The 54698-nt window shown below is 66.9% G+C and carries 65 protein-coding genes and 1 pseudogene; 42 read left to right on the plus strand and 24 right to left on the minus strand.

Translation table 11 applies throughout. The annotated features are described in order from the left end of the window. Positions 1 to 155 precede the first annotated feature (155 nt). Genes ABC304_RS03750 through ABC304_RS03770 form a run of 5 tightly spaced genes read right to left on the minus strand, consistent with a single transcriptional unit; the run spans position 156 to position 4384 of the window. Positions 156 to 1517, minus strand: coding sequence for a sensor histidine kinase (locus ABC304_RS03750; protein WP_412923028.1), 1362 nt, complete (start codon positions 1515 to 1517; stop codon positions 156 to 158). Then, positions 1514 to 2191, minus strand: coding sequence for a response regulator transcription factor (locus tag ABC304_RS03755; RefSeq protein ID WP_412923027.1), 678 nt, complete (start codon positions 2189 to 2191; stop codon positions 1514 to 1516). The genes ABC304_RS03750 and ABC304_RS03755 overlap by 4 nt, the downstream gene beginning before the upstream one ends. Continuing rightward, positions 2191 to 2925, minus strand: a complete 735-nt coding sequence (locus ABC304_RS03760) for a VIT1/CCC1 transporter family protein (protein ID WP_412923026.1) — start codon at positions 2923 to 2925, stop codon at positions 2191 to 2193. Before ABC304_RS03760 ends, ABC304_RS03755 begins: the two co-directional genes overlap by 1 nt. A gap of 5 nt (positions 2926 to 2930) precedes the next feature. Then, complete coding sequence (locus tag ABC304_RS03765; RefSeq protein ID WP_412923025.1) at positions 2931 to 4025, minus strand: cation diffusion facilitator family transporter; 1095 nt, start codon at positions 4023 to 4025, stop codon at positions 2931 to 2933. Beyond that, positions 4022 to 4384 (minus strand): ArsR/SmtB family transcription factor, encoded by a 363-nt coding sequence (locus tag ABC304_RS03770; RefSeq protein ID WP_412923024.1) that lies wholly within the window; start codon positions 4382 to 4384, stop codon positions 4022 to 4024. The genes ABC304_RS03765 and ABC304_RS03770 overlap by 4 nt, the downstream gene beginning before the upstream one ends. 427 nt (positions 4385 to 4811) lie before the next feature. On the opposite strand from ABC304_RS03770, the gene ABC304_RS03775 reads away from it, so the two are divergent. The 4 genes from ABC304_RS03775 (at position 4812) to ABC304_RS03790 (ending at position 8007) form a co-directional block, all read left to right on the plus strand. Further along, a complete protein-coding gene (locus ABC304_RS03775) occupies positions 4812 to 5057 on the plus strand; it encodes a hypothetical protein (protein ID WP_160897556.1) in 246 nt (81 codons plus the stop codon). Between the two features lie 12 nt (positions 5058 to 5069). Then, positions 5070 to 5633, plus strand: coding sequence for a hypothetical protein (locus ABC304_RS03780; protein ID WP_160897557.1), 564 nt, complete (start codon positions 5070 to 5072; stop codon positions 5631 to 5633). A gap of 397 nt (positions 5634 to 6030) precedes the next feature. Further along, the gene (locus ABC304_RS03785) at positions 6031 to 7431 is read left to right on the plus strand and encodes a ParB/RepB/Spo0J family partition protein (protein ID WP_160897558.1); all 1401 of its coding nucleotides are present in this window, start codon (positions 6031 to 6033) and stop codon (positions 7429 to 7431) included. 153 nt (positions 7432 to 7584) lie between these two features. After that, positions 7585 to 8007: a hypothetical protein gene (locus ABC304_RS03790; RefSeq protein WP_160897559.1), complete on the plus strand. Its 423-nt coding sequence runs from the start codon at positions 7585 to 7587 to the stop codon at positions 8005 to 8007. 99 nt (positions 8008 to 8106) lie between these two features. Here ABC304_RS03790 and ABC304_RS03795 read toward each other — a convergent pair whose 3' ends face one another. Continuing rightward, complete coding sequence (locus ABC304_RS03795) at positions 8107 to 8355, minus strand: hypothetical protein (protein ID WP_160897560.1); 249 nt, start codon at positions 8353 to 8355, stop codon at positions 8107 to 8109. A 217-nt stretch (positions 8356 to 8572) separates the two neighbouring features. Between ABC304_RS03795 and ABC304_RS03800 the strand changes: the two genes are divergently transcribed. The 8 genes from ABC304_RS03800 to ABC304_RS03835 all read left to right on the plus strand — a co-directional run bounded on the left by ABC304_RS03800 (position 8573) and on the right by ABC304_RS03835 (position 16346). Then, on the plus strand, positions 8573 to 8854 hold the full coding sequence (locus ABC304_RS03800) for a metal-sensitive transcriptional regulator (RefSeq protein WP_058233655.1): 282 nt from the start codon (positions 8573 to 8575) through the stop codon (positions 8852 to 8854). A gap of 28 nt (positions 8855 to 8882) precedes the next feature. Further along, a complete protein-coding gene (locus ABC304_RS03805; RefSeq protein WP_412923023.1) occupies positions 8883 to 9206 on the plus strand; it encodes a cation transporter in 324 nt (107 codons plus the stop codon). Beyond that, the gene (locus ABC304_RS03810) at positions 9203 to 11464 is read left to right on the plus strand and encodes a heavy metal translocating P-type ATPase (protein ID WP_412923022.1); all 2262 of its coding nucleotides are present in this window, start codon (positions 9203 to 9205) and stop codon (positions 11462 to 11464) included. The genes ABC304_RS03805 and ABC304_RS03810 overlap by 4 nt, the downstream gene beginning before the upstream one ends. Before the next feature lie 40 nt (positions 11465 to 11504). Then, positions 11505 to 13655 (plus strand): heavy metal translocating P-type ATPase, encoded by a 2151-nt coding sequence (locus ABC304_RS03815; protein WP_412923021.1) that lies wholly within the window; start codon positions 11505 to 11507, stop codon positions 13653 to 13655. 93 nt (positions 13656 to 13748) lie between these two features. Next, a complete protein-coding gene (locus ABC304_RS03820) occupies positions 13749 to 14153 on the plus strand; it encodes a four-helix bundle copper-binding protein (RefSeq protein WP_108320501.1) in 405 nt (134 codons plus the stop codon). 108 nt (positions 14154 to 14261) lie between these two features. Beyond that, complete coding sequence (locus ABC304_RS03825) at positions 14262 to 14714, plus strand: DUF6153 family protein (RefSeq protein ID WP_108320502.1); 453 nt, start codon at positions 14262 to 14264, stop codon at positions 14712 to 14714. 89 nt (positions 14715 to 14803) lie between these two features. Then, complete coding sequence (locus ABC304_RS03830; RefSeq protein WP_108320503.1) at positions 14804 to 15409, plus strand: DUF305 domain-containing protein; 606 nt, start codon at positions 14804 to 14806, stop codon at positions 15407 to 15409. 64 nt (positions 15410 to 15473) lie between these two features. Next, a complete protein-coding gene (locus tag ABC304_RS03835; RefSeq protein WP_239277143.1) occupies positions 15474 to 16346 on the plus strand; it encodes a F510_1955 family glycosylhydrolase in 873 nt (290 codons plus the stop codon). Positions 16347 to 16427: 81 nt separating this feature from the next. Here ABC304_RS03835 and ABC304_RS03840 read toward each other — a convergent pair whose 3' ends face one another. The 4 genes from ABC304_RS03840 to ABC304_RS03855 all read right to left on the minus strand — a co-directional run bounded on the left by ABC304_RS03840 (position 16428) and on the right by ABC304_RS03855 (position 18525). Next, positions 16428 to 16955 (minus strand): signal peptidase II, encoded by a 528-nt coding sequence (locus ABC304_RS03840; RefSeq protein ID WP_164878281.1) that lies wholly within the window; start codon positions 16953 to 16955, stop codon positions 16428 to 16430. Further along, complete coding sequence (locus ABC304_RS03845; protein WP_108320784.1) at positions 16952 to 17563, minus strand: cadmium resistance transporter; 612 nt, start codon at positions 17561 to 17563, stop codon at positions 16952 to 16954. The genes ABC304_RS03840 and ABC304_RS03845 overlap by 4 nt, the downstream gene beginning before the upstream one ends. Next, positions 17560 to 18042: an ArsR/SmtB family transcription factor gene (locus ABC304_RS03850; protein ID WP_319801395.1), complete on the minus strand. Its 483-nt coding sequence runs from the start codon at positions 18040 to 18042 to the stop codon at positions 17560 to 17562. The genes ABC304_RS03845 and ABC304_RS03850 overlap by 4 nt, the downstream gene beginning before the upstream one ends. 93 nt (positions 18043 to 18135) lie before the next feature. Next, positions 18136 to 18525 (minus strand): heavy metal-responsive transcriptional regulator, encoded by a 390-nt coding sequence (locus tag ABC304_RS03855; RefSeq protein ID WP_108320786.1) that lies wholly within the window; start codon positions 18523 to 18525, stop codon positions 18136 to 18138. A gap of 101 nt (positions 18526 to 18626) precedes the next feature. Here ABC304_RS03855 and merA point away from each other — a divergent pair, with 101 nt between their 5' ends. Continuing rightward, positions 18627 to 20051 carry a mercury(II) reductase gene (merA, locus tag ABC304_RS03860; protein ID WP_128219030.1) on the plus strand — a complete coding sequence of 475 codons (1425 nt, stop codon included), beginning with the start codon at positions 18627 to 18629 and terminating at the stop codon, positions 20049 to 20051. 44 nt (positions 20052 to 20095) lie between these two features. Beyond that, complete coding sequence (merB, locus tag ABC304_RS03865) at positions 20096 to 20752, plus strand: organomercurial lyase MerB (RefSeq protein WP_128219031.1); 657 nt, start codon at positions 20096 to 20098, stop codon at positions 20750 to 20752. Between the two features lie 11 nt (positions 20753 to 20763). Here merB and ABC304_RS03870 read toward each other — a convergent pair whose 3' ends face one another. After that, complete coding sequence (locus tag ABC304_RS03870; protein ID WP_183420941.1) at positions 20764 to 21183, minus strand: hypothetical protein; 420 nt, start codon at positions 21181 to 21183, stop codon at positions 20764 to 20766. A gap of 147 nt (positions 21184 to 21330) precedes the next feature. Between ABC304_RS03870 and ABC304_RS03875 the strand changes: the two genes are divergently transcribed. From ABC304_RS03875 to ABC304_RS03885, 4 genes are read left to right on the plus strand one after another with little or no spacing between them, the layout of a single operon-like run. Beyond that, positions 21331 to 21927 (plus strand): recombinase family protein, encoded by a 597-nt coding sequence (locus ABC304_RS03875; RefSeq protein ID WP_070434801.1) that lies wholly within the window; start codon positions 21331 to 21333, stop codon positions 21925 to 21927. A gap of 7 nt (positions 21928 to 21934) precedes the next feature. Further along, positions 21935 to 22288, plus strand: a complete 354-nt coding sequence (locus ABC304_RS18250; protein ID WP_459564417.1) for a hypothetical protein — start codon at positions 21935 to 21937, stop codon at positions 22286 to 22288. Between the two features lie 47 nt (positions 22289 to 22335). Next, the gene (locus ABC304_RS03880; protein WP_459564418.1) at positions 22336 to 23322 is read left to right on the plus strand and encodes a Mu transposase C-terminal domain-containing protein; all 987 of its coding nucleotides are present in this window, start codon (positions 22336 to 22338) and stop codon (positions 23320 to 23322) included. Beyond that, entirely contained in the window at positions 23319 to 24128 is an 810-nt protein-coding gene (locus ABC304_RS03885; RefSeq protein ID WP_070434716.1) for an AAA family ATPase, read from the plus strand. The genes ABC304_RS03880 and ABC304_RS03885 overlap by 4 nt, the downstream gene beginning before the upstream one ends. Before the next feature lie 189 nt (positions 24129 to 24317). Here ABC304_RS03885 and ABC304_RS03890 read toward each other — a convergent pair whose 3' ends face one another. Next, positions 24318 to 24488, minus strand: a complete 171-nt coding sequence (locus tag ABC304_RS03890; RefSeq protein ID WP_160897575.1) for a hypothetical protein — start codon at positions 24486 to 24488, stop codon at positions 24318 to 24320. Between the two features lie 81 nt (positions 24489 to 24569). Beyond that, positions 24570 to 24854 carry a DUF7882 family protein gene (locus ABC304_RS03895; protein ID WP_237488856.1) on the minus strand — a complete coding sequence of 95 codons (285 nt, stop codon included), beginning with the start codon at positions 24852 to 24854 and terminating at the stop codon, positions 24570 to 24572. A 235-nt stretch (positions 24855 to 25089) separates the two neighbouring features. On the opposite strand from ABC304_RS03895, the gene ABC304_RS03900 reads away from it, so the two are divergent. The 4 genes from ABC304_RS03900 (at position 25090) to ABC304_RS03915 (ending at position 28154) form a co-directional block, all read left to right on the plus strand. Then, a complete protein-coding gene (locus ABC304_RS03900) occupies positions 25090 to 25446 on the plus strand; it encodes a DUF7882 family protein (RefSeq protein ID WP_108320225.1) in 357 nt (118 codons plus the stop codon). Between the two features lie 81 nt (positions 25447 to 25527). Then, positions 25528 to 25839: a hypothetical protein gene (locus ABC304_RS03905; RefSeq protein WP_412923019.1), complete on the plus strand. Its 312-nt coding sequence runs from the start codon at positions 25528 to 25530 to the stop codon at positions 25837 to 25839. A gap of 170 nt (positions 25840 to 26009) precedes the next feature. Continuing rightward, on the plus strand, positions 26010 to 26699 hold the full coding sequence (locus ABC304_RS03910) for a response regulator transcription factor (RefSeq protein ID WP_108320229.1): 690 nt from the start codon (positions 26010 to 26012) through the stop codon (positions 26697 to 26699). A 324-nt stretch (positions 26700 to 27023) separates the two neighbouring features. Then, positions 27024 to 28154, plus strand: a complete 1131-nt coding sequence (locus ABC304_RS03915; RefSeq protein ID WP_202401086.1) for a YihY/virulence factor BrkB family protein — start codon at positions 27024 to 27026, stop codon at positions 28152 to 28154. Between the two features lie 31 nt (positions 28155 to 28185). On the opposite strand, the gene ABC304_RS03920 is transcribed toward ABC304_RS03915, so the two are convergent. The 3 genes from ABC304_RS03920 to ABC304_RS03930 form a co-directional block, all read right to left on the minus strand. Then, on the minus strand, positions 28186 to 28335 hold the full coding sequence (locus ABC304_RS03920; protein WP_181373606.1) for a hypothetical protein: 150 nt from the start codon (positions 28333 to 28335) through the stop codon (positions 28186 to 28188). Between the two features lie 62 nt (positions 28336 to 28397). After that, entirely contained in the window at positions 28398 to 28613 is a 216-nt protein-coding gene (locus ABC304_RS03925; protein WP_237488855.1) for a hypothetical protein, read from the minus strand. Between the two features lie 53 nt (positions 28614 to 28666). After that, positions 28667 to 28987, minus strand: a complete 321-nt coding sequence (locus ABC304_RS03930; RefSeq protein ID WP_108320231.1) for a hypothetical protein — start codon at positions 28985 to 28987, stop codon at positions 28667 to 28669. Between the two features lie 203 nt (positions 28988 to 29190). Between ABC304_RS03930 and ABC304_RS03935 the strand changes: the two genes are divergently transcribed. From ABC304_RS03935 to ABC304_RS03945, 3 genes are all read left to right on the plus strand, one after another. After that, the gene (locus tag ABC304_RS03935) at positions 29191 to 29724 is read left to right on the plus strand and encodes an RNA polymerase sigma factor (RefSeq protein ID WP_237488854.1); all 534 of its coding nucleotides are present in this window, start codon (positions 29191 to 29193) and stop codon (positions 29722 to 29724) included. Next, positions 29721 to 30317, plus strand: a complete 597-nt coding sequence (locus tag ABC304_RS03940) for an Asp23/Gls24 family protein (RefSeq protein WP_108319513.1) — start codon at positions 29721 to 29723, stop codon at positions 30315 to 30317. Before ABC304_RS03935 ends, ABC304_RS03940 begins: the two co-directional genes overlap by 4 nt. Positions 30318 to 30783: 466 nt before the next feature. Beyond that, on the plus strand, positions 30784 to 31116 hold the full coding sequence (locus tag ABC304_RS03945; RefSeq protein WP_108319511.1) for a DUF7882 family protein: 333 nt from the start codon (positions 30784 to 30786) through the stop codon (positions 31114 to 31116). 314 nt (positions 31117 to 31430) lie between these two features. Here ABC304_RS03945 and ABC304_RS03950 read toward each other — a convergent pair. Continuing rightward, positions 31431 to 31565 (minus strand): annotated as a pseudogene (locus ABC304_RS03950) (ATP-binding protein); the annotation flags it as partial. Positions 31566 to 31572: 7 nt separating this feature from the next. Here ABC304_RS03950 and ABC304_RS03955 point away from each other — a divergent pair. The 5 genes from ABC304_RS03955 (at position 31573) to ABC304_RS03975 (ending at position 34961) form a co-directional block, all read left to right on the plus strand. Continuing rightward, a complete protein-coding gene (locus ABC304_RS03955; RefSeq protein WP_412929064.1) occupies positions 31573 to 31962 on the plus strand; it encodes a heavy metal-responsive transcriptional regulator in 390 nt (129 codons plus the stop codon). Between the two features lie 282 nt (positions 31963 to 32244). Next, positions 32245 to 32565: a hypothetical protein gene (locus ABC304_RS03960; protein ID WP_160897576.1), complete on the plus strand. Its 321-nt coding sequence runs from the start codon at positions 32245 to 32247 to the stop codon at positions 32563 to 32565. Beyond that, complete coding sequence (locus ABC304_RS03965) at positions 32562 to 33158, plus strand: recombinase family protein (RefSeq protein ID WP_160897577.1); 597 nt, start codon at positions 32562 to 32564, stop codon at positions 33156 to 33158. Before ABC304_RS03960 ends, ABC304_RS03965 begins: the two co-directional genes overlap by 4 nt. A gap of 82 nt (positions 33159 to 33240) precedes the next feature. Further along, complete coding sequence (locus ABC304_RS03970) at positions 33241 to 33498, plus strand: hypothetical protein (protein ID WP_160897597.1); 258 nt, start codon at positions 33241 to 33243, stop codon at positions 33496 to 33498. 248 nt (positions 33499 to 33746) lie between these two features. Further along, complete coding sequence (locus ABC304_RS03975; protein WP_160897578.1) at positions 33747 to 34961, plus strand: hypothetical protein; 1215 nt, start codon at positions 33747 to 33749, stop codon at positions 34959 to 34961. 257 nt (positions 34962 to 35218) lie between these two features. On the opposite strand, the gene ABC304_RS03980 is transcribed toward ABC304_RS03975, so the two are convergent. Both ABC304_RS03980 and ABC304_RS03985 read right to left on the minus strand, forming a co-directional pair. Next, complete coding sequence (locus tag ABC304_RS03980) at positions 35219 to 35644, minus strand: P-loop NTPase family protein (protein WP_160897579.1); 426 nt, start codon at positions 35642 to 35644, stop codon at positions 35219 to 35221. Next, positions 35641 to 35964: a hypothetical protein gene (locus tag ABC304_RS03985; RefSeq protein ID WP_160897580.1), complete on the minus strand. Its 324-nt coding sequence runs from the start codon at positions 35962 to 35964 to the stop codon at positions 35641 to 35643. The genes ABC304_RS03980 and ABC304_RS03985 overlap by 4 nt, the downstream gene beginning before the upstream one ends. 270 nt (positions 35965 to 36234) lie before the next feature. On the opposite strand from ABC304_RS03985, the gene ABC304_RS03990 reads away from it, so the two are divergent. The 5 genes from ABC304_RS03990 (at position 36235) to ABC304_RS04010 (ending at position 40955) form a co-directional block, all read left to right on the plus strand. After that, the gene (locus ABC304_RS03990; protein WP_160897581.1) at positions 36235 to 36645 is read left to right on the plus strand and encodes a plasmid mobilization protein; all 411 of its coding nucleotides are present in this window, start codon (positions 36235 to 36237) and stop codon (positions 36643 to 36645) included. Positions 36646 to 36683: 38 nt separating this feature from the next. Further along, on the plus strand, positions 36684 to 38288 hold the full coding sequence (locus ABC304_RS03995) for a relaxase/mobilization nuclease domain-containing protein (RefSeq protein ID WP_412923046.1): 1605 nt from the start codon (positions 36684 to 36686) through the stop codon (positions 38286 to 38288). 10 nt (positions 38289 to 38298) lie between these two features. Further along, positions 38299 to 39333, plus strand: coding sequence for a hypothetical protein (locus tag ABC304_RS04000; RefSeq protein WP_160897583.1), 1035 nt, complete (start codon positions 38299 to 38301; stop codon positions 39331 to 39333). Positions 39334 to 39413: 80 nt separating this feature from the next. After that, positions 39414 to 40651 (plus strand): IS3 family transposase gene (locus tag ABC304_RS04005; protein WP_412923045.1). Its coding sequence is split into 2 segments (ribosomal slippage): positions 39414 to 39693 and positions 39693 to 40651, totalling 1239 coding nucleotides; the frame shifts between segments, so codons are not numbered across the junction. 124 nt (positions 40652 to 40775) lie between these two features. Beyond that, entirely contained in the window at positions 40776 to 40955 is a 180-nt protein-coding gene (locus ABC304_RS04010; protein WP_160897584.1) for a glycerate kinase, read from the plus strand. 204 nt (positions 40956 to 41159) lie between these two features. Here ABC304_RS04010 and ABC304_RS04015 read toward each other — a convergent pair whose 3' ends face one another. Next, entirely contained in the window at positions 41160 to 41447 is a 288-nt protein-coding gene (locus ABC304_RS04015) for a hypothetical protein (RefSeq protein ID WP_160897585.1), read from the minus strand. A 152-nt stretch (positions 41448 to 41599) separates the two neighbouring features. Here ABC304_RS04015 and ABC304_RS04020 point away from each other — a divergent pair, with 152 nt between their 5' ends. The 3 genes from ABC304_RS04020 to ABC304_RS04030 all read left to right on the plus strand — a co-directional run bounded on the left by ABC304_RS04020 (position 41600) and on the right by ABC304_RS04030 (position 44005). Beyond that, positions 41600 to 42277, plus strand: a complete 678-nt coding sequence (locus ABC304_RS04020; protein ID WP_160897586.1) for a phosphatase PAP2 family protein — start codon at positions 41600 to 41602, stop codon at positions 42275 to 42277. 52 nt (positions 42278 to 42329) lie between these two features. Next, a complete protein-coding gene (locus ABC304_RS04025) occupies positions 42330 to 43004 on the plus strand; it encodes a response regulator transcription factor (RefSeq protein WP_160897587.1) in 675 nt (224 codons plus the stop codon). Between the two features lie 83 nt (positions 43005 to 43087). Beyond that, positions 43088 to 44005, plus strand: a complete 918-nt coding sequence (locus ABC304_RS04030; protein ID WP_412929066.1) for a sensor histidine kinase — start codon at positions 43088 to 43090, stop codon at positions 44003 to 44005. A gap of 12 nt (positions 44006 to 44017) precedes the next feature. Here ABC304_RS04030 and ABC304_RS04035 read toward each other — a convergent pair whose 3' ends face one another. Further along, positions 44018 to 44767 (minus strand): ABC transporter permease, encoded by a 750-nt coding sequence (locus ABC304_RS04035; protein ID WP_412923044.1) that lies wholly within the window; start codon positions 44765 to 44767, stop codon positions 44018 to 44020. 90 nt (positions 44768 to 44857) lie between these two features. Here ABC304_RS04035 and ABC304_RS04040 point away from each other — a divergent pair, with 90 nt between their 5' ends. The 3 genes from ABC304_RS04040 to ABC304_RS04050 all read left to right on the plus strand — a co-directional run bounded on the left by ABC304_RS04040 (position 44858) and on the right by ABC304_RS04050 (position 49603). Further along, a complete protein-coding gene (locus ABC304_RS04040) occupies positions 44858 to 46102 on the plus strand; it encodes a COG4705 family protein (RefSeq protein ID WP_237488857.1) in 1245 nt (414 codons plus the stop codon). Next, entirely contained in the window at positions 46099 to 46788 is a 690-nt protein-coding gene (locus ABC304_RS04045; protein WP_160897590.1) for a DedA family protein, read from the plus strand. The genes ABC304_RS04040 and ABC304_RS04045 overlap by 4 nt, the downstream gene beginning before the upstream one ends. Before the next feature lie 259 nt (positions 46789 to 47047). Next, on the plus strand, positions 47048 to 49603 hold the full coding sequence (locus ABC304_RS04050; RefSeq protein WP_412923043.1) for a bifunctional lysylphosphatidylglycerol flippase/synthetase MprF: 2556 nt from the start codon (positions 47048 to 47050) through the stop codon (positions 49601 to 49603). 13 nt (positions 49604 to 49616) lie between these two features. On the opposite strand, the gene ABC304_RS04055 is transcribed toward ABC304_RS04050, so the two are convergent. The 3 genes from ABC304_RS04055 to ABC304_RS04065 form a co-directional block, all read right to left on the minus strand. Further along, the gene (locus tag ABC304_RS04055) at positions 49617 to 50666 is read right to left on the minus strand and encodes an ABC transporter ATP-binding protein (RefSeq protein WP_160897529.1); all 1050 of its coding nucleotides are present in this window, start codon (positions 50664 to 50666) and stop codon (positions 49617 to 49619) included. Next, positions 50663 to 52087, minus strand: a complete 1425-nt coding sequence (locus tag ABC304_RS04060; protein WP_337192264.1) for an ABC transporter permease — start codon at positions 52085 to 52087, stop codon at positions 50663 to 50665. The genes ABC304_RS04055 and ABC304_RS04060 overlap by 4 nt, the downstream gene beginning before the upstream one ends. A 134-nt stretch (positions 52088 to 52221) precedes the next feature. Further along, on the minus strand, positions 52222 to 53268 hold the full coding sequence (locus ABC304_RS04065; RefSeq protein ID WP_412923042.1) for an iron ABC transporter substrate-binding protein: 1047 nt from the start codon (positions 53266 to 53268) through the stop codon (positions 52222 to 52224). 281 nt (positions 53269 to 53549) lie between these two features. Between ABC304_RS04065 and ABC304_RS04070 the strand changes: the two genes are divergently transcribed. Continuing rightward, positions 53550 to 54398, plus strand: coding sequence for an undecaprenyl-diphosphate phosphatase (locus ABC304_RS04070; protein ID WP_160897532.1), 849 nt, complete (start codon positions 53550 to 53552; stop codon positions 54396 to 54398). Positions 54399 to 54698 lie beyond the last annotated feature (300 nt).

The raw sequence follows: 54698 nt of genomic DNA on the forward strand, positions 1-54698 counted from the left end.
GTGCTCACGGCGGCGCCCTTCGGTTGGTGTCGAGTGCGCCGGCCCGGGGTTTCCGGGGGCGCGCTCTTACCGTCGCGGTGGAGTCTTGGTGTCGGCTATGAGGGATGCGTGCCGATTCCCCGCCGGGGTCCGATTCGTGTTCGAGGTCTCACATGTCACCGCTCGGGCAGCATGACCGTCACCGCCACTCCGTTCAAGCGGCGGTTCTCGATGGCGACCGATCCGTCGGCGGTGTCGACGAGCGCTGCGACGAGGGCGAGGCCGAGACCGCTGCCGCCCTCGCGGCTGGTGCGCGCCTCGTCGGGTCGGGAGAAGCGCTCGAACGCGTGCGGCACGAACTCCTCCGGCATGCCGTGTCCGGTGTCTTCCACGCGCAGCTCGAGGGCGGAGTCGTGCTGCTGGAGGAGGAGGGTGATGCGTCCTGCGGGGGGTGTTGCGGCGATCGCATTCGCGCCCAGATTGTCGAGGATCCGAGAGAACGCGCTCACCGAGAGCGGATAGGGCGAGTCGGCCCGCTCGATCGCGGTGTCGAGCTCGATGTCGGGGCCGGCTCCGCCCGTGATCGTCCTCAGCCGGTCCACGGAGTCCATCAGCTCGGTCTCCAGCTCGCTCGCAGTCGCGAGCGCAGTGACGGGCGGTGCGGCGTCCAGGCGGGAGAGCTCGAGGAGGTTCGTCGCCAGGCGGGACAGGCGGGCGAGGGACCCCTCGGCGGCGCGGATCTCTTTTTCGAGGGCGTCCGCGTCGCCGAAGTGCCGGTGCGCGAGTTCGAGCTGGGTGATGACGACGGCCAGCGGGGTGCGGATCTCGTGGCTGGCCGCGGACACCATCTGCCGCTCCCGTTCCGCGGTGTCCCGCGTCCGGGCGATGAAGGCGTTCAACGTCTCCGCCAGATCCGACAGTTCATCAGCCGCCGGGCCGACGGGGAGCTCGCCGCCGTCCCGGTCGCCGAGCGACGCGGCGGTGCGGCGCATCCGCTCGACCGGACGCAGAGCGGCGCCGGTGAGCAGCCACGCGGCGAGGGCGGACAGGATCACGAGGGCCGCTGCGCTGACGAGCAGCGTCCGGTCTAGGGCCGCGACGGTGAGGTCGCTGCCGGCGCCGCTGCGCGCCGCCCACAGCTCCCACGTGCCCGCGCTGGTGTCCAGGGTTCGGGAGACGACCGTGAACCGGACGTTCTCGTCGGTGATCACCGTCGAGGTGCCGTCGCTGCCGCTGCTGCGTTCGAGGACCTCGTGGACGTCGTGCGGCATCGTGTCGACGGGCACCGCCCCGCCGGGAGCGCGCGTGAAGATCAGGATCCCCTCGGCCGGCGGGTCGGGGGTCTCGGTCGGGTCCGATCCCAGATCGGCGAGATACGGGGCGAGGTCGCCCTCGGCGAGGGTCACCTCGGACGCGACGACGATGCTGCGGAACTGCCCGTGCAGCACGAGGGTGATCACGCCGACGCCGATCAGCGCGACGAGGAGGCTGCCGAGGGTGATCCGGGAGCGGATCGACAGGGAGCGCAGCAGCCTCACTCGGTGCGCTCCAGCCGGTACCCCGCGCCGCGGACGGTCGTGATCCGCAGGCCCGCGTCGGCCAGGGCGAGCTTCTTGCGGAGGTAGCTGACGTACTGGTCCACGAGGGTCGGCTCGAACGTCTCAGGTGATCCCCACACCTCGGTGAGGATCTCCGTCCGGGTCACTACCTCATCGAGATGCACGGCGAAGAAGCGCAGCAGGGTGAACTCCTTCACGCTCAACGCGAAGGGGCGATCGCGGACCGTCGCGCGCACGGACAGGGCGTCCAATCGCAGCGCTCCGATCTGCACCACCGGCTGCGGGCCGCTGGCCCGGCGACGGATCTGCGCGCGGATCCGGGCGCTCAGCTCGCCGAAGTGGAACGGCTTGGTGACGTAGTCGTCGGCGCCCGAGTCCAGTCCGAAGATGCGGTCCTCGACGGCGTCGCGTGCCGTGATCAGCACGACCGGGACGGTGCTGCCCGACTCCCGCATCCGACGGCAGACCTCGAACCCGGTCATCCCCGGCAGCATCACGTCGACGACGGCGACATCGACGTCCCCCGCCGTGAAGGCGATCAGCGCGTCGACGCCGTTGTCGACGAGCTGCACGTCGTAGCCGTCCTCGCGCAGTCCCCGGTCGACGAGGGCGCCCATCTGCGGGTCGTCCTCGACGACGAGGATCCGGGACATCAGACCGCGCCGGAAGTGCCGAGCAGCGACCCGATCAGGAAGGTCGCGGCGAGGGCGAGAGCGCCGCCGACGACGATGCGGATCATCGGGCGCAGAGCCGGGCTGCCGCCGACCCGTGCGCTGATGTATCCGGTCGCGGCGAGGGCGATCAGCACCACGACGAAGGTCACCGGAACCCTCAGCTCCGGCGGCGGGAGCAGGATCGCGAGCAGCGGCAGCACGGCTCCGAGGAAGAACGCCAGCGCCGAGGCGCCGGCGGCGGCGAGCGGACTGGCGACCGCTTCCTCGTTCAACCCGAGCTCCGCTTCCAGATGTGCGGTCAGAGCGTCGTTCTCGGTCAGCTCGCGGGCGACCTGATGCGCTGTCTCCGGGGTCAGGCCACGCGCCTGATACAGAAAAGCGAGCTCCTCGAGCTCCCCGGCGGGATCCTCCGCGAGCTCGACGCGCTCCTTCGCGATCAGCGCGCGCTGACTGTCGCTCTGACTGCTCACCGAGACGTACTCGCCCAGCGCCATCGATACCGCGCCACCGACCAGACCCGCGACACCGGCCGTCAGGATCGGAGCCGTCGCCGTCGTAGCGCCCGCGACACCCACGACCAGAGCGGCGACCGACACGATGCCGTCGTTCGCGCCCAGCACGCCCGCTCGCAACCAATTCAGGCGCCCCGAGATCGCGCCATCATGCGGCTCCGCGCGAGGAGTGGAGGGCGGAGGAGTGGGATCGGACGGCATGAGCCTCATGGAAGCACCGGAGTCTCCTCCGCGCCAGGCAGGACAGGCTTCCCTCTCCTCCCCGAAGAGGGAGTGAGCGTGAAGATGTCGAGGTTGCCGATTGCGGCGTGGAGGTGTTCACTCGCGTGTTGCGCGATCTGCGTCGCGTCGTCAAGCTGATCGGCTGCGACGCGGAGGGTGGCCGATCCGGTCAGTCGGTGGCCGATCCAGCGGAGGCGGAGATCCTCGACAGCGGTGACGCCCGGGGCGTGCTCGAGGACGTGCTCGGCGCGTTCGAGGAGGTCGGGCGCGATTGCGTCCATCAGGCGGGCGCCGACCGACTTCACGGTTCCCCAGAGCAGGACCAGGATCGAGACGGCGATGAGCAGGCCGATGATCGGGTCCGCGAGCGGGAATCCGAGCAGGACGCCGATCGCTCCCAGCACCACGGACAGAGACGTGAAGCCGTCGAGCCGCGCGTGCACCCCGTCGGCGACGAGGGCGGCGGAGCCGATGCGGCGGCCGATGCGGATGCGGTAGATCGCGACGATCTCATTGCCCGCGAAGCCGATGACGCCGGCGAGCACGAGCAGCCACGGGTTCTCGATCGGGCGGGGATCGAGAAGGCGGGCGATCGCCTCCCAGCCTGCAACGACGGCGGAGAGCGCGACGACGACGACGATGAACATCCCGGCGAGGTCCTCGGCGCGCCCGTAGCCGTAGGTGTAGCGGCGGGAGGCGACGCGGCGCCCGAGGACGAACGCGATCCAGAGCGGCACCGCGGTCAACGCGTCCGCGAAGTTGTGGATCGTGTCGGCGAGCAGTGCGACGGACCCGGTGAGCGCGACGAGCGCCGCCTGCAGCACGGTCGTCGCGAGCAGGATCACCAGGCTGATCTTCAGCGCGCGCACTCCCGCCGTCGACGCCTCCATCGCGTCGTCGATCGAGTCGGCGGAGTCGTGCGTGTGCGGGACGAACAGGTCGTGGAGGAACCCCCGGAGGCCGCCGTGCGGGTGACCGTGGGTATGGCCGTGCTCGTGGCCGCGCGGCTGCTCGTGGTCGTGCGGGTGCTCGTGCTCGTGGGGGTGGCCGTGCTCGTGGTGTTCGGTGCGCGTCGTCACGCGGTCGGCCCGCCCGTCTGGTGATGCGGTGCGTGCCCGACGACGTGCTCGGCCTGCTTGATCGCGTCCACGACCAGCTCCGAGGCGTGCTCGTCCGTCAGCCGGTAGAAGACGGTCGTGCCCTCGCGGCGGGTCTGCACCATGCGGCCCAGGCGCAGTTTCGCGAGATGCTGCGAGACCGCGGCCGGGCTCTTTCCCACGGTCTCGGCCAGGACGTTCACCGGCAGCTCGCCCGCCTTCCGCAGTGCCAGGACGATGCGCACCCGCGTCGCGTCCGCGAGCATCGCGAACACCTCGACGGCTAGCTCGACGTACTCCGAGTCGACATCCAACCCGCAAGATTTCTTATCTACGTGCATACGCAGATAATAGCTCACGCTCCACGTCGGAGCCCAACGACTCTTTACCGCTGCTAGGCGATGCTGCTCGACGCGCGGCGACAGAGCACCCGAACGACGCGAGGTAATGCAGCCTGCGGTCGGGTAGCGACGCACCCGAGTTGACTTGAACCCATAGAAGGGTCCCCGGCATCCCGTCCCGGGAGGCGAGCTGCGCTCGCCCGGCGGCGACGGAGCGCCGCCGGGCGGAGCCGCTGCGCGGCCTGTTCCCTGGGTTTTCTTCACCTCTCCGCGGTCTCAACCTATTTCGCTCCAACGGCTACGTGCCACCGATTCCGGACGCGCCCTACGGGCTTATTTCGCCCGGAATCGGCGTCACTTCGCCGCCTCCGCTCAAACGGTCATTCCCGCCGGAGAGGCAAAGAAAAACGATCAGTCAGGAGCAGTCATGTCCACCACCCTCGAAGCGATCCTCCGCGATCAGATGGTCACGTTTCTCGTCAGCAAGAACATCGTGTGCCCGCGCACCGGGGGCGCGCTCGACGCTCGGACGTGCGTCGTTCTCACCGACCGCGACGGTGATCCCGCGGCCGTCGTCTCGCCCGAGGGCTGGGAGCAGATCACCGGCGACCCCGACACCCTCGCCCGCCTTGCGAAGCACGGGCTGACCGTCGACCCGACCACCGTCCGCTGACAGGAGTGCGCCATGACCACCATCGACACCGGCCGCGCGACCGCGGCGCAGCTCGCGCTCATCCTCGACACCCGCCGTGCGGAGTCCGGCGATGACGCCGCGGCCACCGACGCCGAGATCCTTGCGCACGTGCGCAACACCCTCACCCTGCCGGGCGAGGGCGCGCCGGGCGGGCATCCCGTCACCGACAACGGCACCGAATACGCCGCGGCGCTTGTCGCGTTCCTGACCCCGACCCCGAGCGCTGACGCCCTGCTCGCCACGATCGAGCAGCTGCAACAACAGGTGTGGGCCGCGGCCCCGGTCCTCATGGTCGTCACCGTGACCGATGACGGGGAGACGTACCGCGCGCTGCGCTGCCCCGTCTGCGACCAGCTCGTCACCGACTCCTACGGCGACCTGTACGCCGTGGACGTCTCGACCAGGTGGAACATCGCGGAAACGGACGACGATCACCAGCAGATGAGCGTTAGCCGAGGGGACGACGATTACAGCAGCACCCTGTACTACCTGCACACGACAGGCCAGCCGCACGCCGTCGTCCCGCCCGAGGACTGGACCGAGAGCTGGAGCTGACCCAGCGGGGGAGGGGCCGGCCTACGGGCCGGCCACGAGGGGCGACCCCCTCGCGCTCCCCGGTGTTCCGCCTGCGGCGGGGCGCGAGCTCCGCCCGCGCAGCGGTGACGGAGCACCGCCGAAGCGAGCCGCTACGCGGCAGGATTCCCCGGTTTCTTCACCTCTCCGCGGTTTCAACCTACTTCGCTCCATCGGCTACGTGCCACCGATCCCGGACGCGCCCTGCGGGCTTATTTCGCCCGGGATCGGCGTCACTCCGCCGCCTCCACTCAGTTGGTTTTCACTCGCCGGAGAGGCAAAGAAGAACGATCTGGAAGACGACAAAAGCCCCGTAGTGGACCTAGCACCACGGGACCTGTCGCCTTCATGGTCGCACACCGATCAAGGAGAAACCATCGTGAGCATCACCACCGGAACCGGGACCATCGAGCACATCGACCCGACCACCCTCGTCATCGAGGCGAACGTGCGCACCAGCGCTCCCGTGACGAAGGATTTCGTCGCGTCGATCCGTGAGAACGGCGTCATCACCCCGATCCTTGCCCGCCGCGACGAGCGCGGAAACGTCATCGTCCGCGCCGGTCAGCGTCGCACCCTCGCCGCCCGCGAGGCCGAGGTGCCGACCGTCCCCGTCTACGTCGTGGAGGGCGACGACACCACCGCGGACCGGATCATTCAGCAGATCATCGAGAACGACCAGCGCGCCGACCTCAGCACCGCGGATCGCACCGCCGCCTGGGCGCAGCTGGCGTTCGAGGGCATCAGCGCCGCGCAGATCGCCAAGCGCACCGGCACCAAGACCGACGCGGTGAAAAAGGGCCTCGCCGTCGCCGAGTCCGCCACCGTCACCTCCGCTCTCAACGAGCACCCGCTGACCCTGGACCAGGCGGCGGTGCTGTTGGAGTTCGAGGACGACGCCGACGCCCGCGCGCACCTGATCGAGGTCGCCACCACCGACCCGACCCAGTTCGAGCACACCGCGCAGAGCCTCCGCGACGACGCCGCGGAAAAGGCCCGCCTCGCCGCCGTCGAGCAGGAGCTGATCGCGGGCGGTTTCCAGGTGCTCACTCGTGGCGGGGCGTACGGGCAGGAAAGCCCGTGGGTGATCCTCCGCAAGCTCCACACCGCGGACGGCGCACAGGTCACCGCCGAGCACATCGCCACCGTCCCGGTGCGCGGCGCGCTCATCGACACCAACTGGCGCGGCGACATCGACGTGACCTACTTCGTTCAGAACCCCACCGATGCGGGATTCACCTACGCCTGGGGCGCACCCGGCACCCCCGCCGAGCCGCTGACCGCGGAGCAGATCGAGGAAGAGCGCGTCGAGAAGTCCGCCGAGCGCAAGGCGCTCATCGCCAACAACAAGGCGTGGACCGCCGCTGAGACGGTGCGCCGCGAATGGATCGCGACGTTCCTGTCTCGCAAGACGCTGCCGAAGGACGCTGACCGGGTGATCGCGCTGGGCCTGACCGCTCACCGGTTCTCGGTGTCGTCCGCGATGTCGGGCGGCAACGACCTCGCGCACACGTTCCTCGGCGTCGAGCGGCCCTCCGGTTTCCGCACCGACGCCCTGGCCGCGCTGGTGGAGGCCAACCCCGGCAAGGCCCGCCTGGTGTCCCTGGCGGTCGTCCTCGCCGGTGCCGAGGCAGGCACCAGCAAGGAATCGTGGCGACGCGGCGACGAGCGCGCCGCCGCGTTCTTCCGCCAGCTCGCCGCGTGGGGATACGCCCTCTCCCCGGTCGAGCAGATCGTCACCGGCGACACCACCCCCGCCGAAGCCGCGGGCCTCGCCTGACCAACCGGACGGGGACCGGCATCCGTCACCCCCGGCGTCACCCCCGGCGTCACCCCCGGCGTCACCCCCGGCGTCACCCCCGGACGTCACCCTGTCGCATCACCCTTTTTTCACCCCCCGGGCGTCACCCTCAGCTGCCCAGAAAGGCGCACCATGACCACCACTACGACCCCCGCCGTCGATGTCGACGTGTGTGGACACACCGCGGCGCTGCGCGAGGCGGAAGCCGCCGTCAACACGGCCACGGCATCCGGCGACGTTGAGCAGATCGCCGCGGCCGCGCACGCGCTCATCGTCGCCGCGGCGGCGCATGGCTGGCCCACCGCTACGGCCCTGGTGTTCAAGTACGAAAGGACCGGTCCCGTCGCTCACGTGTGGGGGCTGTGGCGCGTGGTCGACGTCGACGGACGCGTGCTGCGCGAATGGGAGGACGAACCCGGCGACATGACCGACGAGTCCGAAGAAGAACTCGTCGCCCTCGACCTCATCACCAACCGCGCCGCGACGCTGCACGTCACGGACTACGGAACGCCCGCGGGCACCGCGGCGACGGTGCTGCACGCGCTCACGCTCTGAGCATGGCGGCGGGCCGACCCGAAAGGGCCGGCCCGCACGAGGGGGAGACCCCCTCGACCCCCCTCCAACGCGGGTCGCGGGTTCCCCGCTCGAGCGCGGTCAGCTGCGCGGCCGCGGCTTGTACTTCTTGCCCGCCCGGATGTTGACGTTCTCGATGACGCCGACGACGGCCAGGCCCGCGGCGACGAGAAGGATGATCGCCCACCCGAGGACGTTCAGCCACGTGCCGGCGAACACCGCCGCCGTCTGCTCCGCCGCGATCGCGAAGAGCATGAACGACGCACCAAACCACACCATGCCGTTAGACACCAACGCCGCTTGAGCGAGCTTCGACCGCTTCTCAGACATGCGCTCACCATCCCACCCGTCGCTGCGCGAATCTACGGCGTGACACCGCCGCCGCGGTGTGCTTCAAGGCGCTCCGATAAGGTCCCATGCCTGGTTCAGCGCCTCTCCCAGCAGATGCTAATAATCATCCCCGGTTGGGCGGACCACTCCGGTGGACGCGCGCAGGGGGATGAATAGGAGTGTTGCGCTACATACCCTAGGGGGGTATGGTATCTGGGTGAACGGATACGAGGGCAACAAAGACGACCTCCAGAAGCGGCTGCGTCGCGTCGAGGGTCAGGTACGAGGGATCGCCCGAATGGTCGATGAAGACAAGTACTGCATCGACATCCTTACGCAGGTCTCCGCCGCGACGAAGGCTTTGGAGACGGTTGCGCTATCCCTGCTCGGGGATCACCTCCGCCACTGCGTCGCGGAGGCGAGCGCAGAGGGCGGCCAGGTTGCCGCAGAGAAGATTCGTGAGGCCAACGACGCGATTGCACGGCTCGTCCGTTCCTGATCCCGCACCAACCCCAGAGGAGCAAATCATGACCGACCGCATCGACCTCGGCCTGAAAGACACCAACGCCGGCTGCGCTTGCTGCGCCACGTCCACAGCGACAGACGCACCCGCGTCCACCGCGGCGACGGTGACAGAAGACGTCCTGGTGACCGGAATGACATGCTCGCACTGCGTGTCGAGCGTCACGGAGGAGCTGACTGCGATCGACGGTGTCGAGAACGTCACGGTAGACCTCAACGCCGGCGGTACGTCGCGCGTCACCATCCACAGCTTGACCCCGATCGATGCTGCCGCAGTGCAGGCCGCGGTGGAGGAGGCCGGCTACACCCTGGCCGGCGCACCCGCATGAGCGCGGTCGACGTCGAACTCGATATTTCCGGGATGACATGCGCGTCGTGTGCGACCCGGATTGAACGCAAGCTGAACAAGCTTCCCGGTGTGGAAGCAACGGTGAACTACGCCACCGAGAAAGCACGTGTTCGCGGGAACGACGTCGACCCTGCCACCCTGATCGCCGCCGTCGAATCCGCGGGGTACCAGGCGGCTCTCCCCGCACCGCCACCGAGCGGTGACATCGATGAGAACACCCCAAACCGAGAGGACGGCGAGGTCGGGGCGCTACGGCGGCGTCTGCTGATTAGTGCCGCCCTGTCGCTGCCGGTGGCAGTGTTGTCGATGGTCCCGGCGTTGCAGTTCGAGTACTGGCAGTGGCTTGCCCTCACTCTCACCGCCCCGGTGGCGGTCTGGGGCGCGTGGCCGTTCCACCGGGCCGCGGCCGTCAACGCCCGACACGGCGCGGCGACCATGGACACCCTCATCAGCGTTGGCGTCATCGCCGCATTCGGGTGGTCCCTTTACGCGCTGTTCTTCGGTGGCGCAGGCATGCCCGGCATGACGATGACGTTCACCCTCGTCGGTACCCCGCAGGCCGGGGGCCACGAAATCTATCTGGAAGTGGCCGCGCTGGTCACCGTCTTCATCCTGGCCGGGCGGTATGCCGAAGCGCGCGCGAGGAAATCATCGTCGGAGGCGTTACGGGCGCTGCTGGAGATGGGCGCGAAGCACGCCACGCAGCTCGTCGACGGCGCCGAACGGATGGTGCCGGTCGCGCAGCTGTCGGTCGGAGACACTGTGCTCGTTCGACCGGGGGAGAAGATTCCCTCCGACGGGCTGGTGATCGATGGTGCCTCCGCCGTCGATGCCAGCATGCTCACCGGAGAATCAGTCCCCGTCGAGGTGACGACTGGGTCGCGTGTCATAGGAGCGACGGTGAATGTCGGCGGCCGCCTCACCGTAGAAATCACCCGGGTCGGCGCCGACACCGAGCTCGCGCGCATGCGCCGGCTGATGGAGGAAGCCCAAACCGGCAAGGCCAAGGTGCAACGCATCGCTGACCGGGTGTCGGCCGTGTTCGTCCCGATCGTCATCGGACTTGCCGCCGCCGCCTTCGTCGGCTGGATGATCGCTGGGACATCGCTGGAACAAGCGTTCACCGCCGCGGTCGCGACACTAATCATCGCGTGCCCGTGCGCGCTTGGCCTCGCCACCCCCACCGCCCTCTTGGTGGGCACCGGCCGGGGCTCGCAGCTGGGAATCTTGATCCGTGGACCGCAGGTGCTGGAGCAGACCCGCACCGTCGACACCATCGTGCTCGACAAGACCGGCACCGTGACCACCGGCAAGATGACCGTCACCACCGTTCACCCCGCCCCTGGTGTCACCCGGGACGAGCTGCTGCGGGTCGCCGCTGCGGTCGAGGCGGGCTCCGAGCATCCCGTCGCCCGCGCGATCACCGCCACCGCGCCTGGTGCATATGCGGACAGCTTCGCCTCGCACGCCGGGTTCGGTGTGCAGGGGATCGTGGACGGCGCCGCGGTGGTCGCGGGCCGCGCCTCCTGGCTGGCCGAGCAGTGGGGCATCCGCCCACCGTCGGAGGCCGCAGCGGAGCTGAACACGCTCGCTCGTACCAGTACCGCAATCGCGGTCGGCCGCGACGGGCAGTACCTGGGCGCGATCGGCGTGGCGGACACGGTGAAGCCGACCAGCTCGACCGCCATCGCACGGTTCCGCGCACTCGGGCTGCGCCCGGTGCTCCTCACCGGCGACAACGACACCACGGCCGCACGGATCGCCGCTGAGGTCGGCATCTCCGACGTGCACGCCGGCGTCACCCCCGCCGGGAAGCTCGAAGTGATCCGCCGGCTCCAAAACGATGGCCACGTGGTCGCAATGGTCGGTGACGGCGTCAACGACGCCGCGGCCCTCGCCGCAGCCGACCTCGGCCTTGCGATGGGGGGCGGCACGGACGCGGCGATCGCCGCCAGTGACATCACGATCGTCTCCGGCGACCTAACCGTCGTGGCCGACGCGATCCGACTCTCCCGCCGCACCCTCCGCACCATCAAGAGCAATTTGTTCTGGGCCTTCGCCTACAACGTCGCCGCCATCCCGATCGCGATGGCCGGGCTGCTGAACCCGCTCGTCGCCGCGGCGGCCATGGCGCTGTCGTCGGTGTTCGTCGTGACCAACAGCCTCCGGCTGCGCCGGTTCCGCCCCGAGCCGGCACCCGTGCACATCGCCCGCACTCCCATGCCCCAACCGGCCTGAATCGTGCGCCGTGGCGGCGCACCCAGCGAAGGAGGCTCCCATGAGCCAGCACGAACATCACAACCACTCGGCCCGCACGAACCACCAGGGCCACAACGCTCCGGCGGCAACGGCAGTACACGACCACGCAGCGATGGGCCACCCGCACGGCACGGATGATCGGGCACCTGCGGCGGGGCACTCCGGGCACGGTCACGCCGACCACGGCGGTCACGCCGGTCACGGTGATCACGTCGCCCGGTTCCGGCGGCTGTTCTGGATCATGCTGGTTCTCGCGGTGCCGGTCGTGGCTTTCTCCAGCATGTTCTCGATGCTGATCGGCTACCCGCTGCCGGACGCGGCGTGGGTGGGATGGGTGTCCCCGATTCTCGGGACCGTCATGTATGTCTGGGGTGGCGCCCCGTTCCTTACCGGCGCCGTCAGCGAGCTGCGCGCCCGCAAGCCCGGCATGATGCTTCTCATTGCCCTCGCGATCACCGTCGCGTTCCTCGCGTCCTGGGGGGCAAGCCTCGGGCTGTTGCACCACGAGTTGGACTTCTGGTGGGAGCTGGCGCTGTTGGTCGTCATCATGCTTCTCGGGCACTGGATCGAGATGCGATCCCTCGCCCAGACCACCTCCGCCCTCGACTCCCTCGCCGCGCTCCTGCCCGACGAGGCCGAGAAGGTGGACGGGGACACCACCGTCACCGTCGCCCCCGCTGAGCTGCAGGTCGGTGACGTGGTTGTGGTCCGCCCCGGTGGGCGGGTTCCCGCGGACGGGCGGATCGTGCAGGGCTCGGCCAGCATGGACGAGTCGATGATCACCGGAGAATCCCGCCCCGTTCGCCGCGGCGACGGCGATCAGGTCGTCGCCGGCACGGTCGCCACCGACTCCGGAGTTCGCGTAGAAATCACCGCGGTCGGGCAGGACACCGCCCTCGCGGGCATCCAAAAGCTCGTCTCTGAGGCTCAAAACTCCTCCTCTCGCGCGCAGCGGCTCGCGGACCGTGCTGCGGGGTGGCTGTTCTGGTTCGCGCTCGGCGCGGCCGCGGTCACCGCTGTGGTGTGGTCCCTGGTGGGATTCCCCGACGAAGCGGTCATCCGCACCATCACCGTTCTGGTCATCGCCTGCCCGCACGCCTTGGGACTGGCGATCCCGCTCGTCGTGTCGATCGCCACGGAGCGTGCCGCGCGCGGCGGTGTTCTGATCAAGGACCGTCTCGCGCTGGAAAGCATGCGCACCGTCGACACGGTGCTGTTCGACAAGACCGGCACCCTCACCAAGGGAACCCCGGCCGTCACCGCGATCGACCCTGCCGAAGGGGTCGATGCAGACGAACTGCTGGCTTTGGCCGCCGCCGCCGAGGCGGACTCTGAACACCCCCTTGCTCGGGCGATCGTGAACGCCGCGAAAGAGAAGCAGCTCACCGTGCCCTCCTCCAACGACTTTGAATCGTCACCGGCCGTCGGTGTCCGCGCGCAGGTCACCGGGCGCACCGTCCAGGTCGGCGGCCCCTACATGCTCGAGCAGGAGAAGGCCGCTGAGCGGTCGATCGCGAACGAGTGGCGCAAGGAGGGTGCGATCATCCTCCACGTTCTCATCGACGGGCAGATGGCAGGAGCGCTGCGCCTGGCGGATGAGATCCGCCCTGAATCGCGCGCTGCGGTCGACGCGCTGCACCAGCGGGGCGTGCAGGTGGTCATGATCACCGGAGACGCCGAAGCGGTTGCCGCATCCGTCGCCGCCGACCTCGGCATCGACCGCTTCTTCGCCGGGGTCCGCCCCGAAGACAAGGCATCCAAGGTCAAGCAGCTTCAGAACGAATCCCGCAAGGTCGCCATGGTTGGTGACGGGGTGAACGACGCACCCGCCCTCGCGCAAGCCGATGTCGGTATCGCCATCGGCGCGGGCACCGACGTCGCCATCGCGTCCGCCGGGGTCATCCTCGCCAGCGACGACCCCCGCTCCGTGCTGTCCGTGATCGACCTGTCGCGGGCCAGCTACCGGAAGATGAAGCAGAACCTGTGGTGGGCCGCCGGATACAACCTCATCTCCGTCCCCCTCGCCGCCGGAGTGCTCGCCCCTATCGGGTTCGTCCTCCCCATGTCCGTCGGAGCGATCCTGATGTCGCTGTCCACGATCGTCGTCGCGCTCAACGCGCAACTCCTGCGTCGGCTCGACCTCAGCCCGCAAGCCGTCGCCGCGAAGTAGTTTCCCCGCGCCCGCAACCCCCCGAATCGTCCCCGTCGCCCGCTCGTATCGTGGCAGGCGCCGGGGACGGTCCCCGGGAAAGGACCAGCGAACATGACTGCTATCGATCAGATGCTCACTACTCACCCCAAGGCCGCGTCCATTGAGGCCGCGGACGTACTCGCCCGCTGCATTGAGGCCTGCATCGAATGCGCGCAGACCTGCACCGCGTGTGCCGACGCGTGCCTGTCAGAAGACATGGTGGCCGAGCTGGTGACGTGCATCACCAAAAACGCCAACTGCGCCGACATCTGCACCGCGACCGGTGCGGTGCTTTCTCGACAGACGACGGTGGACGTCGAGGTGGTTCGCGCTGTTGTGGAGGCATGCCGCACCGCGTGCGCCGCGTGCGCGCAGGAATGCGAGCAGCACGCCGACATGCACGAGCACTGCCGGGTCTGCGCAGAGGCATGCCGCCGCTGCGAGCAGGCGTGCAACGACCTCCTCGCGGCGTTGTAACCCACCAGTTCCCGTCACCCACTCGCGGGCAAAGCGCGCGTTGGCCGTCAAGCGGCCCACCCGCCCTCGCCGGCGAAAGTTAGCCTAGAAACCGACCAGGAGGTGAAGATGTCGCTGATTACCCTCGCGCAGCATGTGCGTGGCCAGCGTGCATTCACCCGCACCCTGCTGATGGTGATCGCTGTAACCGGCGCCGTCATCGTGGGGCTCCTGGCAATGCACTCCCTCAACACCCACACCACCGCCTCCGGACATGGCGACACGGTGGCTGTCGCGGGAGAGGTATCGACCCATCACGATGCGTCGCCCCTCTCCGCCCAGCTGAACACGACCGCCGCCCACGACGACGGCTGCGGCGACTGTGGCGACGATCACGCCATGGCCTGGATGGCGTGCGTGTTGGCGCTGCTTGTCAGCGTGCTCGTGCTCGCACGTCACCGTATCGGGTGGCGCATTACCGTCCGAGACGACGTACTCCGCGCGGTACAGGCCCGGTGGCCCGCGCCCGCACAGATTGTCCCGCCACCTTCCCTCACGGTTCTCTGCATCAGTCGCACGTGATGACGCGTACGCCCGCCTTCCGCGCGGGCAACGCATCTTCCCGCACGACAACCGTCGTGCCTCATCACCGACCGATGGAGACAACCACCATGAAGACCCGCGCCGCGGCGACCGCCGCGTTCACTCTCGCCGCCCTGCTCACTCTCGCCGGATGCTCCGGCGGGACCACCTCGGGCGGCAGCATGCCCGGAATGGACCACGGCAGCAGCAGCAGTGCTAGCCCCGCGCAGTCCGCGGACGCCAACGAGGCGGACGTCATGTTCGCCAGCATGATGATCGAGCACCACACTCAAGCGATCGAGATGTCCGACACGCTCCTGTCGAAAGACGGCATCGACGAGCGCGTCACCGCCCTGGCGGAGCAGATCAAGGCCGCTCAAGAGCCTGAAATTGCGACCATGGAAGGGTGGCTCGAGGACTGGGGAGCCACCTCCTCCGACATGGGCGGCATGGACCACAGCGGCGGCGGCATGATGAGCGAGGACGACATGCAGGCCCTCGAGCAGGCCACCGGCACGGACGCCGCCCGACTGTTCCTTCAGCAGATGATCGAACACCACCGCGGCGCGATCGAGATGGCCCAGGAAGAGGCCAGCAACGGCCAGAACAGCGACGCCGTCGCCCTGGCCAACCAGATCGTCGAATCGCAGACGTCCGAAATCGCGACCATGGAGGAGCTTCTGGCAACTCTCTGATCACCCGGGTGGGGCGCGGAAAACCACCGCGCCCCACCACCCGATCAGACGAAACGCACCCCCAATGCAGCACCACCACACCAACCTCACCGCGCCGGGCTCCCGCACCCGCGCCTTGTCCTTGGTCACCCTCGTCCCCATGGTCGCGCTCGCTCTCGCAGGCTGCGCCGGTTCACCGTCCCTCACCGGTGACGACCACCCTGAGCAGCCGCTCACACACGTGCACGGCATCGTTGATGACCCCGCCACCGATGGGTTCCTTATCGGAACCCACGAGGGCATCTTCACCGTCACCCGTGACGGTGAGCTGGGCGCCCGCCTGGCGAAGACGGACTTCGACGCGATGGGCCTGACCGTCCTTGACGACACACTCGTGGCATCTGGCCACCCCGGTCGGACCACCCCGCCCGAGCTGGGAGCCCCCAACCTGGGCATCATCCGAAGCTCCGACAACGGGCAGAGCTGGCAACCCACCGCATTCACAGGCGAGAAAGACTTTCACGCCCTCGCCGCGGACCCCCGCGGAACGCTCTACGGCGTCGCCACCGACGCCAATGAAATGCTCACCAGCACAGACGGCGGTGTCTCCTGGCAGCCCACCGGGGCACCCGTCTACGCCATGTCGCTCGCCGTTGACGCAGCAGGGCGAGTGATGGCCTCCACCGCGGATGGTCTGCTGGTCAGCACCGACCGGGCTGCCACATTTCAGGCGTGGCCGGATGCTCCCCTTCTTGCCGGGCTCAGCGCCTCCCCGGACCACAACCGCGTGGTCGGTATCGGCACCCAGGGACGGATCTGGGCCACAACCGCGGGAGCGCAGAACTGGTTCGAAGTCGGAACGATCCACGGCACCGCCCAAGCCGTCACCATCACCAACAACGGCGACATCCTCGTCGTCGATGACAGCGGCCTGAGCCTCATCCCCTACCAGCAGTAACGCGCATCGCGGCGGGCACCGCCCTCCGCCACCCGCGAAGGGCCCGCACGAATACCCGTGCGGGCCCTCCTCGTTCCCAGATCAGCCGCGGTGCTGGGAACCGTCACCGGTGCTCCCGCTGATGGGAGCGTGGTCTCGACGGAGCAGATACAAGGCTGCCCACCCGAGCAGGCCGAGCGTTGTGAAGATGTCAGCCACGTTGAAGATGGCGAACCAGTCGACAGCGATGAAGTCGACCACCTCTCCGCTGAGCGGTCCGGTTTCAGCGCGTGTGGTGCGGTCCCACAGGTTGCCGATCGCGCCGCCGAGGGCGGCAGCCAGCAGCGCAGTAGCGCCCATGCTCTGCCTCCGCAGCACTCGGATGACGATCCACGTGAGCAGCGCGGCGACAAGGACCATAACGCCGACGACAAGCGGCGCTCCCACATCGCCGCCGAGACCGAATGCGACCCCAGGGTTGAACACGAGGCGCAGGGATACGCCCAGCCCAAGGTCGATATCACGGCCTCCGTCGAGGTAGGACAGGGCCCACGCTTTGGTGAGTTGGTCGACCGTGAAGGCGGCAACTACGGCAGCAGCGGCAGCGAGGAGGCGTGTGAACCTGCTCACGACAGGACTTCGATGAGACGAACGATCACGCCGGACTCGACCAGGATGTACAGACCCAACCCGATGAACACGGCCGGCACGAGCCAGTGCTCGATCTTCTCAAGAGCCTCTGTGACAGCCTTGCTGGTACCCACGAAGCGGGCGATAAGACACCACACGGCAACGAGTACCAAGAACACGATGATGGTAACGATGGTGTCCGGAACCGGGTTGGTGCGGAAGACAGGTGTGTACAGCGAGATGTTGTCGGCACCGTTCGCGATGGTAATGCCGGCAACTCCGAGCAGGCCCCCGGCGCTGATGGAGCTTTCGTCGTCGTCGTCATCGTCGCCGCGATGTCGGAGCGTACGAATCAGCCCGTACACACCGATCGCAAGTGGGACCAGGCCCAGCAGCCCGACCCATTCATCCGGAACGATGGTGAGGCCTGCGGCGGCGAGGCTGCTGATTGCGACCAGAGCGATGAAGCCGAGGTACTGTCCGGCCACGACCTTCCATCCCGGGAGGGCTCCGCGTGCGGACGCGAGAAACAGAACGGTGAGGACGACGATGTCGTCGATGTTCGTCGCCGCGAACAGGCCGATGGCGGCCACGATGGTTCCGATCATCGGGCGTCGCTCCCGTACGTCTTGCACAGATCGACCTTGAAACCCGTCGCGGCGAGGAGTCGCTCGGCCGCTTCGAGAACATCGATCACCTCGGGAGTGGAGACAGAGTAAAAGTTCTGTCGGCCCTCACTGCGGGCAACAACGAGTCCGCATTCGCGGAGGCATCCAACGTGCTCTGACACGGTTGACTGCGCCAAGCCGAGTTCGTCGGTGAGGTCCCTCACCCGCGCTTCACCAACGGACAGCCGACGCAGGATCGTCAGGCGACTGTGATCGGCAAGAGAGTGGAACAGAGATACAGCAGCTGCGAGCTCTTGTGTCATCGGCATGTGACGATCATATCGGTAACTGCCGATTAATAAGTGGTGCGAAACCGATCGGTTTCGCACCACCCACGGGGCAATCGACGAGGTGCCGGAATGTTGTGACTGATGACGCTCTTTGGCGGTGTTCTTGCAGTGCTGTTTGGCGGCGGTCATCCGATGTCGCGGTGATGGTCTCGAGTCCGTCCTCTCCGCCCGGGGATCACCGGAGACGACTCATAGTTCTCAGACCTCTCGATCGGGGCGCTGCTATAGGTAGCGGCAGACCTGGTCGGTGCTGCAGGTGTCGGGCTCGACGTGGTCTGCCTGGTCGCGTAGCGCGGCGAGGGTGTCGCGGAGGTCGTGGAGCTGTGCGAGTTGCTGGTCGATGTCAGCGAGGCGTGTGTCGAGCAGGTCGCGAACATGGTTGCAGGGGGCTTGGCCGTGGTCGCGGATGTCGAGGATCTGCCGGATTTGGGCCAGGGTGAGTCCGGCTGCTTGACCGCGGTGGATGAAGTTGATACGGGCAAGCGCCGCAGTCGTGTAGTCGCGGTAGCCGCTGGGTGTGCGCTCGGTCGCGGGTAGGAGTCCCTGGTCTTCGTAGAACCGCAGCGTCTTTGCGGTCGTCTCGGCCGCCTCAGCGAGTTCACCGATCCGCATTATAGACGCTCCTTCGTCAGAGGACTTGACCTTCCACCGCACAGGAAGGTTGATGATGACTGTAGCAGCGAATGTTCGCGATAGGTCCGGGAGGGATCGGAATGCAGTCGAGGTTTGATCTGGCCGTGATCGGATCGGGTGGTGCGGCGTTCGCCGCTGCGATCCGCGCCACCATGCTGGGCAAGTCGGTGGTGATGGTGGAGCGCGGCACGTTCGGTGGCACGTGCGTGAACACCGGGTGTGTGCCGTCCAAGGCGCTGATCGCTGCCGGTGAGGCCCGCCATGTGGCGGCGGACGCCGGCGCCCGATTCCCAGGGATTGCCGCTACCGCGGGCCCGGTGGACATGCCCGGTCTGGTGCGTGGCAAGCAGGAGCTGGCCGAGGCCATGCGGGGGGAGAAGTACTTCGACGTGGCCGAGGCGTACGGCTGGCCGGTCCGGCAGGGCGACGCAGCCTTCGCTGGCACTCCGGATGCGCCCGTGTTGGAGGTCACCGCTGCCGACGGCACCGTTGAGACCATCGAGACCGCGCATTACCTGATCGCCACGGGCTCCGCCCCCTGGGCCCCGCCCGTCGAGGGGCTCGACGACGTTGGCTACCTGACGTCGACGTCGGCGATGGAGCTGACCGAGGTGCCCGACTCGTTGGTGGTGCTGGGTGGTGGCTCCGTGGCGCTGGAGTTGGCTCAGCTGTTTGCCCGGCTGGGTTCGACGGTGACCATGCTGGTGCGTTCCCGGCTCGCGTCGAAGGAGGAGCCCGAGGTTTCCAAGGCTCTGCAGGAGGTCTTCGCCGACGAGTGCATCCGGGTGGTCCGCCGTGCTGTTCCGCCCCGGGTCGTCCGAGACACCGCCACCGGTCAGGTCGTTGTCACGGCGGAGGTCTCCGGCGGTGAGCAGGAGTTCCGTGCGGACGAGATCCTCGTCGCGCTCGGACGCCGCCCGGTCACGGCAGGACTCAACCTCGACGTCGTCGGGGTGAAGACCGGCGACGCCGGACAGGTCGTCGTCACCGACGAACTGCGAACCTCCAACCCTCGGGTCTGGGCAGCCGGGGATGTCACCGGGCACCCCGAGTTCGTCTACGTCGCGGCACGCCACGGCACGCTGGTCGCCGAGAACGCCTTCAACGGAGCGGACGCAGCGGTCGACTACACGCGGATGCCGCGGGTGACGTTCACCAGTCCCGCGATCGGCGCGGTCGGGATGACCGAGAAAGAGGTCATCGCGGCCGGGATCCGCTGCGACTGTCGGGTCCTGCCTCTGCACTATGTGCCTCGTGCGGTGGTGAACCGGGACACCCGCGGGTTCATCAAGATGGTTGCCAACGCCGACACTGGTGAAATCCTCGGCCTCACCGCGGTCGCTCAGGACGCGGGCGAGCTCGCCGCCGCCGGCGTCTACATCCTCGGCAAGACCATCACCGAGGTCGCCGACGCGTGGGCCCCGTATCTGACCATGGCCGAGGGCATCCGTATCGTCGCGAAAGCGTTCACCACCGACGTCTCGAAACTGTCCTGCTGCGCCTGACAGTGCACCGACGCACGCACCCCATCAGAACTGGATCAATTACGATGACGAACCTTGCTACCGACCTGATCGACCGTCTCGCCGGATCCGCCGAGACAACCCTGCTGGTCCCGTTGCTCCGGCTGCTTGCGGATGGTGACCCGGTTAGTATCGACGACCTCGCGGCCGCCGCCGCTCTCACTGCCGACGAGGTCCGCGCCCGCCTGGCCGCGATGCCGGACACCGAGTACGACGACCAGGGCCGGATCATCGGCCAAGGCCTCACCCTGCGCCCCACCCGGCACCGGTTCACCGTCGCCGGTGGGGAGCTCTACACCTGGTGCGCCCTTGACACTCTGATCTTCCCCACCCTTATCGGCCGTCCCGCGCGGATCGAGTCGGTCTCCCCGGCCAGCGGCGACACGATCCGGGTCACGGTCGATCCGACCGCCGGTGTCACCAGCGTGGAACCAATCACCGCAGTCGTCTCCCTGGTCGACCCCGGGAATCTGCCGTCGATCCGCTCCTCGTTCTGCAACCAGGTCCACTACTTCACCTCTCCGGAAGACGCAGGCGGCTGGCTTGCAGAGCACCCGGAAGGCCGGGTACTGTCCGTCGCCGAAGCCTTCGGGCTTGGCCGCAACCTCCTCCCCGAAACGCTTGCACGTCCAGTCAGCGGCACAGGAGACGGCAGCTACCGCGGGCCGGACGCGTGCTGCTGAACCAGCCCACCTCACGGACGAAGATGGCGATGTCGCCTCACGATGACAACCGAACCGGGGGTGGTCTGCTCATGGCGCTGGGCGCGGCCTTCCTCGTGGTCGCCTGCTGCGCCCTGGGCCCGCTGCTTGCCGCGGGCGGCGCGATCACAGGAATCGGTGCCCTCCTGCACAACCCGTGGGCGATAGCAGGCGGAGTCGGGCTCCTGATCCTCGCGGCCCTGGCGAGCACCATCGCTGTGATACGCAACCGGCGACGCCACCACACGAACGACCCCGACTGCTGCCCGCCCACCCAAAACACTGAGGGCAACGCCGACGCGCAGGATGATCGGAGCCCCAGAAGCTGACACCTTCTGCTGAACCTCAGCGTTCGCGCAGGTGCCGGATCCCGAAACGACGTGTTGGTTGCGCTCTCCGAACGCCTCGTTCATCTATAGCTAAATGAGACATGATGAGCGATGCGTCAAAGGGTGCCGTCGTCGCACAATTTCGGGCGTTGAGAACGTCTCGAAAAGTTGCCTCATCGCGGTCTGCCTCACGGGGTCGCGCGACAGGAGTTTGTGAGGCATGCTGATCGGGTGAGGCTTCTCGGGTACACGCGCGTGAGCACCGTCAGTCAGGACGCGCGCCTGCAACTCGACGCCCTGGGCGCGACGGGTGTTGAGGCGAGGGACGTCTTCTCAGACGTGACCTCGGGCAGCCGTGCCGCGGTGCAGCGGCCAGGGATGAAGAGACTTCTGGAGTACGCTGAGCCCGGCGACACGGTGGTCGTCTGGCGCATCGACCGACTCGGGCGCTCCCTCATCGACGTGCTGAACACGGTGAACCTGCTGCGCGAGAAGGACGTGAAGGTTCGATCGATTTCGGATGGCATCGACCCCGAGACCTCGTCCGGGCGGATGATGCTGGGCATGCTCGCGACGCTGGCGGAGTACGAGCGTGAACTGATCACCGAGCGAGTCAACGCCGGCATCGCCGCGGCGAAGCAGGCTGGCACGCGCTTCGGCCGGCCACCCGTGGATCCGGGCGTCGTGAAGGAGAAGCTTGCGATCGTGCGAGACGCGCGCGCGAAGGGACGCACCGCCGAAGACGCAGCCCGACTGGTCGGATGGTCCAGAGCGACGCTCTACCGTCATCAGCACGCCACCGGCACCCCGGCAGCGGTCGGCGACTAGATGTGCCATGGACGCGCTGGCCCGGTGGCGGATCCTGCGTCTCCATGTCGAGGATGACATTCCCCTGGCCACGCTGGTCAGGGAGACCGGAATCGGTCTGCGCACCCTTCAACGCTGGAACCATGACTACGCGGTGGCGGGGATCGACGGGCTGAAACCGAGCGCGCGAGCGGACGCGGGGACCCGGCGCACCGACCCAGACCTGGTCGCGTTCGTTGAGCAGCTCGGACTCACCAAACCGCGTCCCGGGATGGCGGCCTTGCACCGGCTCGCCATGGCCGAGGCCGACCGCATCGGGTGCGCCCGTCCAAGCTATTCGACGGTCCGGCCTTCCTGCACCGCCTTGACCCGGCACTCGTGACCCTCGCGCTGGACGGCCCAGCCGCGTACCGGGACCGACACGAGCTAGTGTTCCGCCGCCGAGCCGAGCGACCGAATGCGATCTGGCAGGCCGATCACACCGAACTCGACATCCTCATCGTCGGCGCCGATGGGAAGCCGGAACGCCCCTGGCTAACGGTCGTGATCGACGACTACTCGCGCGCGATCTGCGGGTACACCGTGTTCACAGGGGCGCCCTCGGCGATCAACACGGCGCTCGCATTGCGGCAGGCGATCTGGCGCAAGACCAACCCGGCTTGGGCGATGTGCGGTCTCCCCGACGTGCTCCACGTCGACCACGGCAGCGACTTCACCAGCAGGCATCTGGAGTACACGGCGGTGGCGTTGAAGATCCGGCTGATCTACTCGACAGTCGGCCGGCCGCAAGGTCGCGGGAAGATCGAGCGATTCTTCGGCACCGTGAACACCGAACTTCTCACGACCCTCCCCGGCCACCTCACCCCTCGGGCACGAGCCCCGAAGCCGCAGCTCAGCCTCGCGGACCTCGATCAGGCCATCGGCCGGTTCGTCACCGAGTACAACGAGCGCCCCCACAGCGAGATCGGCGCCAGCCCGAAGGAGGCCTGGATCGGTGACGGCTGGTTGCCGCGGATGCCCGACAGCCTCGACCAGCTCGACGGGCTGCTGCTGACCCTGCCGAAGAACCGCGTCGTCCAACGCGATGGCATCCACTTCCAAGGCCAGCGGTACCTCTCACCCACACTCGCGCCGTTCGTCGGACGCAGCGTGACAATCAGGTACGACCCGCGCGACGTGTCCGAGATCCGCGTCTACGACCACGACACGCACATCTGCATCGCGATCGACGAAGCACACCCCAACCAGCGACTCTCCCTGCGCGACATCGAGACCGCCCGACGCGCCCGCCGTCGGCGGCTGCGTCAACAGATCAACGAACGCATCCCCCAGACAGCCGTCCGTGACGAGCCGCGAACCGAGCCGCGGACACCACGCCAGGTGAGACTACGCACCTACGAAGAGGACGAGCCATGAGCCGCGACTTCATCGTCACGAAAGAACACCGCCGCTTCATCGAATTCGCCAACGCCGTCCGCAAGGAACGCACGATCGGCATCTGCCACGGCGATGCCGGCGTCGGCAAGACGCAATCCGGCCGCCGATACGCCCACTGGGACACCCTGGAACCCTTCATCACCGAGTGGGGACCGCGGAGCGAGACCGACACAGAGCATTACGCCACCGCGAACCGATCCCGGACCCTGTTCTACACGCCACCGGTCCTCCCCAAGCCGGCGCAGCTCGTCCATGAGATCGACCACCTGCAGACCAGGCTGGGCATCTGCATCGATGAGCACCTGCGCGCCACCGGCAAAGTTACGGGGACTCACGGCCGCTACAACATGGGCAAGCGGGTCGAGCTGCTCATCATCGACGAGGCCGAACGCCTCACGCCCACGGCCCTGGAAGTCCTCCGAGACCGGCACGACCGTGAGCACACCGCGATCATCCTGATCGGCATGCCCGGCATCGACCAACGATTCCGGCACTACCCCCAGCTCTACAGCCGCCTCGGGTTCTCCCACCGCTACCGCAACCTCGGCCGCGACGAACTCCTCTTCGTCCTCGAACGTCGCTGGAAGCGACTGGGCCGCACCCTCGACCCCGACGACTTCACCGACGCGCAAGCCATCGCCGCGATCGAACGCATCACTCGCGGCAACTTCCGCCTCCTCGAACGCCTCTTCCCCCAAATCGCACGAGTGCTCAAGATCAACGAACTCGAGACCATCACCGACGACGTCGTCGAAGCCGCCGCCAGCGTCCTCGTCATCGGATAGCCACCGCCAAACAACAACGCAAGAACACCGCCAAAGAGCGTCAACATTCACAGCCACCTGGTCGACAGGCCTTCCGAGCGTGCAAAACCGATCGGAATCGCACCAATGAGGAAACCTACAAGGCGCAACAGATCATCGAGAGGGTGCATTCGGACCCGTCTCCTATTTCGACGCGGGGATGGCGCCGGCTTAGCGCCCATCGATTGAGCGGACGGCCACGTGTATTTCGGTCCAGAGTTTGAACTCGGCGGTGTCGTAGCGTCCTTGCCGGTCGACGGCTGCCCATGCGTCGAGGCTTTCGAGGGGGACGCCGGCGAGGCGGGCTGCCGCAGGATGGCTGATGCGGTGGGGCTTCGTCACGGCGTCACGCTAACGCGGACGCCGGGGAGACAGAACGGATCGGTCCGAGATTCACCCGCCACATCACCTGTGGCGATGCCGTTACAGACGGTTCGAGAGGGTGAGCCCGTCGGCGCTACTCGCGTCGTGCATCATCTTGTCGATCAACTCACGGTCGAGCTGCGGTGCGCGGCCGCCGTAGAACTGCATGAGCAGGGCCCGTGTGGGGCTGATCCAGATGGAGGAGCGGCCGCCGCCGGTGGTGGGCATCTGGAGCATGAAGCCTTCACGGCGGCGGAGCTTGTTCATCATGACGACGCGGAGGTGCGCGAGGATACGGTCGTCGATGTCGTAGCTGGAGTCTTGCGTGTAGATCAGTCGTCCCACGGGGCGAGCGTGTCCTTCATCTCGTTCGAGGCTGGGCCATCGCGAAATCGCCCGGCCGCTCCGAATTATCGCACCCGCGATGTTGCTCACATTTGCACAACAGCCCGGGAAGGTTTTCGCAAGGGTCCAGGGGTGAACGTGTCGTCTGAGACGCTGACACGGACGTCGTTCCTCCGGCGTGTGGGACCTCTCGCCATGATGGTCGCGCCGGGGGTCCCGATGTTGGAGGTTTCCGATGGGGAGATTCACGTACGACTCGAGTGTCAGTGCCGACTTCGATGACCGGGAGCTCGCTCACCTGCAGGCGGTCATCGTGGCGAAGATCCGCCGCGGGGAGCGGTTCACCTTCACATGGAAGATCGACATCAGCCTCGGCGGTGGCCGGACAAGCGTCTACCTGTACCCCGGAGTCAAGCTGGCGTTTAGATACGAGGGTGGCCACACACCGCAGCTCAACCCGTCCTGGCTGCGGATGCTGACCGACGCCGCCAACTCGCCACAGGGACTTCACGTGCTTGATGAGCCGGCCGGGCGCACTCCGGACCAACTCGCGCGCGACGCCGACCGACGGAATCACCCGGTAGAGGCGTGACAACAGTCGCAGTGTGCAACGCGCTTTCCGATGGTGCAACCCCGATGCCGGTGAGACCTAGCGACATCTACGTTGTACCGCATGACTCAGAGCATCGAACGGGTTCAGCTGACCGTGAATGGTGCCACCCATGCTCTCGCGCCGTTGGAGAGCGTCGGGGATATCGAGGCTCAGGTTCTCGGCGCCACGCGCGCCGGCGGTGGCTTCATCACGGTCACGCTGGACGGGGGCGAACGTCTCAGCATCTTCGTGTCGGCGGCGGCAAGTTCGATCACCATCGATTCCTCCACAGTGCGCCTTGATAGCGGCCTCGCCGACGGCGGCGGCGACGGGTGGCGCAACCATTCTGGGCAGGTGTTCGACGATGAGGAGTCGCCTTACGACATCATCTGACCGTCACGACGGCACGTAACCGATCGGTTCCGCTTCGAATAATCCGGGGCGCAAAGCGGTAGCAGTGCAGACCTCGCGCCGCTTGAAGCCAGCATTACGACCGCCCGACACTCATATGCTTCGTCTGTGACGTATCTGGCAGAAAGCCCCGGCACCGTCGTGGTTGCGAAATGACGCGCGTGCTCGTCATCGACGACGAGCAGATGCTCACCGACCTGCTGTCGATGGCACTGCGCATGGAGGGCTGGGAAGTGCGCACCGCCGGCTCCGGCTTCAACGCCCTGCAGGCCGCCCGCGACTTCGAACCTGACGCCCTCGTGCTCGACGTCATGATGCCCGACCTCGACGGCATGGCGGTCCTGCAGCGACTGCGGCACTCGGGCAACGACGTCCCCGTGCTCTTCCTCACCGCGAAGGACTCCGTGGCCGACCGTGTCGCCGGCCTCACCGCCGGCGGCGACGACTACGTCACCAAGCCCTTCAGCCTCGAGGAGGTCGTCGCACGCCTCCGCGGGCTCATGCGACGCGCGGGCACCGCCCTCACCCGCGACTCCGAGCCCATCCTGCGCGTCGGCGACCTCTCGCTGAACGAGGACAGCCACGAAGTCGTGCGCGGCGACCGCGAGATCCAGCTGACGGCGACGGAGTTCGAGCTGCTGCGCTTCCTCATGCGCAACCAACGCCGCGTGGTGTCGAAGGCGCAGATCCTCGACCGCGTCTGGAACTACGAATTCGGCGGAAGCTCCAACGTCGTCGAGCTCTACATCCATCACCTGCGCAGGAAGACCAACGCCGGCCAGGAGCCGCTCATTCGCACCGTTCGCGGCGCCGGCTACGTGATGGAAGCGCCAAGGAAATAAGGGAGGCTAGGCCGATGCTCGGGCAAAGGGAGCCCGCCAAACTCGGGCCGCCCGCACGGCGGAACACCTCCCTATCGCTTATGGCCGACCCCTACACCCCGGCATCAACGGCGTCATTTCCGCCAGATTCTCCGTACTGGCTACTCGCGACGCGAGGCAAATCAGCTCGTAGACGCTGCGCGTTCGCGAACCGACCTCGAGGACTCTTGAGCCCACGGGACGCGGTGCCTGTGGGCAGGCAAGCCCCTGCAGTGGGGGCACCTGATGTCGGACACTGAAATGCGCCCGCACACGCGCGGTGTGCTCTGAACCCTCGGGACGGACATGCTGAAGCAAAAACCAGGCAATAAGACCAGCGCGGATGCGCCGCACCCGGACGCTGACGAGAAGCCAGACTCTCCCACCGAGCTGACGAAGCGGTCATGGAAGTACGTGCTGCGAAAGACAGTGCGGGAATTCTCCGCTGACCAGTGCACAGACGCCGCCGCGGGCCTGGTGTACTACGCCGTCCTCGCACTATTTCCGGCGCTGATTGCGATCTTCTCCGTACTGGGTGTCGTTGGCCAAGGCGACGCCGCCGCCAACGCCATCATCGGCATCATCCAAGACGTCGCCCCCAACGCCGCTGACACGCTCCGCGAACCGATCGAGCAGATCGCGTCATCTCGAGGCGCCGGTATCGCACTCGTCACCGGTATCGCCCTCGCCCTCTGGTCAGCATCCGGATACGTGGGCGCTTTCAGCCGTGCAATGAACCGCATCTACGAAATCGACGAAGGACGCCCCTTCTGGAAGCTGCGCCCGATGCAGCTGCTGGTCACCGTCATTGCCGTGGTAGCGCTTGTCCTCGTCGCGCTCGGTCTCGTCATCTCGGGTGATGTCACTACCGCTATCGGCAACGCCCTTGGCCTCGGTCAGGGCGTGCAAATCGCATGGGACATCGCGAAATGGCCGGTCATGCTCTTCGTCATCGTGTTCCTCGTCGCGGTGCTGTACTACGCCACCCCCAACGCCAAACAGCCGAAGTTCCGCTGGATCAGCCTCGGCGCCATCATCGCCATCGCTGCCCTCGCTATAGCGACCGCCGGCTTCGGGATCTACGTCGCCAACTTCTCCAACTACGACCGCACCTACGGCTCGCTCGCCGGGGTCATCATCTTCCTGCTCTGGCTGTGGATCGCGAACCTCGCCCTCCTGTTCGGCGCCGAGTTCGACGCCGAACTCGAACGCGGCCGCCAGTTGCAAGGCGGCATCGCCGCCGAAGAAGACATTCAGCTGCCCGCCCGCGACACCCGAAAGAGCAAAAAACAGGCCGAGAAAGAGCGCAGCGACGTCAAAGAAGGCCGCCAAATCCGGCTCGAAGAAGCAGCCGACGGTCCTGACGCGCCCTCCCCACCAAAGCCGTCAACGCCACGCCCACACCCCCGGCGAAAGTGGTGGCAGCTACGCCGATAACACACCCTCAGACGCTCCCGTTGGCGCAGCCTCAAATGACCCCCATGTCGTGCAGGTGTTGCGCGACACGTTCGTAGTCGACGACGTCGACGGCTCGGCCCGTGAGGCGGGTCACGGTGCCGAGCAGCATCATCCGTTCGTTCGTGAGGGTGAAGTGATGCGCGCACAGCTCGACGAGCACGGGCCCCACACCGGGGACATCGAACTTCTCCGTGCTCGTCGAGCTGTCAGCGCAGCGTACAGTCAGTGCGCGTCCTCATCCTCTTCCGGGTTGAAGTTGGAGGCGGTGCCGGTGTGCCCGGCGGCGACACCGTTAGGGTCGCTCGGAATGGTTCCGTCTTCACCGAGCCCGCCGGGCTTGGAGGTGGTGTCGGTCTCGGTTGAGACTTCGACGTCTGCGCCTTCGTAGGAGTCTTCGTCGGCGGACAGCTGCGCGTCGTCGTTGGTGGGAGTGGACATGGGTTGCTCCTTCGTTATGGGTGTGACTGAGGTCGATAGGTGGTCTGGAGTTGTTAGAGGCGGCGTAGCAGTGTGACGAGGGCCACGAGTCCGATCGCGACGGCGCCGGCCGTGATGAGTGCCTTCTTCGGGTCCCGCTGGTAGGTGGCGCGCGCTCCCTCCACGGCGTTCACTGCAGACTGCAGGGTCGTGTCGATGGCGGATTCGGCCTGCTGTTTCGCCTCGTCGATCTCGACGGAGACATGGTCAGCGACGTGACTGCCGGAACGAGCGGTGCCGTCGCTGCCGTTCGTGGAGGCGTGTTGCAGCGCGTCGGTGGCGTCTTCGAAGCGGTCTTTCGCCGCCGCAGCAGCGTCGTTGTCGGAGGTGGTCACAGCTGGTGGTCCTTCCACGAGTGGATCGAGGGCTTGGACGGGCAAGCAGCACTTAGCCGGTCGACTTACGGTATAAATTCACTCGCTGCATGTGCAGCGGCACCGTCACACACATGAGCGCGGACACGGTGCGATCGTCACAAAAAAGGTAAGCGGAGTCCATGCCCCCAACCACGACCAGCGGTTCTCCGTCCAATCAAGGATTGGCCGCCGCAGCCGACGACTTGCTTGTCCAGCGAGCAGTCGACGGGGACGTGGCCGCTTTTCGCACCCTCATCACCCGACACGCACCCATCATGCGCGCCTACATCGCTCGCATCGTCAGCAGCTACACCGACGCCGACGACATCCTCCAAGACACCTACGTCGTCGCCTGGAAGAAACTGCCCACCCTGCGTGACCCGAGCCAAGCCAAGCCATGGATGATGCGTATCGCCACGAGACGCGCATTCGCCCACCTCAAAAAACGCCCCCCGGAAACAGTCTTCCCGGCCGACCATGCAGCCACCGGACACGACCCGGAGGAGACGACAATACGCAACGCGCAACTGCGCGAACTCTCCAAAGCGTTGGACGCCTTGCCCGAGGATCAGCGGCAATGCTGGCTCCTTCGCGAAGTGGCGGGACTGAGCTACCAAGACATTGCCGATGCAATGGGGGTCACCACCGGCCAAGCACGCGGCAAACTCGCACGAGCACGAGTGAACATCACAGTCCGAATGGAGGGATGGCGATGACCGACACCAACTCCGACCGCACCGTCCTGGACTGCGGCAAAACCCTCGACGAGCTCAGCACCTACCTCGCCCACGACCGCACCCCCTACGACCCCGCCATCGAGGAGTGCCCGGAGTGCGTCAACGCGCTGCGCGCTCTCGAGCGTGTCTCCCACCTCTCCCGCGATCTGATCGCACACGACGCCGATACCGTGCCTGCTCCTCCCCCGTCCTGGCTGAACGACATCATCAACAACATCGGCGCCGAGCTTCGGGCCGGACGCGACCTCCCCCTGCACCACCCCGACCCCTTGGTGAGCCTCAGCATCACCGAAGGAGCCGTACGTGCCCTCATCCGTGACGTCAGCGACACCATCCCCGGCATCCTGGTCGGAGCATGTCGAATCACCGGTGAAGCCGACACACCACACGCCCCCGTACATGTCAACATCACCGTCAGCATCGCCACACACACGCCGATGCCACCACTGCTCACCCAGCTCCGCGAACAGGTAATGAAGGTCCTTCACGAACACACCGAGCTGCACATCGACGCCCTCAACATCACTGTCGAAAACATCCACGACGCGGCTGCAGGAGACGACGCCAGATGAGTAGCGAACAACCCACCCCCTCTCCGCAGCCGGAGGACCTGACCACCCTCGTCCTCAGCGTTCCGGGAGTTACCGCCGTGTACCCCTCAGCGCCCACACCAACACGAATCGCACGAGCGATCGCTGCCACCCTCGGCACCTCACCAGCCCCAGAGCCCATCGTGAATCTACGCACCACGAACGAGCGCACGACCATATCGGCCCGAGTCGCCACCCACAGCAGCCCCGCCCCCACTATTGCCCGCGACATCGCTGATCATCTGCGATCCGCACACCCCGACAAATCCGCACGCATCACGGTGCAAATCGCGAGCATCACCATCTGAGGAACACCCTCCGCCCGGGGTCCGAACATTTTTGTGACGGAGCAGGCCCTGTCGTGCTCTTCATATGTGAGCGGCACCGCCGTCTCGTGCGACAGGCCCGTCACTCCCTGCGCGCGCCCACCATCCGACTGATAGGGCCCATGGGAAACCTTTACTACAGCAACAGCGACGCCATCATCGACGATCGCCTCCTGCACTACATCCAAGTCATCGCCGCGACCAAGCTCCGCCGCGGCGAGAACTTCACCCTCACCCTGACCCAACGTGCCAACCCCGAACCTCGCATCACAATCTGGATGAACCCCAACATCCCCCTCCGCTTCACCTACACCACACCCGAAGCAACACCCCTCGTAGGCGCATACCTCCAGCAACTCGCCGCCCAAGCAAACAGCACCAGCGGCCTCATAATCGACCTCGACCACTGGACCGAACCCGCCCCCGCTCAGCAAGCACACGCCGCAGCTCGGTGAAGGCCAGCCCCGGCAGGCGCGACTACATGTCCTTCGACAACCGTATTGGAGCGAAACCGATCGGTTTTGCACTGCTGGCACGGTTAGCGTCCGCTGCGCTGGCGGCCTATGGGTAGCGTGCGCAGCCAGTACTCACCGAGCTGGACGGTCACGGCCTTCGTGATCTCGCTGAAGAGTTGTTGTTGGCGGCGCACCTCTGTGACTACCTGCAACAGCGCGCATGTCAGCTCGTGGAGGAATCTTCGAGCTAGTGACGGTGCTCAGCGAATCTCCCCAGAGTTGCTAATCGAGGTTCCCCAGGTCGCGGGGTAACGCTAGCGCAGGTTTGTGCCGGTCGTGACGCGACGGAGTTCGTCCGCTGCGGTGGTGTGGTGGCGGAGCCGGTAGGAGGCGCCGTCGAGGGTTACGACGACGGATCGGTGAAGGAGCCGGTCGAGCATTGCGGCGGCGTCTATAATGCGGATCGGTGAACTCGCTGAGGCGGCCGAGACGACCGCAAAGACGCTGCGGTTCTACGAAGACCAGGGACTCCTACCCGCGACCGAGCGCACACCCAGCGGCTACCGCGACTACACGACTGCGGCGCTTGCCCGTATCAACTCCATCCACCGCGGTCAAGCAGCCGGACTCACCCTGGCCCAAATCCGGCAGATCCTCGACATCCGCGACCACGGCCAAGCCCCCTGCAACCATGTTCGCGACCTGCTCGACACACGCCTCGCTGACATCGACCAGCAACTCGCACAGCTCCACGACCTCCGCGACACCCTCGCCGCGCTACGCGACCAGGCAGACCACGTCGAGCCCGACACCTGCAGCACCGACCAGGTCTGCCGCTACCTATAGCAGCGCCCCGATCGAGAGGTCTGAGAACTATGAGTCGTCTCCGGTGATCCCCGGGCGGAGAGGACGGACTCGAGACCATCACCGCGACATCGGATGACCGCCGCCAAACAGCACTGCAAGAACACCGCCAAAGAGCGTCATCAGTCACAGGTGGCGGAATTTGGCGGATCGGCGGCGTGCAAAACCCCCGTGCGAAACCCAAATCCGTGCGAAACTCAATCTGACCCTTATGCACGAGTCATTCGGGCGCTGGCGAACCATCGCCGCTCGAGGGGAGTTTGCATGAGCACCGATCAGTGGATCGGCGTCGCGACGGTGGCGGTCGGCGTCGTCTACCTCTGTGTTGGCGTCGCATTCGTCGTCCGGTGGTTGGCGCGCTCCGGCAGTGCACCATCGCCCGGGCGCGTTCCCTACGGCTTGCCTGTCGTGACGTTCTTCTCGGGCGCCGTGGCGTTGATCTTTTCGGGGCAGAGTGTGATCGCCGGCTCTCTGCCTGGATGGGGCGGAGTGCTCATCATCGTCCTCATGCTCTTCGTCGGGATCGCGCCTCTCGTCGTCGCGCTCCGAGCGCGCGGCCGCCGGCCTTCGCGGGACGCGCGGTGACGAACGTCGTCGGGTACGCCCGCGTCTCCCGCCGCGAGCAGAACCCCGCTGCGCAGGAGGCCGAGCTGCGCGCGGCCGGCGCCGCGCGAGTGTTCGTGGATCACGGCGAGTCCAGCCGGATCACTGCGCGCCCGCAGTGGGTCGCCTGCCTCGACTATCTACGCGAGGGGGACACGCTCTTGGTACGTCGCCTCGATCGTCTCGGCGGCAGCGAACGGATCATCCTCGACACCCTCAACGACCTCCGCGAACGCGGCATCGACATTCGCAGCCTCACCGAACCGCAGATCGACACCACCACGCCGATGGGTCGGGCCCTGTTCGGCATCGTGGCCGTGTTCGCAGAGCTGCGCGTAGACACCATCCGCGAGAACACCCAGCGCGGGATGGATCACGCTCGAGCACAGGGGAAGGCAATCGGTCGACCCTCGAAGTTGAACGCCGCGCAGCTGTCCGAGCTGCGCCGGATGCGCGACGAGGATCGCGCGAGTTTCGCCCACATCGCGACTGTGCTCCAAGTCGACAGGACGACCGTCTCACGCGCCTACGCCGACCTCCGTCGTCACGACGACGAGGCCGGCGCGAAGTCCTGACTCTAGCCATGCGTAGGTAAGTGCGCGCGACACGCCGCGAGGCGCACGCGTTAACGCCTAGGCCTAGGCCACTATGGGCAACATGACGGCACACCGACTCCCACGAGGTACACGGCACGATCCGGTCGCCCTCGGCTGGGAGGTCGAGCGAAACGTCCGCGACAGGCTCAAAGCGATCGCGAGCAACATGGGTGTCTCTGCCGCTGTGCTGGTTCAGCTCATGGACAAGCACCTGGAGCTCACAGATCAGGGCGTGCCCGTTTGGTGGGAGCCCCTGCCGCGCGACGACGAGCTTGCCATGCCCGCCGACGAGGAGGGGTTGCTCATCACCAGCACCTAACGCATTAGGCCCGCCGCTTTCGCGACGGGCCTAGAAGCATTGGCTTCCCATCTCCCTGAAGTTTGGCGACTCAGAGATGTGAAGCAGTCCCACCCAAGACCGGTTACCAGCCGGGCCTTCGGTGTACCCACCGGAACCTACCCGGAAGGAATGACCACATCGTAACAGCGGAGTTCGTCTCCGTGTACTCCCGACGCTCCCTTTTTTCGGGGGAGAAGTCTGTCGAGCTTGCACCCGAGACGCCAAAGGTGGCCGCGTCGCGGCCGAACAAATCCCGGTCGGGTTCTTGGAGCCCGGAGCCGGCACCCGGCGCCTACGCGCCGCTGCCGTGCTGGTCGTCGGCCGGCGCATGGTTCGACGCGGTGATGGATGCCCTGGCAACGCCCGAGGGGGAGCGCGTGCGCGCGGCCGTGAAGGTCGCGCCCCACACGCTGCTGCGCGTTGCACAGGAGGACATGCGCTCGGCCGACGTCGGCACCGGGCGCGGTGTCACGACGGCGCATCAGACCGTCGCTGACCGCCTCGGCATGTGCAAGAGGACCGTGCAGCGGGCGCGAGAGATCCTGCTGCTGCTGGGCCTCTCAGCGGTCGTCATCGAGGGACGATACTTGTACGGGAGCGAGCGCATCGCGGCGCAGCTCAAGCACGGTGGCCGTCAGCTGCGCATGGCTTCCACGAGGGCGCTCGTGATGCCTCGGAGCTCTGCTCAGCGGCCCCTCCGCGAGACGCCGGCGCCGGTGCCCCCGCGTATCTCAGGTGCCGGCGCAATCGAGCGATCTGTGGAGAATGTCCACCTACCCCGTAGGCGCTCGGCTCCACCTACAGCTCCCGTTCAAAAGAACTCATCAACGCGCGGTGAACCGCGCTCGAAAGCCGCTTCGCGGCAGCCAGGACGACGGAGTATCACGCGCAGCGACTCGATCGTTCGACTGACGTCCCCGAAACCCATCGAACTTCAACGCTTCGCCGCTGCACTGGCGCAGCGCATCCCGTGGCTCGCCCGCGGTAAGCACGTCGGGCACGTCATCGGGATGCTCGAGCGCAGCGGCATCGACGTGTCGGAATGGAGCGTCGAGGGACTGATGTTTGCCATGAACGCCTGGCTCACGCGGGACGGTCGTCGGGTGCCCGAGACATTCACCAGCCGGGGCGCTCTGGGCTTTTACGGCTGGGTGATCCGGCACGTCGTCACCGAGCACTCGCAGTTCGACCAGGCTCGCCGCGATGCGGCGGCGCAGCGCGCCGCCGACCAGGAGCGTCGCGCCGCGGAACGCGCCGCGGAAGCTGCTCGCTTGGCGAGCATCGACCACGACGAGGTGGATCGTGTCATCGCGCAGATGAAGGCCGATCAGCGCGAGTACGAACGGACGGCGCGGGAACGCGAGGCGGCACGCAAGCGCGCCGCCGCCGATGCCCGCCGGGAGCTTGCCGAGCGGACCGCGCAGTTGCGTTCTCGTGGCTGAGCATGCTCTGAGGCCATCCATCCGATAAGCGGCGCGACGCCGGAGGCGGGCACTCGTCAGGAGTGCCCCGGAGGGGCATCCCGAAGGGACGCGCAGCGCTCTTGACGGGTGTTCGACGGAGGCCAAAGTGAAGCGTCGGATGGACGGCCGGACCGCAGCCGGCGCACCCCGCCCGAGCACGAAAAAACCCCCGCGAGCACAGGTGCTCGAGCGGGGGCTTCCGGGGGCGACGAGGGGGGTCGTCGCTGACGATCAGGTTAGTCGCCCTCCCATGTCGCGAGGGCCGGATACGACACGAACGTCGGCATCCCGTCGACCTCTTCGATTGTCTTCCCCGGCTCCGTGAAGCCGGCGGCATGAGCGACCGCTGTCATAACCCATCGGGTATGCGCGAGGTCGAGTCCTGCGATGTCTTCGCGAAGGTCGACCGGGACTCCCTGGCCGAGCGATGACGCGATGCGTGCAAGGCGTTGTTCGCCTCCGCTGAGCGCGCCGAGTTCATAGCCGAGGCGGTCGAAGTCGACCGCGCTCGTGTCCCAACCGTGGTCAGTTCTCAGCCACGGCGCACCGGTGTACGCGAGGCCGCCGTGGATGAGAAGTTCGACAGCCGCAGCGAGAGGGTTGGAACCCTCCGCCCACGCCCGCAGTTGCGTGTGCAGCTGCGAGTCCGTGTCCGTCGTCACGCGTACACCTCTGCCGAGTCGGCCGGCGCGTCCGCGGTGGTCGAGGAGCGACGCCCGCGCGGCGGCTTCACGCGCGCCGCATCAGGACGCGGGGCGCCGGTGGCGCGCAGTTCCTTCTCCGACCACCCGGACGCGAGGGCATCGCCCCACGCCTTCGCGTGTCGGCTCTGCGCTTCGCTGAGGGCGGCGCGTGCGGCGTCGGTGTCGTTCGCTGCGCTCACGATCGAGCGCACGGCCTCCACACGCCGATCCACAGTCGATTCGAGGAGGCGCCGCGCGGCCGCGGCCGCGTCGTCAGGGTTTCGGTTCGCGTCAGTCATGACGCCAGATTAGCCGGGCGGTGACACCACCGCTAGTCATGCCTAGGCTAGTAGCAACGCGGCGGCTTCGCGCGTCAGCTGCGGGTCGCGGGCCGCGTCCAGTTCCGCACCCAGCCGGAGGCGGTGCTACACACCCCGGGAGGGGAGCAAGCAATAAACTTATGTGCTATAACTTGCTTTCGGCCCTTCCGCTGCGTGGCCGGCTCGGGCATACTTGGCCGTATGGTCCCCGCCTGTGGGGGCGGGTTCGCTGCGCTGGGCGGGAGAGGGGTGGTGGTTCTCGTGTCGGAGTCGAACGAGAAGCGTCAGCTGTTCGGTCGTAAGCGCCGCGCGAACGCCAGCGGTGGCCGCCGGGACAAGCGTTACGTCCTCTCTGTCAACGCCGAGGAAGATGCGCAGCTGCGTGCTCGAGCTGAGGTTCGCAGCGTGAGCGTGCCGCGGCTGCTGTTCGAGACGGCGATCGACGCGAACGTTGTGACGGCCGCGGATCGCAAGGCCGCCGTGGCGATGCTGTTCAAGTTGCAGCGGGAAATGTCGAGCGTGGCGAACAATGTCAATCAGATCGCCCGCTACGCGAACACCGAACGTCGGTTCGTCGCGGAAGCGGAGGGCGTGCTGGTGCAGTACCGCGCGCTTGCCCGCGAGATTGAGAAGGCGTTGGCCGCGGTGAACCGCGCATGATTGCCAAGGTGACTCGCGGTGCGCGGATGAGCGGCCTGATGACCTATCTCGTCGGCCCGGGCAAGTCGAACGAGCACACCGAGCAGCATCTTGTGGCCGGCGACTCTGCCGTCATGGCGATGTACGGCTATGACTCGCTCGACAAGGCCGCGGCGTTGGAGATTGCGGCGAGCCTGGATGCGCCGCGCCGGGAGTTCGGCGTCGACGTGACGCGCCAGGTGACGCGGGTCGACCCGGACACGGGCGAGACGTTGAAAGAGCGCGTCGACGCGAGCGTGTGGCACTGCTCCTTGTCGATCGCTGCCGACGAGGGTCAGCTGTCGGATGACAAGTGGGGCCAGATCGCTCAGGAGTTCATGGACCGCATGGGTTTCACGGAGGTCAGCGGCAAGGCCGCGTGCCGCTGGGTGGCCGTTCGTCACGGGCTCTCCGAGCACGGCAACGACCACGTGCACATCGCCGTCTCGCTCGTGCGCGAAGACGGCACCAAGGCTTCCACGCACAACGACTTCCACCGGGCCATGAAGATCGTCCGCGAGCTGGAGAACGAGTTCGAGCTGCGGCCTCTGCGCGCCGAGCGGGAACAGGACATGCCGCAGCGGCAGGAGAGCCGCGCCGCGCGCGAATCGGCGCAGCGCCGCGGCGCCGCCGAGGTCGACTCCACCCGGCTCGAGCGCACCGTGCGGGCCGCGGCGTCGGCGTCGATGGACGAGGGCGAATTCGTGCGTCGGATGCGCCGCGAAGGTGTGCTCATCCGCCCCCGTTTCGAGACGGGACGCAACGACGTCGTGACGGGTTACTCCGTCGCGCTGAGACCTGCGAAGGGCGCACAGCCGGTGTGGCACAGTGGCCTTCGTCTGGCGCGGGATCTCACTTTGCCGGAGCTTCGTAAGGGCTGGCCGGACACCCCCGAGAATGCTTCCGCGGCTGTCGAGGAATGGCGCGCGACGCGCAAGAATCCCGACCGGTATGTGCCCGCGCGTCCGGGTCGTGAAGAGTCCGAAATGAACCCCGAGTTTTTCACGATGTACGCCGAAGACATGACGCGGCTGCATGAATACATCGCCACGATCGACCCCGACGACCACGCCGCCTGGGCGCACGTCGCCCGGGAGACGTCGGGCGCGTACGCGGCATGGTCGCGCCGGTTGGAGCCGGTGCCCGGGCCGCTCGCGCGCACCTCCCGCACACTCGCGCGATCGGCGCAGTTGCGGCCCTCGCAGAGCCGGCGTCGACCGGTGGCGATGCCGTCGATGGTGAACACCACAGCGCTGATCCTGGCGCAGGCGAGCAAGGGCAAGAACGCCGCCGCCGAGGCGCTGTTGCTGCGCCAGTTGTCGCAGACCACCGTGTCGATCTTCCGCGCCGTGCAGGCATCCGGCGACGCCCGCCGAGCGAGCGAGCTCGCCGCCACCGTGAAGAACAACCTCCGCGCCGTGCGCGACGGATACGCGGCGCAGATCGCGGAGAACGGTCTCGCCTCGCTCACGCCGGAAGAGCGCGCGGTGAAGCAGCGCGCCGACCTCGCAGCGGGTCGCGGAGGCCCGTTGCCGACCAAGCTCACCCCGACCGCGCAGCCCGAGCTCGCTCAGCCGGCACCACGCACGACAGGCGCGGGCGACCGCGACGCAGCCGAGAGATAGAGGGGCCACTATGAGTGATGACGCCAGCGTCGAAGACGAAGTAGGTCAGGCTCTTCGTGTCGGCCTCGCCGTCGCTGCGCAGCTTGCCGACAAGATCGCCCGCGCCAGGGAGGAACTTGCCCGCAACGCGCAGCGTCAGAGTGAGCAGGAACAGCGTCAGCTGCAAGCCCGGTTCGCGGGTGAGCGGGACGTTGCCGGCGCCCGCCTGATGGTCGTGGAACGCCCCGAATGGTGGGACCGTGCAGACATTGCGCAGATCGCCGGCATGCACGAGACGGCGCAGCAGTGGAGGCAGTTCGACCCGCGCGCGCAGGCCGCGGCCGACACCATCGCCCGTGAGGTGAAGGACCGTTACGGCGTCGACGTCGACAACCTCGGCGCCGACCCGCAGGCCGTTCGCGCAGCGCTCGCCCAGGTTGAGCTTGACCGCGACCTCGCGGCCCGCGGTGAGCGCACCACCGCGGTCGGCGAGTTCACTCAAGCAACGTTGGCGGTGCAGGAGGCCGACCGCCTCGACGCACGCGCGGCGGCCGCGCAGCTCGGCTCAGACGCGGGCGCGGGTGCCGGCGAGAACGGCGAACGCTCGGCCGACTCATCCCGAGTCGATGAGGCCGCCCGCCTCGAGCTGCAAGCGCGTGAATACGAACTTCTCGCCACACAGGGCGGCACATCCGAGCAGAGCCCCGCGCAGCTGATGGAGTTGGCCTCCGACGCCCGCTCGCAAGCGCAGCTGCACCGCGACGTCGACCAGGGCCGGGAGAACGCCGCGGCCGCGACTGTGGGCGCGGACCAGGTCCGCGCCACCGCAGAACGCAGCGAGGGGCAGTTGCAGTACGACAGCGCCGCACGCCGCGAAGCAACGGCGAACGAGCTGGCATCGCACGGCATCCCGCAAGAAACCATCGACGTGCGCATGCGCGCAGACATCGCACAAGGGCGACCGGCGAGTGAAGCTGCCGCGCAGGTAGGACGTGTGAACGTGTCCAAGACAAACCGTGGCCGCGGGGCCGATCGTTCGGCTTGGCGCGGCGAGCGTAGCCGTTAGGGGCGAGCGAAAGAGCGAAAGTAGGAAGAGAATGAATCGGCCTGACTTTCGTTCCGTTCTTCAAGCAAGGATGGAACTCGATGAACAGGAAGTATTCGCCGGAGATGCGTGAGCGGGCGCTGCGGATGCTCGCGGAGACGCGGCCGTCGCACCCGACGATGATGAGTGCCGTGCGGCATGTGGCCGGGCTGCTGGGGATGAGCCCGGAAACTCTGCGGCTGTGGCAACGCCGGTACGAGGTGGACGCCGGCGTGAAGCCCGGGCTGACTACGGACGCGGCGGCGGAGATCAAGCGGCTGCAGAAGGAGAACGCCGAGTTGCGCAAGGCCAATGAGATCCTCAAGGCCGCGAGCGTGTTTTTCGCGAAGGAGCTCGACCGCCCTTGACCGAGATGATCCGGTTCATCAATGAACATCGTGATCGTTTCGGGGTCGAGCTCATCTGCCGGGTCCTCAGGCCCGCAGTTCAGGGGTTCCTCACCTCCCGCGGTTATCGCGCCGCAGTTGGTCGTGAGCCGTCGGCGCGGCAGCTGAAGGACGAGCTGATGGTGCCGGAGGTCGCGCGGCTGCACGCGGAGAATTACGGCGTCTACGGGCGCCGGAAGATGCACGCCCTGATGCGCCGGCAAGGCTGGGAGGTCGGTCGGGATCAGACCGAACGACTGATGCGCCTCGCCGGGGTGGAGGGCGTGAAGCGGTCGAAGCGGGTGTTCACGACGAAGTCCGACCCGACGGCGGAGAAGCCGAAGGACCTCGTGCAGCGGCGGTTCACCGCCCCCGGTCCGCGCCGCCTCTGGGTCGCCGACGTGACCTATGTCGCGACGTGGTCCGGGTTCGCTTACGTGGCGTTCGTCACCGATGTGTACTCGCGTCGCATCGTGGGCTGGAACGTCGCATCCACCCTCCGCTCCGACATTCTGCCGTTGCGCGCGCTGGACATGGCCGCGTGGAGCGCCGGTGGCCGGCTCGACGGGCTGGTCCATCACGCCGATCACGGGTCGAATTATCTCGCCGTGGTCTACACGGATCGCATCGAGGAACTCGGAGCGAAACCCTCGACCGGCACCGTCGGTGACTCGTTCGACAACGCCCTCGCCGAGGCCGTGAACGGTCTCTACAAGACCGAGCTGATCCGTCAGCGGGGCCCGTGGAGGACCGTCGAGCAGGTCGAGCTGGCAACCCTCGAATACGTGTGGTGGTGGAACAACCAGCGCCTCCACGGCGAGCTCGACATGCGCACCCCACTCGAGGTCGAGACCGCGTACTACGCTGACCTCGAATCAGCCCAGCCGGCACTTGCCGGACAAGGCTCCCGATAGGAACGAAAGTCAGGCCGATTCAATCCGCGTGCCCGGAACGGCAGTGCGGAAGTTCCAACGAGTTCCCCACGCCCCGACGCGCGTCACTCGCCTGGGGCGCTACATCGTGCCAGAAGCTACAGCAATGTTGACAGCAAACACCCCTCACGCCGACTTCGTGGTCACAGGCAAGGGGCCATTCAATAGGCGGACCGCCGCGGGGAAGGCACCGCTCGTTGTGGAGAATCTGGCACACGCCTTGCACGTTCGGACTGGACTCGTTGTCGGCCGCGTTCTAGCATCTTCCCTGCTAGACGACTGTTGAGCCGTGCTGGGCCTCGCCGACCTCGCCTGTTCAACAAAAACCGCCCCTGCATCACCCAGCGAAGAGTTGCAGGTCGCAGGTCAGCAACCCGCTTCACGCTACCCTTGACGGTACTGGTCTCGCCGTCGTCGATTTAGACAATAGGCAAATGACAGGCGTGGGTGACCGAGGGGGTCTCAGCCACCCACACGTGCGGGCTTGTGGTCACGGAGTGGGCGTGGCCGTTGCGTCGTCGGCGGTCTCGCCGTCGTTCGTTCCGTCCTCGACACCCTGGTCGTCGGCGGTCTCCTGACCGGGGATCTCCCCGACCTGATCGTCGGCGGTCTCGCCGTCGTTGGTGCCGTCCTCGACGCCCGGATCGGTGGCCGCGGGGGCCGGGGTTGACACCGAAACGACACTGGCGGACGCAGGCACCGCCATCGCGGCGACTCCTCCGACACTGAGCAGGACGAGCGTTCCGACACCCAACCACTTGCGTTTGAGCGTGTTCATGATGCGTTCCTTTCTGCGACCCCGACGGGGACGCAAGAACAGAGTCCCTACAGCGTTGTAAGAAACCGCGAAGAAAGTCTCGGCGGTACCCGACGAGCGGTTCTTCGCAGAGTCTGAGTGGTTTCTTAGAACGGCAGGGTGAGGGTACTCGGATGATGAAACCTTCCCGGCGACCACTTGTCTTGGCCCTGTGTTCTTTAGCCGGGATCTTCGCGCTCGTCGTTGGCGTGGGATTCCTTGCCCGCGGGTCGGCGAGATGGACTGCGACGGAGCTGACCGTTGTCGCCGGCGTCAATGGCGTCCACTCCGGGTTCTTCGACGTCGTCGCCCACGCTGTCAATGTGGGATTGGGGCCGACGGGGGCGGTCATCGTCCTCGCTGTGGCACTGGCGATTGTCGCAATCGCCACGCGGTCGTTCCCCGCGGTGGTCCGCGCCCTCGTTCAGATCAGCGTCCCGTGGGGGTTGGTGGATCTGGTGAAGATCATCGTTCAGCGGCCACGACCGAGCAGCACAGCGCTGCCGTTCCCGACGGGCGTGGATCCGGTGACATTCAGCTACCCGAGCGGGCACACCGCCTTCGCCGCGGCCCTTGCGACGTGGGTGGTGCTGAGCACGGCGGGCCGTACGCAGGTCACCTTGAGCATCCTCGGCGCCGTGTTCGTCGTGGTGACCGCGTGGTCGCGTATGTATCTGGGCGCGCACTACCCGTTTGATGTGACGGCGTCGATCATCCTCGTTTCCGCCGGATCCCTGGCAATCTACGAAGTGTGCCAACGCGTCCCATGGCTCTCGCAACGCTCGCGCACCCTTGAGGCGGTGCGGCAATGACCGCACAACCTGCCTGCGAAACCCGGACACCGCGGCCACGAGGAGGACGACGATGACTACCCCGACAACGGATCGCCCCCGGCTCCTCCTCGTTGAAGACGACGCGCAACTGGGGCCGCTGATGGCCAAGGTTCTCGACGAGGTCTACGACGTCACCCTCACCCCTGACGGGGGCGACGCGTTGGACATCGCGGGTGCGCACGCCTTCGACGTGATGATCGTCGACCGTCGACTTCCCACCGTGGACGGGCTCACCATCGTGGAGACGCTTCGTCGAGCGGGTGCGAGCGTTCCGATGCTCATCCTCACCGCGCTCGGCACCGTCCAGGACAAGGTCCGCGGGCTCGACGCCGGTGCGAACGACTACCTTGTGAAACCGTTCGAGTTCGACGAGCTGTTCGCTCGCCTCCGCGCCATCCGCCGCGTCGGCAACGGGGAGGGGCCGTTCGTGCGGATCGGTGAGTGGGAGTTTTATCCGGACTCGCGCGCGGTGTACTCGCCATACGATGGCCGCACCATTCTCACGGACCGGGAGAGCGCGTTGCTGAAGCTGTTCGCCGTCAACCCTCAGCGAACCTTCTCGCGCGACGACATCCTCCGCGCGGTGTTCTCGAAAGACGACACTCCCGGAACGGTGGACACCTACGTGCACTACCTCCGCAAGAAGACCGATCCCGGTATCGTGCAAACCGTCCGCGGGCGCGGCTATCGTCTGGGGCTGATGTGAGCAAGCGGCGACGTCCCTCCGACGCTGACGCTCAGCTCATCCGGGCGACAGCCCTGCGCGTTGCGCTCACCATCACCCTGGCCGTGTCCGTGCTCGTACTGGCGGTACTGATTGCGGCGTTCTCTGTCGTTTTCACCCAGATCCCCCTCGGGGATCTGCTCAGCCCTCAGCGCCACGAGACCGTCGTGGACATCGAGGGTTTGGACATCATCTTGGGCGGCGCGGTGATCGGCGTGTGCGCTATCGCATCAGCGGGGGTCCTTGGGTGGCTGGTCACCCGCCGAGCAGTCCGCCCTCTCGTCGACGCGCTGCGCCGTCAGCGCCAGTTTGTCGCCGACGCATCGCACGAGCTGCGCACCCCCTTGGCAATCCTTGACGCACGCATTCAGGTGCTGCAGCGGGGATTGGCGGACGCGGACCCCCACCGTCAGGTCGTCGCCGAGCTGCGAGACGACTCCCGCTCCGTCATCGGGGTTGTGTCTGATCTGCTGGACGCCGTCGAGGTGCCCACCGGGTCCGTGACAACGCCCGCCTCCCTCGCCGGGATTACCGACACTGCTGTCTCGTCGATGTCGATCCTGGCCCGCGAACGCGACGTGCACCTTGTCAGTCGTCCACCTGACGATGACCTCACGGTCGCCATGCCCGCGGCCAGCTTGCAGCGCAGTGTTGTCGCCTTGTTGGATAACGCCGTCAAGCATTCACCCGTCGGCGCGAAGGTCGTCGTGACCGCCCGCAGAGAGGGGGCTCATGCCGTCATCGACGTCGTCGATGAAGGCCCCGGCATTCAGGGGATCGCGCCCAGTCGCATCTTCGACCGGTTCGCTCGGTCCGCGGATGCGGTGGATGGCGGCGGCTCAAGCCGTACCGGGTTTGGTATCGGCCTCTCCCTTGTCCAGGACACTGTCGCCCGGTACGGCGGCACCGCTCAGGTGTCAGCCACCTCCTCCGCGGGGACCACGATGACTCTCCGGGTGCCGCTGTTCAGCGGCAGGCGATGACGGCACGCATCGTCAGCGCACCGCGCCCGGTCGCACTGCCACCCGCGAAGTGAGCCGAACCGTCAGCACCGCCGTGATCGTCCCCGACGCGAGGATCGCCGCCAGAACCACCAGCTGGAATCGTCCGGCCTCAATCGGCGACAGCCCTCCGAAGATCGCGCCCATGAACGCTCCCGGCAAAACGACGAGGCCGGTCGTTCGAGTCTGATCGACTGCGGGGATGAGCGCGTCATGCACCGCAATGCGCGCGACATCCCGGACGGCGCGTCGCGGCGTCGCACCGAGCGCGAGCCACGCCTCCACCTCCGACCACCGGTCCAGGCGAGCCTGGGCGAACTGCCGCCCCGCCAACGTCGCCACGGTCATGGCATTGCCCACCACCATCGCTCCGACCGCGAGGGCGTACCGCGGGGTGAGCTCCACCGCCCCGGAAGAGAACACCACCACCCCCGCCAGGCTTACTCCCGCCCCCATGGCGACAGCCGTTCGACAGGCGTCCACCAAGCGCACCCCGGCGCGACGGGCGGACACGGTCACCGCGGCGACGAACATCACCATCAGCGCCGCTGCAACCCACCACGGGTCGGTAATGACGCCCGCCAATACCAGGCTCAGGGCGGTCAGTTGCAGGCCGGCGCGTAGCAGCGCCGGGGCGGGACCCCACCACGGTCGAACGCCCGCGGCCCGCAGGACGACTACCGCCACACCGCCGAGCAACACCACGCTCACGGCGGTACGAACGAGCAACCCGAAGTCAGTCACCCCCGAAGGTTAGCGACCCCCTCATCTCGCTCCCGGTCCGCCCCCATTCTGAGCCGCATCTTAGAGCCACCTTCGTAGCGTGCTCGGGTGATGACATCGACTCAGCCGCTGGCCCTCGCTCGGCGCAACATGTTCAGTAAGGTGCCCGAAATCACCGTGTGGTTCTGGGTGATCAAGATCCTCTGTACGACGGTGGGGGAGAGCTTCGCCGACTGGATCAACCTGACGTTGGGTGTCGGGCTGGAGGTGACGGCGATCATCTTCACCGCGGTGCTGGTGGGTGTGCTCGCGTGGCAACTCATCCTTCGCCGCTACGTGCCCTTCGTGTACTGGTCCACCGTCGTTGTCGTCAGCGTCGCCGGCACCCTGTACACCGACATCCTCACCGACGACCTCGGCATCCCCCTCGCCGCCAGCACCACCGTGTTCACTGTCGTCCTCGCCGCGGTATTTGGAGTGTGGTGGCGCAGCCAGCGGACCCTGTCCATCCACAGCATCACCACCACCCGACGAGAGCTGTTCTACTGGCTGGCCATCCTGGTCACCTTCGCCCTGGGCACCGCCTCCGGGGACTGGATCCTTGAACTGACCGGGTGGAGCCCCGGGGTGTCGGTGCTCCTGCCCGCCGGGCTGATCCTCGCGGTCGTCCTCGGGTGGCGCCTGGGCGCTAACGCCGTCCTGTCGTTCTGGCTGGCGTACATCCTCACCCGTCCGCTCGGCGCCAACCTCGGCGACTGGATGGGATTCCCCACCACGGATGGGGGTCTCGGCCTCGGCGTCGGTCTGACGAGCATCATCTTCCTGACCGCCATTCTCGCCACCGTCATCTATCTGAGCGTCACGCGCGTGGACACCGTCGAGAAGGCACGGCCCACCACCAAGCGCCCCACCACCCCTACCCGCCAGCGCGCGATGCTCGGCTACTTCGCCGCTGTCGCTGTTGTCGCTGCGGGGGTTCTGGTCTGGGCGAACGCTCAGCCCCACGGCACCGCCGCCGCCAGCGAGGAGGCGCCCGCGGCGACCGTGACTCTGGCCCCCGGGGAATCGGCAACGACGAACTTCCCACCGGCAAACATCAGCTCATACCGCACCATCGTGCAGGACACTCTGACCCTCGTTCAGGCGGGTAACACCGCTGAGGCCGCCACTCGCATCACCGATCTCGAAACCGCGTGGGACCAAGACCAACCGACGCTGGAGCCGTTGAACGGCACCGGCTGGGCTGTCCTCGATGGCCAGATCGACAAGGCGCTGCGCGCCGTGCGCGCCTCATCTCCCGACCCGACCCTGCAGACCGACTCGCTCACCACCCTCCTGGAGACCCTGAAGTCATGAGTACCGCCACGGTTATGGCTGCCGCCGCTGCGGGCGCCGACCCGCACAACTTCACCGGCATCGTTGGGTTCGGAGTGAACCTGATGTACGGCATCGGGGAATGGGGGGTTGGAGTGTTCACTTTCCTCGAGACGGTGTTCCCGCCCATCCCGAGTGAACTCATACTCCCATTGGCGGGCTTCCTCACCCACGACAATGGCATGAACTTCGGGTTGCTGGTGCTCACCAGCACGCTGGGCGCGTACCTCGGCGCCGTTGTCCTTTATGCCCTCGGAGCCTGGGCTGGCCTCGAACGCTCCATTCGATGGCTGTCACGGCTCCCTTTGGTCGATCGTTCCGACTTCGAACGCGCCGCGTCGTGGTTCTCACGTCACAGCCGCAGCGCGGTGTTCTTCGGGCGCCTCATCCCCGGAGTGCGCAGTCTGATCTCCCTCCCTGCTGGCGCTGAGCGGATGAACTTCTGGCGGTTCTCGCTACTCACAGTCGCCGGGAGCGCCATCTGGAATGCGCTTCTCATTGGCGGTGGAGTGCTGCTCGGGACCCAATACGACCTCGTCGAGCGATACTCCAACCTGCTCAGCTACCTCGTTTACGCCGCGATCGGGGGCGTGGTGGTCTACCTCGTCATCCGACAGCTCCGCCGTTCCGCAGCTCGACGGCGTGTGGCCGGCGACGACGCCGGGTAAGCCCCTGACACGCGGAATGGATGGCCGTTATGAAACCCACACGACCGGCTTGTGCTCGAGGTGGTGGTGCCTGTGTTCGACGAGCAGGACACGTTGACACAGGTGCACTGGTTCTTCGGGAGCCGGGGCGGGGAGATCTCCGCGTAGGTGAAGGCACACTTTCCCTCCCAATGGGTCGGTAGCGACATCCTTTACGACCTGACTGTGCCGCCGACGGATGTCACAGCTCGCAGCACCCGACCTCGGAGCAGGTACAGACATGAGCGTGAACCTCAAGACGCCCGCGTCCGCACAATCGGACACGCAGCCCGGGTACAAGCCCTGGCCAGTACGCCTTCGAACGTGGGTGCGGCGCCACCCCGCAACTATCGCGCTGACCGCGGTCATCGCGGTACTCACTGCTGCGAGCAGCGTCATTCCGCAGCTCGGGATCACGCCGCACATCCTGGGCGAGTCTGTCGCGACGGAGGGTGACCAGTGGCTCAGCACCCTGCTGTCCCTGTTCGCGGTTGCAGACCCCTTGCTTCTCTTCGCGGTGATCCCGCTCGCCGTCGTGGTGTTGGGGTTCGCTGAGCACACCATGGGCAGCTTTCGCACGTTGCTCAGCTACTCCGGTGGCGGGGTGCTCTCCACCGCAGCAGGCCTGGGTATCGGATACCTCGAGGAGCAGTTTCTCGACTTCCTTCCCTTGAATGCCCCGACGGTGAGCACCGTGACACCGGTCGTCGCGCTTATCTGCACGGCAATGGCTGCCAGCTCCTTCGCGAGCGCACTCTGGCGTCGTCGTGTTCGGCTGTTCGTTGCCACGGGCGCCATCACAGCCTTCCTCTATTCCGGAAGCTCGAACGATCTCTTCTCCCTCACGGCGGTGCCGGTGGGGATGGTCGTTGGCCTTCTTCTCGGCGGGCGTCGTCGAGCGTTCCGCCTGGTCCGCAGCACGCACCATGAGAAGCGTGTTCTCCTGGCCGCGGTGACTCTCGTGACAGCTATCGGGCCCGTACTGGCCACCATGATCGGCTCCGGTGCCGGGCTGCTCTCCGTCTACGGTTTCCTCTCCCATGATCCAGTCGTCATGGCCGACGGGCGCGTCTGCGCCTTCGGGTCCTTGGGCGCCGCGTGCCCTAGGGCGTTCCGTGTCATTGAGCAGCTTCATCCCGCGGCGGGCGTCGTCGCTGTCTTGCCCGCGCTTATGGGCGCGCTGGCCGCGTGGGGGATCTTCCGAGGGCGTCGAGCGGCGCTGTGGATGGCCGTCGCGTTGAACGGCGTGTTCTCCGTCGGTATGGCGTTCCTCTTCATCGTCGTGCAGCCGGAGACGGTCGCAGCCGTCGCCCTCATCCAGGACGTGGAAGCTCAGGAGTATGTCTGGCAGACCCTCGTCGGCAGTGTCGTCGCCGCTGTGGTTCCGTTGGTGACCGCCGTCATCCTGGTGGTGTTCTGTCGGGAGGCCCCGGCCCGCTCGACGAAAGCCGCTCGCCGCCGGTTCACCCTCACCCTTGGGGTGGGCGTCGGCGGGGCGTTGCTGATCGGCGGGGCCGGGGCTTTGGTGGATCCATACGGGTTCATGCCGTCGACCTCGGTGGGGGAGATCCTCGGTAACCTCCCTTTGCGCCTGCTACCTCCCACCCTTCTCCCCTCCGACGGTTTGAACTTCGTGCCGGTGTCAGGATGGGCGCAGGCCAGCTGGTATCTGCCGTCGCTGTGGTTGTGGGTGTGCGCATCGGTGGGGACAGCCTTGTTCGTCCTCGCCCCCGGCGCGGTGGACGGCGCCGTCGACCGGGGACGCGCTCGCTCGCTCCTCCAGCGTGGTGGAGGTGACAGTTTGTCGTTCATGGCGACCTGGCCCGGGAACACCTACTGGTTTGCCCCCGACCGGGACGCGGGTTTCGCGTTCCGTGTCCGAGGTTCCATTGCTGTGACCTTGGGTGGAGCGTTCGGCCCCGATGCTTCGGAGCCAGCGGTGGTGACAGAGTTCGTGGAGTTTTGTGGTGCCCACGGGTGGACCCCTGTCTTTTACAGCGTGACGGACCCTGAGGCGCCGGCGTTTGCGCAACTGGGGTGGCAGCGTCTCCCCGTCGCGGAAGAAGCAACGCTCGTTCCCGCCGAGTGGAGCCTGTCCGGCAAACGTCGCCAAGACATCCGCACCGCAACGAACCGCGCGGCGCGGGAGAACCTCACGGCCAGGTGGACGAGCTGGCCGGAACTGGCGTTCGCTGAGCACGCGCAGATCCGCGACATCTCGGAAGCATGGGTGGCTGAGAAGAGCCTGCCGGAGATGGAGTTCACTCTCGGTGGTGCGGACGAGCTCACGGATCCCGACGTCCGCATCATGCTCGCCATCGACGTTCAGGGACGCATTCAGGCCGTCACCAGCTGGCTCCCGCTCTACGGGCAGGACGGGGTAGTGGACGGGTACACCCTCGATTTCATGCGTCGACGCTCGGATGCCATGAACGGGGTGATGGAGTTCGTCATCGGCTCTGTCGCAACCCGGATGAAGGAGCAGGGTTTGAAGCGTATGAGCTTGTCCGGGTCACCTCTTGCTTCCGTTCCCCACGACCACGGGGACAGTGCTGTGCTTGAACGCCTGCTCGCTCGGTTGGGTGAGCTCATTGAGCCCGGCTATGGCTTCCGGTCGCTGCTGAGCTTCAAACGCAAGTTCCAGCCCCGGTTCGATCCCCTCTGGCTCCTTTACCCGGACGCGGCCATCCTTCCCGCCGCCGCCGTCGCTATCGCGCGCAGCTACCTTCCGAACCTGACGCTCACGGCAGCCGTACGCATGGTGGGGACGCTGCGAAAGCCGCCCACATCAACCTGACCGGTGCTGAGGATCACAACGCGTCCTGGTCGGCGGGCTGGATGTAGCCCGTACCGTCGATGCCGATGCACACCTCGCTACCGGCAACCAGAACGCTGCCAGGGCGCCGCAACAGGCGCGCTGTCACAGCGGCATCGTCCCCACGGTCGGGCAGGAGCGTGACCCGGTCCCACTGCCCTTCACCCTCGACGTGAGTGACGAGAGCATTTGGGGTGCCGCGGCCGAGGACCAATTGCCCTTCGCGGAGGAGGAGGGACACCTGCCCGGGCGCGGACGCGGGGGTTCCGGGCGCGTGCCGGAGTGACACGGAGCCGAAGGCGGTCATGGCGGTTGAACCGTCCGTGGTAGCGGGAAGGCGCACCATCGCCCCCAGCATCGCAGCGACGCGTGCGGTTCGGGGGTAGTCGAAGAGCTCAAGCGGCGGGCCGAACTGCGTCAACGAGCCCTTCTCCAGCACGCCGAGCCGGTCGCCGAAGCTTAGCGCTTCCTCCTGGTCGTGGGTGACGAGAATGGCGGTCGCCCCCACCCGGTCAAGTGCCTCCACCACGTTGCGACGTGCTTCCGCCCGCAGGCCCGTATCGAGCGCGCTGAAAGGTTCGTCGAGAACGATGGCACGCGCTTTCACCGCCAGTGCGCGGGCGAGAGCGACGCGCTGCTGCTGGCCCCCCGACAGTTCGTGTGGGTAACGCGTGAGAAGCAGCGGGTCCAGCGACACGATCTCCGCCCACTCCTGTGCGGTGTGGCGCCGCGCGCGCGGCAGCCCGAAGGTGATGTTGGCCGCTGCATTCAGGTGCGGGAAAAGCGCGCCGTCTTGCGGCACGTACGCCACCCCTCGGCGGTGTGCCGGAACGCTCTGTGCCCCGGACACAATGCGCCCGCCCAGCGACACGGTGCCGCCGGACGGGGATGCGAGGCCCGCGATGACACGGATCAGGCTGCTCTTGCCGCTCCCGGAGGGACCCACGATGGCCGCTCGAGAGCCGTCGTCGATGCTCAGAGTGACGCCGTCGAGTATCGTCTGCGCTCCGATGGTGTACGAGAGGTTCGTGACGTCGATTCTCATGCGGTGCGCTTTCGGGCTTGGTGATACATCAGGGCGACGGCGGGGATGCTGATGACGCTGAGCACCACCGCGTACGGGGCCGCGTCGACATACTGCACGGAACTGCTGGCGGACCAGAACTCGGTCGCCAGGGTCCGCGTTCCGTTCGGCGCGAGTAGCAGGGTGGCGGTCAGTTCGCTCGCTATTCCGATACCGGCGAGGGCAGCGCCAGCCAGCACAGAGGGCAGGATGGTCGGCCCCGTCACCCTCAGCAGGGTTCGCAGGGGACTCTGCCCCAAGGTCCGCGAGGCCTCCTCGCGGATGAGTGGGGCTTGAGCCAGACCGCTTCGGATGCTCACCACCGCCCGCGGGAGAAACAGGATGAGGTACGCCGCCAGTACGGTGAACACCGTCTGGTACGCCACGGGGAGAACACGCAGGGTGACCGTCACCAGTGCCAGAGCCACGATGATCGACGGGAAGCTGGACGCGACGAAGTTCGCGCCTTCAATCACCCGAGTCGCCCGCCCGGGGTAGCGCACACTTACCCAGGCCAGAGCCAATCCCACCATCGAGGTGACCGCCGCGCCGGACGCGGCCAGGAGCACGGTGGTGATGAGGGCGTCGCCGAGCCAGCGTTGCTCCCACCACGGCCCCCCGAGCAGCCATCGACCGGTCGTCGCTGTCGGAACGGCCGTGGACAAGGCCGCGTACAGCACCAGCGCCACAGTGGACAGCCCACGGGCCAGTGGCGTGAGGACGATGCGTTGCGCGGGGAGGGGGGCCCCGGATCCGGTTCGCGCGAACTCCGCTCGGCCACGGGCGAGGGAATCGGTGGTCAGCATGAGCAGAGCGAAGATCGCCACGACCACGCCCATGGCGTTGGCGACAGGGCCGGCGAAAGCGGAGCTGTACTGCACGACGATGGCGGTAGTAAACGTTTCGAAGCGGATTTGCGCGAATGCTCCGTACTCGGCGAGCAGATGCAGCCCGACCAGCAGAGCTCCTCCGCTGATGGCGTACCGCAGTTGCGGGATCACCACCGTCCAGAACACGCGAGCGTTCGAGTGTCCGAGGGAGCGCGCCACATCCTCCAGGGCGGGGTCGAGCCGACGCAACGTCGCCAGAGCGGGGAGGTACACCAGGCCGCTGTATGCGAGGACCGAGATGAGAATTCCGCCGGCTAGGCCCCCGAAGGCGGGCACGGTGCTCGCCCACGCGTAGCTGACGACGAACGCGGGGATGGCCAGCGGAACAACCTGCAGGACCGACCACGCGCCACGCAACGGGAGGGTCGTTCGCTCCACGAGCCAGGCGCCGCCTACTCCGACACTCACGCACAGCGGTACGGCAAGGAGGATGAGGAGGATGGTGTTGGTGAGGAGCTCGCCGATGCGTGGGCGTATGAGGATCTGTCCGAGCGCGTCAGGCCCCGTGGACACCACAAACCAGCCGACGAACGCGACTGGGATGAGCGTGAAGGCGGTGATGACCGCGACGGCGACACACAGTAGCAATGGCGCACGCCGCCCAGACCTTCTCAGGGGTGTGGGCGGCGTGCGCTGGATCGGCGTTGTCAGAGCAGACCCGCCGACGTCATCAGATCCACGACCTCAGGACCGTTCAAGGTCGACGGGTCGATGGTCGGGGCGCCGAGCCCCGCCAGCGGCGGGAGGGCGGCGTTAGCGGCCACGTCGCTGGCAACGGTGTACTCGAAGCTCGAGCCGGTGCGCAGCACGTCCTGACCGGCCTTGGACACCACGTACGCGAGGAAGGCTTGGGCTGCGGGAGCGTTCCTGCTGGATTTCAGCACGCCGCCCCCGGAGATGCTCACGAAAGCGCCCGGGTCTTCGTTGCCGAAGTAGTGCAGCTTCGTATTGCCGCTGTTCTCCGTGGTCCCCGCCTGGTCGATGTACCAGTAGTAGTGGTAGATCACACCCATCGGGATCTGACCGGCATTGACAGCCTTCATCACGTTGCTGTTGCCCTGGATCGCGGTTGCATTCGACTTCATCCCGGCGAGCCACGTCGCGGCGGCATCGGCGCCTTCGGTCGCCACCACCGCGGACACAATGGCCTGGAAGTCAGCTCCACCGGGTGAGGCAGCCCACTTGCCCTGCCACTTCGGGTCCTGCAGATCCATCAAGGAAGCAGGGAGATCCGCTTCGCTGATCAGGGAGGGGTTGTATACCAGCACGGTCGAGCGCGCCGCGATGCCCGTCCAGTTCCCCGACCCTGCACGGTACTGCGCGGGGACGACATCGAGGGTCGACTGCTTCACGGGGGCGAGCAGGTTGTTCTGGTCGACAAGGGCGATACCCGGTGAGTTCTCGGTAAGGAACACGTCAGCCGGGGACGCTGGCCCTTCCTGGACGATCTGGTTCGCCAGTTCCGAATCGCTGCCGTTTCGGAGGACAACCTCCACGCCCGTGTCCGCGGTGAACGCGTCCGCCCACGCTTGCGTGAGCTCTTCGTGCTGGGCGTTGTACACCGTGATGGAACCGGTCACCTGGCCACCCTCGTCAGGGGAAGCGGATGAGGAAATCGTGGGGCTGGCGGAGCAGCCCGCCAGAACGGTCGCGGAGGCCGCGGCGACGATCAACGCACGGGAAAAGCGCTTCATAAAAGTCCAATCAGGGACGCCGCCTGTTGCGGCTTAAGCAAGGTTTGCCTAACCAAAGTAGTGGGGTCACGGCGCCAATCTCCAAATCGGTGCGCCGCCCCCGGCGCGTCGTTTGTTTCTTAGAGACGTCTTAGCGATCTCTGCGTTAAATGCGAGGTCAGAAGTGAAAGCCGGGCCCCTTGGCACGTCTCGCGCCGCCGTATCTAGCAGCGGCAATCGGAGATTGTCAGCGTTCTCACCGCCCGGTCGCGTCCACCGCACCTCTCCCACTGAAGGACCGCATGCATATCTTCGAGGTCATCATCCTCGGGCTCGTTCAGGGCCTCACCGAGTTCCTCCCCATCTCCTCCAGCGCGCACCTGCGCATCGTGGGCGAGTTCCTCCCGTCGCAGACCGACCCCGGCGCGACCTTCACCGCCATCACCCAGATCGGCACCGAGCTCGCCGTCCTGATCTACTTCCGCAAGAAGATCGGCCGCGTCATCTCGCGGTGGTTCGGCTCGCTCACCGGCAGGGTGCCGCGCAACGACCCCGACGCGCGCATGGGATGGCTCGTCATCATCGGCACCATCCCCATCGCCCTGCTCGGCGTGCTGCTGCAGAGCCTGATCCGCGACAACTTCCGCAGCCTCTGGATCACCGCCGTCGTCCTGATCGTGTTCGGCATCCTGCTGGGTCTCGCCGACCACTACGGCAAGCGTCGCCGCGAGCTCGACGACCTGACCTACCCGCACGGCGTCGCCTACGGTTTCGCCCAGGCCCTCGCGTTGGTGCCCGGCGTCTCGCGCTCGGGTGCGACGACCACGCTCGGTCGTGCGCTCGGCTACAAGCGCACCGCCGCAGCCGAGTACTCCTTCCTGCTCGCGGTGCCGGCGGTGTTCGCCAGCGGCTTCTACGAGCTCTACAAGAGCTTCGACGAGGGAACCGGCCCTTACAACCTCGGCGAGACGGCCCTGGCCACGGTCATCGCGTTCGTCGTCGGCTACCTCGTGATCGCGTTCCTCATGCAGTACCTCAAGCGCGGCAGCTTCCTGCCGTTCGTCATCTACCGCGTCGCGCTCGGCATCCTCATCATCGTTCTGCTCGTGCTCGGAGTCGTCCCGGCCACACCAATCGTCATGGCCGGCTGATGGCCGACCACCACGGTGGCACCACCGGCCAATCGGGCCGGATACCTCGTTCATCGAACACATCATCACAACACGGGTGGGGTGAGGTATGAGTTCGGATAGATCGCCCATTGCGCGTTGGCTGCGCTGGATGGAGGGCCGAGCGGATCGACTTGTAATGTGCGCATACGGTGCGCAGGGGGAGATGTCGGAACCGCGATGCAGGATCATGATCTCGAGGCGAGATTCAACGGCCGCGGGACATGCTGGATACTGCTCGCACGCGCACGCTTCGCTCGCGCAGGATGATCAAATCATCTG

This window comes from Microbacterium jepli (genome assembly GCF_047237905.1).
Classification (GTDB): domain Bacteria; phylum Actinomycetota; class Actinomycetes; order Actinomycetales; family Microbacteriaceae; genus Microbacterium.

Coding starts and splice junctions, on each gene's coding strand:
- ABC304_RS04010 (WP_160897584.1), top strand. CDS start 40,776: ATGTTGACAGCAAACACCCCTCACGCCGACTTCGTGGTCACAGGCAAG.
- ABC304_RS03970 (WP_160897597.1), top strand. CDS start 33,241: ATGACGGCACACCGACTCCCACGAGGTACACGGCACGATCCGGTCGCC.
- ABC304_RS04020 (WP_160897586.1), top strand. CDS start 41,600: ATGATGAAACCTTCCCGGCGACCACTTGTCTTGGCCCTGTGTTCTTTA.
- merA (WP_128219030.1), top strand. CDS start 18,627: ATGCAGTCGAGGTTTGATCTGGCCGTGATCGGATCGGGTGGTGCGGCG.
- ABC304_RS04025 (WP_160897587.1), top strand. CDS start 42,330: ATGACTACCCCGACAACGGATCGCCCCCGGCTCCTCCTCGTTGAAGAC.
- ABC304_RS03825 (WP_108320502.1), top strand. CDS start 14,262: ATGTCGCTGATTACCCTCGCGCAGCATGTGCGTGGCCAGCGTGCATTC.
- ABC304_RS03815 (WP_412923021.1), top strand. CDS start 11,505: ATGAGCCAGCACGAACATCACAACCACTCGGCCCGCACGAACCACCAG.
- ABC304_RS03945 (WP_108319511.1), top strand. CDS start 30,784: ATGGGAAACCTTTACTACAGCAACAGCGACGCCATCATCGACGATCGC.
- ABC304_RS04050 (WP_412923043.1), top strand. CDS start 47,048: ATGAGCGTGAACCTCAAGACGCCCGCGTCCGCACAATCGGACACGCAG.
- ABC304_RS03835 (WP_239277143.1), top strand. CDS start 15,474: ATGCAGCACCACCACACCAACCTCACCGCGCCGGGCTCCCGCACCCGC.
- ABC304_RS04015 (WP_160897585.1), bottom strand. CDS start 41,447: ATGAACACGCTCAAACGCAAGTGGTTGGGTGTCGGAACGCTCGTCCTG.
- ABC304_RS03845 (WP_108320784.1), bottom strand. CDS start 17,563: ATGATCGGAACCATCGTGGCCGCCATCGGCCTGTTCGCGGCGACGAAC.
- ABC304_RS03995 (WP_412923046.1), top strand. CDS start 36,684: ATGACCTATCTCGTCGGCCCGGGCAAGTCGAACGAGCACACCGAGCAG.
- ABC304_RS03900 (WP_108320225.1), top strand. CDS start 25,090: ATGGGGAGATTCACGTACGACTCGAGTGTCAGTGCCGACTTCGATGAC.
- ABC304_RS03830 (WP_108320503.1), top strand. CDS start 14,804: ATGAAGACCCGCGCCGCGGCGACCGCCGCGTTCACTCTCGCCGCCCTG.
- ABC304_RS03810 (WP_412923022.1), top strand. CDS start 9,203: ATGAGCGCGGTCGACGTCGAACTCGATATTTCCGGGATGACATGCGCG.
- ABC304_RS03755 (WP_412923027.1), bottom strand. CDS start 2,191: ATGTCCCGGATCCTCGTCGTCGAGGACGACCCGCAGATGGGCGCCCTC.
- ABC304_RS04000 (WP_160897583.1), top strand. CDS start 38,299: ATGAGTGATGACGCCAGCGTCGAAGACGAAGTAGGTCAGGCTCTTCGT.
- ABC304_RS03760 (WP_412923026.1), bottom strand. CDS start 2,925: ATGCCGTCCGATCCCACTCCTCCGCCCTCCACTCCTCGCGCGGAGCCG.
- ABC304_RS04045 (WP_160897590.1), top strand. CDS start 46,099: ATGAGTACCGCCACGGTTATGGCTGCCGCCGCTGCGGGCGCCGACCCG.
- ABC304_RS03805 (WP_412923023.1), top strand. CDS start 8,883: ATGACCGACCGCATCGACCTCGGCCTGAAAGACACCAACGCCGGCTGC.
- ABC304_RS03790 (WP_160897559.1), top strand. CDS start 7,585: ATGACCACCACTACGACCCCCGCCGTCGATGTCGACGTGTGTGGACAC.
- ABC304_RS03855 (WP_108320786.1), bottom strand. CDS start 18,525: ATGCGGATCGGTGAACTCGCTGAGGCGGCCGAGACGACCGCAAAGACG.
- ABC304_RS03870 (WP_183420941.1), bottom strand. CDS start 21,183: ATGAACGAGGCGTTCGGAGAGCGCAACCAACACGTCGTTTCGGGATCC.
- ABC304_RS03850 (WP_319801395.1), bottom strand. CDS start 18,042: ATGACCGCCGCCAAACAGCACTGCAAGAACACCGCCAAAGAGCGTCAT.
- ABC304_RS18250 (WP_459564417.1), top strand. CDS start 21,935: ATGGACGCGCTGGCCCGGTGGCGGATCCTGCGTCTCCATGTCGAGGAT.
- ABC304_RS03775 (WP_160897556.1), top strand. CDS start 4,812: ATGTCCACCACCCTCGAAGCGATCCTCCGCGATCAGATGGTCACGTTT.
- ABC304_RS04055 (WP_160897529.1), bottom strand. CDS start 50,666: ATGAGAATCGACGTCACGAACCTCTCGTACACCATCGGAGCGCAGACG.
- ABC304_RS03925 (WP_237488855.1), bottom strand. CDS start 28,613: ATGTCCACTCCCACCAACGACGACGCGCAGCTGTCCGCCGACGAAGAC.
- ABC304_RS03795 (WP_160897560.1), bottom strand. CDS start 8,355: ATGTCTGAGAAGCGGTCGAAGCTCGCTCAAGCGGCGTTGGTGTCTAAC.
- ABC304_RS04070 (WP_160897532.1), top strand. CDS start 53,550: ATGCATATCTTCGAGGTCATCATCCTCGGGCTCGTTCAGGGCCTCACC.
- ABC304_RS03955 (WP_412929064.1), top strand. CDS start 31,573: ATGCGGATCGGTGAACTCGCTGAGGCGGCCGAGACGACCGCAAAGACG.
- ABC304_RS03985 (WP_160897580.1), bottom strand. CDS start 35,964: ATGACTGACGCGAACCGAAACCCTGACGACGCGGCCGCGGCCGCGCGG.
- ABC304_RS03905 (WP_412923019.1), top strand. CDS start 25,528: ATGACTCAGAGCATCGAACGGGTTCAGCTGACCGTGAATGGTGCCACC.
- ABC304_RS03960 (WP_160897576.1), top strand. CDS start 32,245: ATGAGCACCGATCAGTGGATCGGCGTCGCGACGGTGGCGGTCGGCGTC.
- ABC304_RS04065 (WP_412923042.1), bottom strand. CDS start 53,268: ATGAAGCGCTTTTCCCGTGCGTTGATCGTCGCCGCGGCCTCCGCGACC.
- ABC304_RS03885 (WP_070434716.1), top strand. CDS start 23,319: ATGAGCCGCGACTTCATCGTCACGAAAGAACACCGCCGCTTCATCGAA.
- ABC304_RS04040 (WP_237488857.1), top strand. CDS start 44,858: ATGACATCGACTCAGCCGCTGGCCCTCGCTCGGCGCAACATGTTCAGT.
- merB (WP_128219031.1), top strand. CDS start 20,096: ATGACGAACCTTGCTACCGACCTGATCGACCGTCTCGCCGGATCCGCC.
- ABC304_RS03780 (WP_160897557.1), top strand. CDS start 5,070: ATGACCACCATCGACACCGGCCGCGCGACCGCGGCGCAGCTCGCGCTC.
- ABC304_RS03915 (WP_202401086.1), top strand. CDS start 27,024: ATGCTGAAGCAAAAACCAGGCAATAAGACCAGCGCGGATGCGCCGCAC.
- ABC304_RS03910 (WP_108320229.1), top strand. CDS start 26,010: ATGACGCGCGTGCTCGTCATCGACGACGAGCAGATGCTCACCGACCTG.
- ABC304_RS03820 (WP_108320501.1), top strand. CDS start 13,749: ATGACTGCTATCGATCAGATGCTCACTACTCACCCCAAGGCCGCGTCC.
- ABC304_RS03940 (WP_108319513.1), top strand. CDS start 29,721: ATGACCGACACCAACTCCGACCGCACCGTCCTGGACTGCGGCAAAACC.
- ABC304_RS03770 (WP_412923024.1), bottom strand. CDS start 4,384: ATGCACGTAGATAAGAAATCTTGCGGGTTGGATGTCGACTCGGAGTAC.